Below are 57,671 nucleotides of genomic sequence, written 5' to 3'. Positions count from 1 at the left end.
TTGTTGACCACGCCGGGCTGGTTTTTCTCGACATCAAGCTTGGCGTCGACGTTGACTTGGGTGCTGCTGACTTGATCCTTGCGGCTCTCAACGACGAGGTCGCCGCCGACATTGCCACTGACCTGCTCGGCTTCAATCCGCGCGCCGGCCAGATGGGTGTCACCGGCACTGTTGATCACCACCGTATTCGCCTTGATCAGGCTGTCGTGCTGGGTGGTGCCTTGCAGGTGATCCACGTCGACCTTGGCCCGCGCATTGATGCCGTGCTGGGTTTTGGGGGTGTCGTGTTCACCGGCGTCGGCCAGGGTCGTTTTTCCGCCGCTGCCGCCTGCGCCCAGGGTCACGCCCCAGCTGTTATGCGCCTGGGTCGATTGCGCCGATTCTTGCAGGATGCCGCCGTTTTGCGCATCCAGATTGACGCTGTCAGCCACCACCTGAGTGCCTTGCAGGTGGATGGCATCCGCCGCGTTGGCGCCGCTGGTGAGGCTCACCTTGCCGTGGCTGTGCAACTGCCCGACGCTAACGCCTTGGTCGTTTTCGGCGACTTTGCCGATGTTGAAGTTGGCGCTCAGGCTGCCGGTGGTGCCGCTGCTTTCGGCGCTGTTGGTCTTGCCAGCACCGACCGTCAGGCCGCCGCCCAGGTTGCTGCCGCTGCTCACGTGAGTATCGGTGGCTGCTTGCAGGTTCAGCTTGCCGCCAGCGTTGAGGCTGATGTCACCGGTCTTCGCGGTGCTGCTGCCGACCTGAGTGCCTTGCAGGGTCATGTCGCCACCGCTGCTGAGCTGGATCGGGCCGTTGCCCTGCAGTGTCGCGACACGCGCCTGGCTGTCCTGGGTGTTCAGGCGCTTGTCGTCCAGTTGCACACCGGCACCGAGGTTGACGTTCGTACCGTTGCTGCCCGGCGCCGTGCCCACGGTCAATGAACCGCTGCCACGCAGGCTGTTATTGGTGTTGCTCTGGGTATCGTTGGCCTGGTTCAGCGCCAATTCGCCACCGGCTTTGAGGTTGACGCCCGCCTGGCCGCCGTTGAACTGGCTGCCTTCATAACGCGCGTCGCCTTGGGTCTCGATGTTTACACCCTGGGCGCCGGCGTAGCTGCCGACCACCGCTGTGCTGCTGGCCTCGCGCACATCGCTGCTGCCACCTGCGCCATTGCCGCGCACGTTCAAGTCTTCACCGGTGGTGGTGTAGACGCGCACGCCCACTTTGGCGTCAACGCCTTGCTCGCTGCTGGTGTAGGTGTTGGCGGCGGCGGTGGCGAGGTGCTCGCCGGCATTGATCTTCAGCCCGCCCTCACTGGCGCGGTATTGAGTACCCTCATCTTTTACGGTGTTGGCGACATTGACCTGCACCGTGCCACCACTGAACTGGCTGACCACGGCGGTACTGTCCTGCTGTGTGCGGGTCTTGTTGGTATGGCCGATTTCCACATCGAGCCCGACATTCGGTTGCTCGAAGGCATCCAGCAGGCCTGGCTGATGGAATTTGGCCTGCGCCACGCCTTCCACGGCTTTTTCGATAGGCCGGGTGAGGCCTTTGTATTCGACATTGGCGCCGACGTCGGCGGTCCAGCCGTTCTCCTTGTGGGTACCGGTCTCGGTGTTATGCGCCGCCTGGTTATCGACCTGAGCCGCGTTGACCTGCAACTCAGAACCGGCCTTCACCTGCGCGCCTTGGCTGGTGAGGGTGTTGCCGGCGTTGATCGTCAACGTGCCGGCCGACGCCACGCTGCTGGTTTGCGCCGTGGTTTTGTGGCTGGTGTCATTGCTGCTCTGATGGCTGAACTGAGCACCATTGCCGGCTCGGTCCAGGCCGCCGGTGTAGTACACGCCGCCAGCGGTAGTGGTGGTGTCGGTTTGGTTGCGGGTGCTGTTATCGGTCGCCAACAGCTCGACGTTCTTACCGCTCACGGTCGCATCGCCCTGGGTCGCCTTCAGCTCGGAACCCTTGATGCTCACGTCGCCACCGGCCGTGACGGCCAGGCTGCCGCCGCTGAGGCTGGAAGCTTGCTGCTGGGTGGTGTCGGTCTTGCTGGTGTGCTGCTGGTCTGCATAGTTCACACCCGCGCGGTACTGACGGGTGCCGTCGGCGGTTTCCTTGGCGTAGCCATCGAAACCCCGCGTGTGAGTGCTGGTGGTGGTGTCAGAGGTGTTTTCAGCCGATGCGACCTTGATGTCACCCTTGGCATCCGCTTGCAGTTCGCCTGCCGCAGAGACCTTGGAGCCGCTGACGCTGATGTCCTTGGCGCTTTGCAGTTTGAGGTTGCTGTCCGAGCGCAGGTTGCTGGCGACGACGGTGCTGTCCTTGAGGTTCTTGCGGCTTTCATCCTTGGAGATACCAAAGAACTTGCTGTCGTTGCTGTAGCTATTGTCGTGAGAGGTGTCTTTTACGCCGTCGATCACCAGTGAGCCTTTGTCGCTGATGACGCTGGCCTGTTGGCCACCACGCGCCTGGCTGCCGCTGATGCGCACGTCGTCCGCCTTGACGATCAGCTTGCCGTCGGCGTTGACCTTGCTGCCGGTGTTCAGGGTCTTGCCCTTATCGCCATCGCCGTTCTTGCCGAAGAAGCTGCCGCCGGTCAGGTCGCCGGAGTAAGCGTTGTCGCGGCTGCTCTGGGTACGGCTGGCGCTGGTGATATCGACTTGCCGGGCGGCCAATTGAATATCGCCCGCAGATTTCAGCTCGGCGCCCTGCAACTGCAGTTTTTGCTGGCTGGTCAGCTCCAGGGTCTTGCCGGCCTTGAGGCTGCTGGTGACGCTGCGCTGTTCGCTGCTGGACTTGTCCCAGTTGGCTTTCCACAGGTGCTTGCGATGGTTGCCTTGGTCGCGGGTTTCATGGGTTTCGGTGGCGGCACTCAATTGCAGGTCGGCGCCGCTGTTGACGCGCAAGTCTTCGCCCGCTTCGACCTTACTGCCCTCGATCTCGGTCTTGGCACCCGACGACAGTGCGGCATTGTGTTGCGCGACGACGTTGTTGCCGTGCTGGCGCGAGTCCTTGTCGGTGGTGGTGCGGTCATAGGTTTCGTAGGTGAACAGGAAGTTGCTGTTGTTCCACTGTTCACGCTTTTCCTGGAGCTTGCGGCTTTCCAGGCTGCTGAGGGTGAGGTTGCGGCCGGCGTCGAGCTTGACGTTGCGCCCGCCGACGTCGGTGGCGGCGAGGCTCAAGTCCTTGGCGCTGTGCAAGTCGACATCGCCCTGGCGGCTTTGCACACCGGCGCGGGTGGCGTCGAGGCTGTTGGCGTGGACCTGGCCGCTGATATCGAGGTCGCCAGCGGAGCTTACATTCACTCCGTCGCGACCCTCGACTTGCACCGCGCCCACGCGCACACCGGCCCCTTCGGCGGTGCTGATGATGTTGATACGGCCGGCCTGCATCGCCCCAAACAGACGGGCGTCGATACGCTGGTCTTGGGTTTTGCTCGCCGGGTCGACCTGGCGCACCTGGCCGCTGGCGTAGTCGACCTGATTGCGGCCGACCGTGAGGTTCAATTGGTCACGCGCACTGAGGCGCCCATCGCTGTCGATGCGCGGCGCAATCAGGTTGATCGAGCCCGTGCCGTTTTGCAGGCCCTGGCCTAGCACCGTCAGTTGGCCGCTGGCATCGCGCGTGTTCAAACCTTGTAGCTTGCCGTCGTTGAGCTCAGGGCGGCCCACCACCAAGTTGGCATTCGGGGTGTTGATGAAACTGCCGCCGTTGACGGAAATCCCGTTGGGGTTGGCCAGTACATAATCGGCGGCCCGGCCAAAAATCTCCTGGGCGCCATTGATGGCCGAGGCGTTGCGGCTCACCACCTCGTTGAGGATCACGCTCGCCGCCTGGCCCTGGAACTGCGGGTTGGCCGCCAACTGCCCGGCGAGTTGCGATTGGCCGGCCTGCAAGGCGTTGTTCAACACCACGCCTTGGCGGTCGACGTTGTAGTCCAGGAACTGGTTATGGGACAGGCCGCCGGCATTTGGCGCGACGATATTGACGATGGGCACGCCGCCCTGGTTTTGCAGCTGCGGGGTCCCGCCAGGCCCTTCGACGACGGTCAAGCCACCGGCCAGCACTAGCTGCGGCAGCAGGAACAGGCTGGCGATGGCCCAGCGCAGTTTGCCCTGGGGTGAAAGGTGAAACGTATGGATGTTAGTCGGCATAAATAAATTCGCTCTGTGTTGGCTGATCCGCGACGTGCGTTGTTCGTTGCAACGCTGCTGGGGTGGTCAGGTACGGCGGTTAATTCAGGCTAAACAGGTGTTTGTTCATATCTGCAAGCTAAGGCGCGTCAGCCAGACCTCCGGTTCCTGGCCAAACCCCGTGGGCGTGTTGAGGTTGCGTTGGTAATCGAGGTCCAGTTGCACGTTTTTCCAGCTCAGGTTGAGCCCGACACTGGCGCCGCTCAGGCGCTGGCTTTGGGCGCCGTGTTCGCGCTTGAGCCAGCCGTTGTCCAGGCCCAGGCGCGGGGTGATTTTTACCGGCAGGTTGCTGCTCCACGGCAGGCGCAAGGTGTTGCGCCATACCGCACCGATGGCCCCGGACGCGCTGTTTTCGCGGTAGCCACGTACCGCCGAATCGTCGGTGCCCAGCAGTTGTTCGATGGCAGGCAACGCATCCGGGCTGTATTGCGCCGACAGCTGGCTCTGCCACTGCCACGGCTGGCCCAGCCATTGGCCGTTGCGCCATTGGGTGAGGTTGGCGCGGTACTTATGGAATTGCGACTGGGGCAAGTTTTTTTGCGTTTGGTCAGCATCACGGTCGGCGCCGAACCACGTCAGGCCTTGGGCGTAATTGACGTCGAGGTTCCACACTGCGCTGTTGAGCCAGAACAGATTCAGGCCAGCCTCGGCCACTGTCAGCGTCGGGCTCTGGATGCCTAAGCGAACCTTTTGCAGGTAGCTGTCGACGTCCTTGTAGGCCAGTTGCAGGTTGGCGCTGAGTTGATGGCCCTGGTCGCGCCACAGCACGCGGTCGGTGCGCAAACTGACCTGGTCGGTACGGCCGCTGTTATAAAACGTGGCGCGGCTGAGCTTGAACGGCGAGCGGTATTCGTTATGGCTGGCGAACAGGCTGTAGGTCCAGTACCCGTAAGGGATGGAATAAAACAGGCTGTTGCTGCGGCTGTAGCGCGGCCCGTGGTTGAGCGTGTCGCTGAAGCTCAGGTTGAGCGAATCATTGAGCTCCAGCGGGCTGTCCAGGCTCAGGTTGATGGCATTGCGATCACGCCCGGTGCCGGCGCTGCCGAGGTTATCCACCCCAAGCCCCAACGCCCAGCGCGAGGCGGTGCTGCGCGAACGCAGGATGATGCGCGAGGCGCCAGCTTCACTGCCAGGGGCGATGTCGGCGGTAAGGTCCACCGAGCGCAGGCGGTTGAGCTGGTCCAGGCCTTGTTCCAAATCGCGCAGGTTCAGCGGCTTGCCGAGCATCCCGGGGAACGCGCCGCCTAACGACACCGGCAGGCTCTGGTCGGCCAGTTCGATGGCTTCGAGGTAGCCCTCTTCGACGTGAATATCCAGCGACTGCCCGGCCGCCGGCGGGCTGATCAGGTACGGGCGGCTGGCGATATAGCCGGCTTGCACATACAGCTGGGTGATCTCGGCCAGCAGGCGGTTGATCTGGGTGACGCCCATGCACGGCGCCACATAGGGTTCGATACGTTTGTTCAGTTCAGCCTGGCTGAACAGCGTGACCCCGGCCAGGCGCGTGCCGCTCAGCGGCCAGCAGCGTTCATCTTTGGCGATGTCTGTTGGCAAGGCCGGCGTGGCCGGTTGCGTACCGAAACTGCCGCGTTGCAGCTGCCGTTGACGCTGCTCCAGTTGTAATTGCTGCAAGTCGCGCTGCTGTTGCTGCTGCAAGCGCAGCGCTTCATGGCCCGCTTGCGGCCCATCGGCGGCGGCGGCCGGCAGCGCGCACAGGCAGAGCAGGGCGACGCCCAGTCTCTGGATACAACACCGGCGTTGTGTTGAGGGCTGATTCGGCACTCGACATCCTTAACGTAAACATACACACGATTCATAACCCTGAGCCAAACCGTGGGCCCAGTGGTCTTTTGCCACTAGAGCCATCATTAAACGGATTGTTACGTCGGCTGTAGGATTTATTGCATAAAACGTGAGGAATGCCGCGTTATTCAATAAAAGAATGCGCAAACATGGTGCGTGGTGCCGGTGTGGGCACCTAGTGTGTGTTGAATTTTCGGGTTTTGGTTGCAATGCAGAGGCGCGGGGCAGTTTCTGATTGTTGCAGAGGAACCGTTCAATCGGCGTGTTTATAAACGGGGCCTGCGCAGCCCCGGTTCTGGCTTAGGCTTGTGCAATCAGGTTCAGACGGCTCTTGACGACTTTTTGCAGCAGCATGGCCAACCCCTCGGTGGAGTAGGGCTTTTGCAGCAACACAAAGCGCTGGGCTTCTTCCTGGGCAATGCGTGCGTATTCATCGTTGTAGCCGGTGGTGAGTACCACCGGCAGCCAGGGGTAGAGGGCTTCGATGGCGTCGAGTAATTCCAGCCCGCTCATGCCCGGCATGGAGATGTCGGAGAACACTACCTGGAAGCTTTCCGGGTTGGGCGCCAGGGCTTCCAGCGCACTGTTGGCGTCTGCCACCCACAGCACTTTAAAGCCCATCTGCTCCAGGGTCTGCGAGGTGTAGAGGCCGACATCGGCGTTGTCCTCGACCATCAGCACGCACAAGTTCGAGGCGATGAGGGCGTCGTGATTGTCCTGGATGACTGGCGTCACACCGGCCTCGACCTTGGGCAGGTACAACATGAACTGGCTGCCTTTGCCGCATTCGCTCTGCACCAGAATTTCCCCGCCCGACTGCTTGGCAAAGCCATACACCTGCGACAGGCCCAGCCCGGTGCCTTGGCCGATGCCCTTGGTGGTGTAGAAGGGTTCGAAGATCGCGTCGAGCTTTTCCGCTGCAATGCCTGAACCGGTGTCGCTCAACTCAATGGTCACGTAGTCGGCGATGCGCACCGGGTGGGCACGCACTGAAGGCAGCCACGTAGCTGTTGCTACCTTGATCGCCAACTGGCCACTGCCGTCCATGGCATCCCGGGCATTGACCACCATATTCACCAAGGCGGTATCGAACTGGCTTTCATCGGCGTTGATAAAGCAGGCTTCTTGCGGCACCTCGATAGTGACCTTGATGCGAGAGCCGGTCAGGCTGTCCATCATCTCGCCCACCCGCAGTACGCTGTCGCTGACGTTGAAGACTTCCGGGCGCAAGGCTTGGCGGCGGGCGAAGGTCAGCAATTGGGCGGTCAGGCGCGCGGCGCGGTCCACGGTGTTGGCGATGGCGTCCACGTACTTGATGCGCCGCACTTCGCTCAGGGAAGGGGTTTTGAGCAAGTCAGCGCAGGACTTGATCACGGTCAGCAGGTTATTGAAGTCGTGTGCGACGCCGCCGGTCAGTTGGCCAATCGCTTCCAGTTTCTGCGATTGACGCAGGGCGTCTTCCGTCAGGCGCAGGGCTTCCTTGGCTTCTTCCTCGGCCTGGATATCCCGGCCCACCGCGTGGATGTAGTCGCTGTCGGGCACGGCGGTCCAGGCAATCATGCGGTAGCTGCCATCCTGGTGGCGGTAGCGGTTCTTGAAGTTGGGGAAATTCTTGCCATCCCCCAGGCGGCTGACCGCTGACGATGAGACGGCCAGGTCGTCCGGGTGCACCAAGGCCAGCAGCTGGCTGCCCACCAAGTCGTGTTCGGTGTGGCCGAGCATGCGCGTCCAGGCCGGGTTGACGGCGGAGATGACGCCGTCGAGTTGGGCGACCAGCATCAGGTCCGGCGACAGGCGCCAGATACGGTCACGGTCGCGGGTGCGCTCCACCACCCGTTGTTCCAGGGATTCGTTGAGGCTGCGCAACGACTCCTCGGCTTCACGCAGGGCGGTGATATCTCGGGAGACGCAGAGGATCTGCTCCGGCTGGCCGGCACTGTCAAGGATCGGGCTGACCTGCACATGCCACCATTTCGGGTTACCGGCCAAGGTCTGGGCGGGGCCGATGAAGCTCGCGCTTTCACCGCGTTTGGCGGCCTGCACGGCCGCCTTGGCATCCAGGTTGCCCTGGTCTTGCCAGAAGTCGGGCCATGGGCAGCCACGGATGCTGTTGAAGTCGCTGACTTCCATGATTTTCATGCCGCCTTCACTCATAAAGGTGAGGCGGGCATCGAGGTCGAGGACCTTGATGCAGTCGTTGATGCTGGCCAACACGCGCTCGGTGAATGCCTCGTTCCTGCCCAGGCCGCTGGTGGCCAGTTCGCTTGGCTCAGGGCCCATCCCGACAGTGGTATTCATTTGAGTGTGGCCGAGTGGGTTAAATGGTCTTCATCATGTCATTACGATACCTATCCCACCAGCGACTTCCTCACGCACGGCGCTGCCCAATAATTCGAGCCCTAGTAATGAATAAAAAACGCTAAAAGGCGCCTTGGCGCTCTCCATTTCGCTCGCCTCCACACCGCTGCTCGCCGGCATTGCCGTGCCGATGGGCTATCTGGTCACGCCGATCGATAACCTGACCTTCGACGTGGCGTATTCCTACTTGAAGGAAGAGCCGATCAAGGTGCGCCAGACTCAGCCAGCACGGGGCCTGACCTACCACGCCAAGTATGAAAACAGCGCCAACGGTTTTGGTGGTTCGGTGACTTACCGTTTCTGAGCTTCGTTGTACCGCGAAGAGCCCGGCTTGTGGCAGGGCTCTTCGCCGTTTATTCCCCCCGACAGACGTGCCCGAGAATGCCAGATTAGGCTTTTGAATCCATTCGATATTCTGTAGCCTTGCGCAGCTTCACCCGTGCTTGATGAACACAACCACTTCGTCCGGCGGCGCCCAAAGGGCTCCAGAGCCGGTGGTACACTCGACTTTCGCGCAACTGCGCCTGCAGGTCTTGCGAACATGACGCAAATTTCCGAACGCCTTCTGGTTCAAGCCCACCTCGACGCCAAGCAGCCCAAGGCTCTGAGCGCCGAAGAGGAGACGCGCCTGCGTGCCGCCATCGCCGCCGAGCTCAAGGCTCAAGACGCGGTGCTGGTTGCCCACTTCTACTGCGACCCGGTGATTCAGGCCTTGGCCGAAGAAACCGGCGGCTGTGTTTCCGACTCCCTGGAAATGGCCCGCTTCGGCGCTGCCCACCCGGCCAAGACCGTGTTGGTTGCCGGCGTGCGATTCATGGGCGAGACCGCCAAAATCCTCACCCCCGAAAAACGCATCCTCATGCCCACCCTGGAAGCCACCTGCTCCCTGGATCTTGGCTGCCCGGTGGATGAGTTCTCGGCGTTCTGCGATCAGCATCCGGAGCGCACGGTGGTGGTGTATGCCAACACCTCGGCGGCAGTTAAAGCCCGGGCGGATTGGGTCGTCACCTCCAGCTGCGCACTGGAAATCGTCGAAAGCCTGATGGACAACGGCGAGACGATTATCTGGGGCCCGGACAAACACCTGGGCACTTACATTCAGCGCCAGACCGGTGCGGATATGTTGCTGTGGGACGGCGCGTGCATCGTCCACGAGGAATTTAAGTCCAAGCAGTTGGAAGACATGAAGGCGCTGTACCCGGATGCCGCGATTCTGGTGCACCCAGAGTCGCCGACGGCGGTGATTGAATTGGCGGACGCGGTGGGTTCCACCAGCCAACTGATCGCGGCGGCCCAGCGTTTGCCGAACAAGACCTTTATCGTGGCGACTGATCGCGGCATCTTCTACAAGATGCAGCAGCTGTGCCCAGACAAAGTCTTCGTTGAGGCGCCGACTGCCGGTAACGGCGCGGCATGCCGCAGTTGCGCGCACTGCCCGTGGATGGCGATGAATACGCTGGAGCGCACGTTGCAATGCCTGCGTGAGGGCAGCAACGAGATTTTCGTTGAGCCGTCGGTGATTCCACAGGCGGTGCGGCCGCTCAAGCGCATGCTGGATTTTACCCAGGCTGCGCGCCTGAAACTGGCTGGCAATGCCTGACCCAGCTGTAAAAACGGTCAAACTGTGGGAGCTGGCTTGCCCGCGATAGCCATGGGTGTCTACGCAACTTTTTGTGTTGCGCTAAGTTTTTGACGGGGTTTTTAGGTAGATGTGAGTACATATCCGTTGCTGCGGTAACGGCTGCTTAGGGTTCCGCTCTTACAGCGGCTCACTTTTGGAAAGACCCAAAAGTAAGCAAAAGGTCTTCGCCCCACCACTCGGTGCCTCGCCTAGGCTCGGCATGCCCTCACTCCGGCTTGAATCCGTGGGCCGCCGCCATGGGCCATCCTTGGCCCATCGCGGCTAACCCGGCGTCCTGCCGGGTTACCCACGGATTCAAGCCTGCGTTCGGCCATCGTGGTTAACGGGGCGCCTCAGATCAAGATCAAGATCAAGATCAAAAGCAAGAGCACGGCGGCCTAGTAGCCGACCTGAGTGGTAGAAGCAAAAGCAGGGCAAAAGCACAGCAGCACACTCTCTGTCTGATGTACCGAGATCCAACTGTGGGAGCGGGCTTGGCTGCCAGCACCGCAGTGCTCTGCTTTTCTGTGGGAGCTGGCTTGCCTGCGATGCAAGCACCTCGGTGTGTCAGGCATAACCAGCCGATGCCATCGCAGGCAAGCCAGCTCCCACATTAGATTGAGTTCAGTTTCAAATGTCAGGTCGGCTGTCAGGCCGCCTCGGCCGTGCTTTTGATTTGCTTCAACCACTCAGGTCGGCTACTAGGCCGCCGTGCTCTTGCTTTTGATCTTGATCTTAGGCGCCCCGTTAAACCACGCTGGCCGAACGCAGGCTTTGGAGCGTGGGTAAACCGGCAGGACGCCGGTTTAGCCGCGATGGGCCAAGGATGGCCCATGGCGGCGGCCCACGGTCCAAAGCCGGAGTGAGCAACCGTGTCGAAATTCAAGCCATTTCAGCGAAATGCTTTTGATCGCGCACCATCGCATTCAAGATCGTCAGCAGCTTTCTCATGCATGCAACCAGCGCTACTTTCTTCGTCTTTCCTGCAGCAAGCAGATGGTTGTAGAACCTCTCGATCACCGGGTTATGGCTCTTCGAGGACAAGACGGCCATGTAAAGCACACTTCGAACCTCAGCTCGACCACCCCATATCCGTCTACGCCCTTTGTAGAGGCCGCTATCGCAGTTAAAAGGCGCCACACCAACCAAGGCAGCCACTTGTTTGCGATTAACCTTGCCCAGCTCCGGAACCATCGCCAGCAGCGAAAGTGCGAGCACGTTGCCAACACCAGCGACCTCGCGTAGCAAATCATAATTGGCCTTCCAGACCGGGGAAGCCTTGATGGCTTCGTGCAAGTCATCGTCTGTGCTTTTAAGCCGCTTTTGAAGCCAGGTGATATGTGCCTTGATGTCTCTTCGAAGTGCCTTGAATACCGCCTGCTTCAGCCGAGACTCCTCCGCCACGATCATGTCGATGAGTTGGCGGCGTCGAGTGAGTAGATCTGCCAGCTCACGAGTGTGTTCATCTGGCATCTCTCGAATCTCGGGTTTGACCGCCTGGGCAAACTCCGCAATCACCTGGGCATCCAGAGCATCGGTTTTAGCCAACCGACCGGTAGCTTTGGCGAAATCACGCACCTGGCGGGGGTTGACGACAACGACTGGCAGTCCCGCAGCGCAAAGCTCCGCAGCCGCAAGCCGCTCATATCCCCCAGTTGCTTCCAACACCACCAAAACCGGCTCCTGAGCCTTGAGATGTTTAGCTAAACGCTGGATATCTTCTTGAGTATTGAAAAACTGTTCGACTTGGCCAGTGGTGCTGACAAATGAGTCGAGCTTGTTTTTGGAAACATCAATTCCGACAAACGCAGAGTCATGGTCCATGGTGTTTTCCTCACGTCCAACCTTGCAGAATCGGGCTTCGCGCCCTGGCAACCGTTCGGACTAGTTTAGGAAGGAATCTGCTTCGACCCACGCTCACTCACGATCTCGAAATCCGAGGGCATAACGGTCTGAAGCAGATGAAAATCATCTTACAAGGGCACACCGAAGCGTGAGCGAGGTGCCGAGTGGTGGGGCAAGAGCCCTTTTGGTTACTTTTGGGGCTCTTTTCCAAAAGTGACCCGCCGTAAGGGCGGAACCCATAGCAGCCGTTACCCAAATAACGGATATGCACCCAGCGCCCCCACGACAACCAAAGAACTCAACCCATAAAAAAATGTGTAGATACCTATGCTGCGATAGCATCACCCAGGTCTGCCTGATAGACCGAGGTACCTGCATCGCAAGCCAGCCAGCTCCGACATTTGATTTGGGTTGCCTTGAATTACTTCTTCTGCTTCGGAACCCGCACCAACTGCGTATCCGAATAAATGTCATGCCAACTGCGTTTCTGCTTATCAAACAACGACCAGATAAACCCCAACCCCACGCACAGCCACGACGCAATCGACACCACAAAGCGTAACAGCGCCTGCCACAGACTGATCCGCGAGCCGTCGGCGTTCTGTACGCGCACGCCCCACACCTGCATGCCCAGCGTCTGCCCGGAATGGGTCCAGAACTTCGCGAAAAAACCAAACAACACAAAAAACAAAATCGTCGACAGCAACGGGTCACCGTCCAGCGCGCCGGATTCGGTGAGCGTGCGCATCTTGGCTTCGCCGATAAACGCCATCCACACCAGCTTGTAGACAAACGCGGTGACGATCAGCAAGGCGGTGCACAACAGAAAGTCATAAAACATCGCTGCCAGACGACGGCCCAGGCCAACGGCGGGGAATTCGCCTTGGGGGCTCAGCAGGGGTTTGGACATGGCAGTCTCTCTAGAGAAAAAAGCCATTTTACGAGCAAACGCACATAAAAAAGCCCCTGATGTCACCATCAGGGGCTTTTTGTCGCAGTAAGGATCAACCGTCTGCTTGTACTTCGTCAGCCTGCATACCTTTTTGGCCTTGCACGGCGATGAAGCTCACTTTTTGGCCTTCTTTCAGGCTCTTGAAGCCGTTGCCCTGAATAGCGCGGAAATGGACGAACAGATCCGGACCGCTTTCTGGAGTGATAAAACCAAACCCTTTCTCGTCGTTAAACCACTTGACGGTACCGCTCTGACGTCCACTTTTATCCGACATTTTCTTATTTCCTTGACGCAAAAATTAATGACAGCCCCTTTCGCATGAAAGAGTACTGGGCTGGGTTGCAGGAAAGTAAGAGACGTCGAACGGGTTGTAGCGCAACTACTTCAGCTACTGCCCAGGTCCAGGTTCCAAGCGACCCATGCAAACACAGTGAAGAAACTCTACGCCAACTAATGGAGAAAAAACAAGCCCCGTCAAAAGCCCAGGTTTTGCTTGGCTTCATGGCTGTTTGATCAACAATGTGGATCCCACTTATTCGATAGAGTTGATCACTTGTTATAGGTTAAGTGTTAGTGCATTGACTATCGTCAATGCACTGTTTTATGGCGGTTGCGTTACAGTTTAGTGCGCGTTAACGCAACCGCGTTACTTATAGAAACAGTCAATCAGCCACGGTAGTAACGTTGTGGCACGAATGGCATTTTACTTACACGCAGTGGCACCTTTTTCCCACGTACCAACGCAGACACTTCGGTATCCAAGGCGATGAATGCGCTGTCCAAGTAACCCATGGCCAGTGGGCCGCCCAAGGTCGGGCCAAAGCCGCCGCTGCACACGCTGCCGATCACGGTGCCGTGCTCATCGACGATTTCTGCGCCTTCGCGCACCGGGGTACGTTCCTGTGGCAGCAGGCCGACACGCTTACGGCTTACACCGGCTTGTTGCTGGGTGAAGATCCGGTCGGCGCCGGGGAAGCCACCAGCACGTGCGCCGTCGGCACGCCGGGCCTTGGAGATCGCCCACAGCAGGCCGGCTTCAATCGGTGTGGTGTCGGTGTTCATGTCATGGCCGTACAGGCACAGGCCGGCTTCCAGACGCAGCGAGTCACGCGCGCCCAGGCCGATGGCCTGCACTTCGGTCTCGGCCAGCAGGCTACGCGCCAGCGCTTCTGCGTTGCTGGAAGGTACGGAGATTTCAAAACCGTCTTCACCCGTGTAGCCGGAGCGGCTGACGTAGCAGTCCACGCCCAGCAGGCGCAGGGTGGCGAACTGCATAAAGGTCATCTTGGTCACTTCCGGTGCCAGGCGCGCCAGTACCTTCACCGCCGCCGGGCCTTGCAGGGCCAGCAGGGCGCGTTCTTCGAACAGCGGTTCGATGCTGCACTGCTCGCCAATGTGTTTGCGCAGGTGCGCCAGGTCCTGGTCCTTACAGGCGGCGTTGACCACCAGGAACAGCTCGTCGTTACCCAGGTTGGCCACCATCAGGTCGTCAAGAATGCCACCTTGGTCATTGGTGAACATTGCGTAGCGCTGCATGCCGACCGGCAGGTCGATAATGTCGACGGGCACCAGGGTTTCCAGGGCTTTGGCGGCATTCGGGCCGGTCAGGCGGATCTGGCCCATGTGCGACACGTCGAACAACCCGGCGTGTTCACGGGTGTGCAGGTGTTCCTTCATCACGCCCAGCGGGTATTGCACCGGCATGTCGTAGCCGGCGAAGGGCACCATGCGCGCGCCCAGCTCAAGGTGCAGCGCATGCAGTGGGGTTTTCAACAGGGTTTCGGTGGACATATTCAGCTCCTGAAAAACGTGCGGACGCGTGTGTAAGCGTCAGCACTCGATAATGTTGACCGCCAAACCGCCACGGGCGGTTTCCTTGTATTTGCTTTTCATGTCGGCGCCGGTCTGGCGCATGGTGCGGATGACCTTGTCGAGGGAGACAAAGTGCTGCCCATCGCCGCGCAAGGCCATGCGTACTGCATTGATCGCCTTGACCGAGCCCATCGCATTGCGCTCGATGCACGGCACTTGTACCAAGCCGCCAATCGGGTCGCAGGTCAGGCCGAGGTTGTGTTCCATACCGATCTCGGCGGCGTTTTCCACTTGGGACACGCTGCCACCCAACACTTCACACAGTGCACCTGCGGCCATCGAACAGGCCACGCCGACCTCGCCCTGGCAGCCGACTTCGGCACCGGAGATCGAGGCGTTTTCCTTGTACAAAATCCCGATGGCGGCGGCGGTGAGCAGAAAGCGCACCACGCCGTCTTCGTTCGCGCCCGGAATAAAGCGCATGTAGTAATGCAACACCGCCGGCACAATCCCGGCCGCGCCGTTGGTGGGCGCCGTGACCACACGCCCGCCGTTGGCGTTTTCTTCGTTGACCGCCAGCGCATACAGGTTGACCCAATCGAGCACCGACAACGGGTCGCGTAGCGCCGATTCGGGGTTCTTGCACAGCTGGCGATGCAGCGCGGCGGCGCGGCGCTTGACCTTCAAACCACCGGGCAGAATCCCTTCGTTGCGGCAGCCGGCGTCTACGCAGTCTTGCATCACCTGCCAGATTTTCAGCAAACCGGCACGGGTTTCCGCTTCCGGGCGCCAGGCGCCTTCATTGGTCAGCATCACCTGGCTGATCGACAGCCCATAGGTGGCGCAATGGCCAAGCAAGTCCTTGGCGTGCTTGAAGGGAAAGGTCAGGGGCGTGGTGTCTTCGACAATCCGGTCAGCGCCGGCGGCGTCTTCATCCACCACAAAACCGCCGCCGACCGAGTAGTACTCGCGGCTGCGAACCTGGATGCCGGCGGCGTCAAACGCACGAAAGATCATGCCGTTAGGATGGTAGGCGAGGGGTTTGCGAATCATCGCCAGGTGTTCTTTCTCGTTGAACGCAATGCTGTGTTCACCGAGCAGGTTCAAGCGACCGTCGCTGCGCATCTGCGCCAGGCGTGCGGCGACAGTTTCGGTATTCACGGTGTCCGGGTGCTCACCTTCCAGGCCGAGCAGCACGGCCTTGTCGCTGCCGTGGCCTTTGCCAGTGGCGCCCAGCGAGCCATAGAGTTCCACCTTGATGCCGGTGGTGGCGCTCAGCAGGTTGTCGCGCTTAAGGCCTTCGACGAATCGGGCGGCGGCGCGCATCGGGCCAACGGTGTGGGAGCTGGAGGGGCCGATGCCAATCTTGAACAGGTCGAACACGCTAAGGGACATGGTTGTTCTCCGGTTTCTTATTATTTTTCAGGCGTACTCGGTCAAATGGTGGAGGAGGACTGTGTGGGCGCCGGGCTTGCCCGCGATGCAGGCACCTCGGTCTATCAGGTAGACCGAGGTGATGCTATCGCAGGCAAGCCAGCTCCCACACAAGCCAGCTTCTGCATTAAATCGGGTACAACCTCAGGTTACGCGTAGCTCTCGATCGACGGGCACGCACACACCAAATTGCGATCGCCAAACACGTTGTCGACCCGGCCAACCGGCGGCCAGTACTTGCCTTCGATCAGCGACGCAACCGGGTAAACCGCTTGTTCACGGCTGTACGGGTGGCTCCATTCACCGACGATTTCAGCAGCCGTGTGCGGCGCGTTTTTCAGTGGGTTGTCGTCCTTGTCCAACGTGCCGTTTTCTACCGCGCGGATCTCTTCGCGGATGGCAATCATCGCGTCACAGAAGCGGTCCAGTTCTTCCTTGGATTCGCTTTCGGTCGGCTCGATCATCAAGGTGCCCGCCACCGGGAACGACATGGTCGGCGCGTGGAAGCCGAAGTCGATCAGGCGCTTGGCCACGTCGTCGACGCTGATGCCGCTGCTGTCTTTCAAGGGACGCAGGTCGAGGATGCATTCGTGCGCCACCAGGCCATTGCTGCCGGTGTAGAGCACTGGGTAATGCTCTTCGAGGCGACGGGAAATGTAGTTGGCATTCAGGATCGCCAGTTGGGACGCGCGCTTGAGGCCCGCGCCGCCCATCATGCTGATGTACATCCAGGTGATCGGCAGGATGCTCGCGCTGCCGAATGGCGCCGCGCACACCGCGCCTTCCTTGCGTTCCATGGCCGCGTGGCCGGGCAGGAACGGCGTGAGGTGGGATTTGACGCCAATTGGGCCAACGCCGGGGCCGCCACCGCCGTGCGGGATGCAGAAGGTCTTGTGCAGGTTCAGGTGGGACACGTCGCCACCGAACTTGCCCGGTGCGCACAGGCCGACCATCGCGTTCATGTTGGCGCCGTCGATGTACACCTGGCCGCCGTTGTCGTGAATGATGCCGCAGATTTCGCGGATGCCTTCTTCGAACACGCCGTGGGTGGACGGGTAGGTGATCATCAGCGCGGCGAGGTGTTCGCGGTGCTCGATGGCCTTGGCGCGCAGGTCTTCGATGTCGACGTTGCCACGTGCATCGCAGGCGGTGACCACCACGCGCATACCGGCCATGTTGGCGGTAGCAGGGTTAGTACCGTGGGCCGACGATGGGATCAGGCAGATGTCGCGACGCTCTTCGCCACGGCTCTGGTGATAGGCGCGGATGGCGAGCAGGCCTGCGTATTCACCCTGGGAACCGGCGTTAGGTTGCAGCGAGATGGCGTCATAGCCGGTGGCCGCGCAGAGCATGGCTTCCAGCTCGGAAGTCAGCTGCAGGTAGCCGGCGCTTTGTGCGGCCGGGGCGAACGGGTGCAGGGCACCGAACTCAGCCCAGGTCACCGGGATCATTTCGCTGGCGGCGTTGAGCTTCATGGTGCACGAGCCCAGCGGGATCATGGTGCGGTCCAGCGCCAGGTCCTTGTCGGCCAGCTTGCGCAGGTAGCGCATCAGCTCGGTTTCGGAGTGGTAACGGTTGAACACCGGGTGGCTGAGGATCGGCGACTGGCGCAGCAGCGCGGCGGGCAGGGTGCTTTCGGTGTTGGTGAAAGCGGGCAGTGCCTTGCCGTCGGCGAAGATCGACCACAGGGCTTCGATGTCGGCTTGGCTGGTGGTTTCGTCGACCGACAGGCCCAGACGCTCAGCATCGACCACACGCAGGTTGATGCGCTGTGCGTGCGCCTTGTCGTGCAGGGCAGCGGTGTTGGCGCCCGTGTTGAGGGTCAGGGTGTCGAAGAAGTGTGCCTGCTCGACCTTCAAGCCCAAGGCGGTCAAGCCCTTGGCCAGGATCGCGGTCAGCTGGTGAATGCGTTGGGCAATCTGGGTCAGGCCTTTGGGGCCGTGATACACGGCGTACATGCTGGCGATGTTGGCCAGCAGCACTTGGGCGGTGCAGATGTTACTGGTGGCCTTCTCGCGACGGATATGTTGCTCGCGGGTTTGCATGGCCAGGCGCAGGGCCGGCTTGCCGAAACGGTCGACAGACACACCGACCAGACGGCCCGGCATGTCGCGCTTGAACGCATCCTTGGTAGAGAAGTACGCCGCGTGCGGGCCACCAAAGCCCAGCGGCACGCCGAAGCGTTGTGCGCTGCCGATGGCCACGTCGGCGCCGAACTCACCCGGAGGGGTCAGCAGGGTCAGGGCCAGCAGGTCGGCGGCGACCGCGACCAAGGCGTTGGCGGCGTGGAAACGCTCGGTCAGTGCGCGGTAATCAAACACGTCACCGTTGCTGGCCGGGTATTGCAGCAGGGCGCCGAAGAACGCGCTGACGTCGGTCAGTTCACGCTCGTCGCCCACGACCACGTCGATACCCAGCGGCTCGGCACGGGTGCGCAGCACGTCGAGGGTTTGCGGGTGGCTGTGGATCGAGGCGAAGAAGGCGTTGCTGCTCTTGTTCTTGCTCAGGCGCTTACAGAAGGTCATGGCTTCGGCAGCGGCGGTGGCTTCGTCGAGCAGCGAGGCGTTGGCGATCGGCAGGCCGGTGAGGTCGCTGATCAGGGTCTGGAAATTCAGCAGTGCTTCCAGGCGGCCTTGGGAAATCTCTGGCTGATACGGCGTGTAAGCGGTGTACCAGGCCGGGTTTTCCAGCAGGTTGCGCAGGATCGGCGACGGCGTGTGGCAGTTGTAGTAACCCTGGCCGATGTAGGTCTTGAACAGTTGGTTCTTGCCGGCGATGGCCTTGATCTTGGCCAGGGCCTCGGCTTCGCTCAGGCCGTCTTCCAGGCCGAGCACGCTGGTGCCCTTGATGCTTTCCGGGATCACGCTGGCGCTCAAGGCTTCCAGGGAGTCAAAGCCCAGGCTGGTGAGCATTTTTTGCTCATCTTCCTGGCGCGGGCCGATATGACGGGCGATGAATTCGTTAGCGGTGCTGAGATTGATAGTCATGGCGCGCTCCTCAGGCTTCGGCGTTGGCTTTGATCAGGCGGTCGTACGCATCCTGATCCAACAGCTTAGCCACTGCATCGGCATCGGCGGGTTTAAAGCGGAAGAACCAACCTTCGCCCATCGGGTCTTCGTTGACCAGTTCCGGGCTGCCATCGAGTTTGTCGTTGACTTCGAGGACTTCGCCGTCCAGCGGCATGTACACGCCGCTCGCGGCCTTGACCGATTCCACGGTGGAGGCTTCGGCGCCCTTGTCGTAGGCCTGCAACTCCGGCAGTTGCACGAAAACCACATCACCCAGCGCGTTCTGCGCGAAAGCGGTGATACCCACGGTGACGCTGCCATCGGCTTCGGCGCGCAGCCATTCGTGATCTTCAGTGAAACGCAACTCGCTCATGGAAACTCCTCAGGGCCAGATTCGTCTGGTGGACGGGATTGGAATAATGAGGAGTTGCTTAGCAATATCGCGGCCAATGTCATTAAGTTGTTTTAAATCAACAAGTTAATAAAATTGGTTATGGCGTTAGACGTTTTGGCTGTAGCGATTTCGCTACAGTCGGGCTTGTGAAAAAAAGCCTATGTGGATCAAAGCCTTGCATGGCGCGCAAAAAACAGGGTTGTAGCGATATCGTTACGCTGTAGCGCTTTCAGTACAGTCGATGTCGTTCTCAGACCCAATTTTGTGTGGAATGCGATCACTGTGGGAGCAGGCGAGCCAGCTCTCACATTTGGACTGCGTTTATTCAGTCAGGGTTTGCTGGGGATGCCGTACTTGCGCAGGCGATGGGCGATGGCTGTGTGCGAGGTCTGCAAGCGGCTGGCCAGTTGGCGGGTCGAGGGGTAACTGGCGTAGAGCTTCTCCAGCAGGCTGCGCTCGAAGTCTTCCACCGCCTGTTCCAGGCTGTCGACTTCGCCGTCGCTCTGGCGCGCCACCGAGGTGCCGGCGATGTCCAGGTCGCCGATGTCCACCAAACTGCTTTCGCAAATGGCGGCGGCGCGGAAGATCACGTTTTGCAGTTGCCGAACGTTGCCCGGCCAGCGGTTGCCCAGCAGCGCCGGGTAAGTGCCGGGCGCCAGGCGGCACACCGGGCGCTGGATCTGCGCGCAGGCCTGCTGCATGAAGTAGCGGGCGAGCAGCAGGATGTCTTGGCCGCGCTCACGCAGCGGCGGTACTTCGACGTTGAGCACGTTGAGGCGGTAGAACAGGTCTTCGCGAAACGTGCCCTCGCTAACCATCTTTTCCAGGTCGCGGTGGGTGGCGCTGAGGATGCGCACATTGACCTTCACTTCGCGGTCACCGCCCACCCGGCGGAAGCTGCCATCGTTGAGAAAGCGCAGCAGCTTGGCCTGCAAATACGGTGACATCTCGCCGATTTCATCAAGAAAAACGGTGCCCTGGTTGGCCAACTCCATCAGCCCCGGCTTACCGCCGCGCTGCGCACCGGTAAAGGCGCCGGGGGCGTAACCGAACAGTTCACTCTCGGCGAGGTTTTCCGGCAACGCTGCGCAGTTCAAGGCCAAAAACGGCGCACTGTGGCGCGCGCTGATGGCGTGGCAGGCACGCGCCACCAGCTCTTTGCCGGTGCCGGTTTCGCCCTGGATCAATAACGGTGCATCCAGTGCGGCGACGCGCTGCGCACGGGCCTTGAGGGTGCGAATCGCTGGGGACTCGCCCAACAACGCATCAAACCCTTCGGCATGGTCATGGTGCAGTGCCGACAGCTGTTCGCCGATGCGGTTGGGCGGGTACAGGGTCAGCAGGGCGCCGGCGTCGGTGATTGGTGTGGCGTCCAGCAACAGGGTCTGGCCGTTCACACTGATTTCGCGCAGGGGCAGGCGAAAGCCGTGTTCCAGCAAGGTGCCCAGCAGCGCGGGATCGTTGAACAGTTCGCTGATGCTTTCCCCGGCCGGCTCGCGGCCGTACAGGGCGATCAGCGCCGGGTTGGCCAGCAGGATCTTGCCGGCGCTGTCCAGGGCCAGCACCGGGTCGGTCATGGCCGCCAGCAAGGCGTCGAGCTGCAAGTGACGGCGCTGGCCGGGGAGGATGTCGACCACGGTGACCGCCTGTACGCCGTGCACGCTGAACAGCGCGTCGCGCAGCTCTTCGAGCACCTCGGCGCTCAGTGTCGGGGCGTCGATGTAGACGTTGGGCGGCACCATCTCCACCGCATCCAGGTTGAGATTGCGCCCACCGAGCAAGGCCAGGACTTCCTGGGTAATGCCGACGCGGTCGATAAAGCTGACGTGGATACGCATGGGGCAGCTGACAATTCTGGGGAGCTTGAGGCGGCAAGTATGCCTGACAGGTGATAGAGATCAAAAATGTGGGCAGGCTGGCTTGCCTGCGATGGCGAACGATCAGTCAATATTTGCGGCGACTGATCCACCGCTATCGCAGGCAAGCCAGCCCCCACAGTTGATCTGTTTTGGCTGTGGGAGCGGGGTTATTCCAGGTGTTCGGGCTTGACCGGATCTCCCGACTTCACATCCAACTGATGCCGTACATCCTCAAACATCAGGTCGTACTGCTTGTGCATCTGCCCGTTAAGCGTCGCAATCTTCGGCATCCCATACTTCTGCGCGCGGTTCATCGCGTGCCGGGCGAAATCAAATGCCTGGTCCTTGGGCAGGAAGAACTCTTCCTTAAGGTCCTTGCCTTGCACCGATCCGTGCAGTTTGAAGAGCATTCCCTTGCCTTCCTTTGGATCCTGGATGACCTCGTAGTCGATGCACAGGTTGTAGCTGTAGTCATCCTTGTTGAGCGCGTGACGTTCGACGTGCAAGTGACCGGGTTCAAAGGTGGCCATAGGCGTTTCTCCTCTACTTCACAGGTAGGTGATGCCAGGTTTTGCCGTGCTGATGCGCGTGCCGGCGCTGCCCTGGACGATGGCTTCGATGTCCGAGAGTGAACCGATGACGGCAGTTTTGCCAGTCTGGCGGGCGAACTCGCAGGCGGCTTGCACCTTCGGGCCCATGGAGCCGGCGGCGAAGCCGAGTTTTTCCATTTCGTCGGGGTGGGCCTGGCCGATGGCCTTTTGGGTCGGCTTGCCGAAGTCGATAAACGCAGCGTTGACGTCGGTGGCGATCACCAGCAAATCGGCGTCCAGTTGCGCGGCCAGCAGCGATGAACACAGGTCCTTGTCGATCACCGCTTCAATGCCGCGCAGCTTGCCGTCTTCGCCATACAGGGTTGGAATCCCGCCGCCACCGGCGCAGATAACAATGGCGCTTTTTTCCAGCAGCCACTTGATCGGGCGAATTTCAAAGATGCGTTTCGGGCGTGGGCTGGCAACCACGCGGCGGTATTTATCGCCGTCCGGGGCGATGGCCCAGCCTTTTTCGGCGGCGAGTTTTTCGGCTTCGGCTTTGGAATACACCGGGCCGATGGGCTTGGTCGGGTTCTGGAAGGCCGGGTCCTTGGGGTCCACTTCTACCTGGGTCAGCAAGGTCGCGAACGGCACTTCGAAGTCCAGCAGGTTGCCCAGTTCCTGTTCGATGATGTAGCCGATCATGCCTTCGGTTTCGGCGCCCAGCACGTCAAGCGGGTAGGGCGACACGCTGGTGTAGGCCGCCGCCTGCAACGACAGCAGGCCGACTTGCGGGCCATTGCCGTGGGCGATCACCAGCTCGTTGCCGGGGTGGATCTTGGCGATCTGTTCGGTGGCGATTCGGATGTTGGTGCGTTGGTTGTCCGCAGTCATGGGTTCACCACGGCGGAGCAGGGCGTTACCGCCCAGTGCAACGACGATACGCATAATGCAATCCTTCTAGAATTTAGCTTTGTGACCACAGGACAAAATGTGGGAGCGGGCTTGTGTGGGAGCCGGGCTTGCCCGCGATGGCATCACCTCGGTACATCTGAACTACCTAGGCGTCTGCATCGCAGGCAAGCCAGCTCCCACATTGACCGTGTTCCAACAGTGGGAGCGGTGTTGAGTTAGATATCCGCGAGCGCCGACACCAGAATCGCCTTGATGGTATGCATGCGGTTTTCCGCCTGCTCAAACGCGATGTTGGCCGGCGACTCGAACACGTCTTCGGTCACTTCCACGCCATTGGCCAGGTTCGGATAACGCGCGGCGATGTCCTTGCCGACCTTGGTTTCGCTGTTATGAAACGCCGGCAGGCAGTGCATGAATTTCACTCGAGGGTTGCCCGAGGCTTTCATCATCTTGGCGTTGACCTGGTACGGCAGCAGTTGCTCGATTCGTTCGTCCCACGCTTCCACCGGCTCGCCCATCGACACCCAGATGTCGGTGTGGATGAAGTCCACGCCTTTCACCGCTTCTTTCGGGTCTTCGGTGATGGTGATGCGCGCGCCGCTTTCGATGGCAAACGCCTGGCACTGCTTGATGAAATCTTCATGCGGCCACAGCGCTTTTGGCGCGCCGATGCGCACGTCCATGCCCAGCTTGGCGCCGATCATCAACAGCGAGTTGCCCATGTTGTAGCGCGCGTCGCCCAGGTAGGCGTAGCTGATGTCGTGCAGCGGCTTGTCGCTGTGCTCGCGCATGGTCAGGGTGTCGGCGATCATTTGGGTTGGGTGGAATTCGGCGGTGAGGCCGTTGAACACCGGCACACCGGCGAACTTGGCCAGCTCTTCGACGATTTCCTGCTCAAAGCCACGGTATTCAATCGCATCGAACATGCGGCCGAGTACGCGGGCGGTGTCTTTCATGCTTTCTTTGTGGCCGATCTGCGACGACACCGGGTCGATGTAGGTGACGTGGGCGCCTTGGTCATGGGCCGCCACTTCGAACGCGCAACGGGTGCGGGTCGAGGTTTTTTCGAAGATCAGCGCGATGTTTTTGCCCTGCAGGTGCGGACGCTCGGTGCCGGTGTATTTGGCGCGCTTGAGGTCGCGGGACAGGTCCAGCAGGTAGTTCAGCTCGCGCGTGGTGTGGTGCATCAGCGAGAGCAGGCTGCGGTTGCGCATGTTAAAAGCCATGGTGGATCTCCTTCTGTTTAGGTTATCCCCTTGGCCGGCGCCTTGTGAGCGGCGGCCAAGGCCTGAAAATTAGTAGTCGATTGGGTCGCGGATGATCGGGCAGGTCATGCAGTGGCCGCCGCCACGGCCGCGGCCGAGTTCACCGGCGCTGATGGTGATGACTTCCACACCGGCCTTGCGTAGCAAGGTGTTGGTGTAGGTGTTGCGGTCGTAGCCGATCACCACGCCTGGCTCCAGGGCGACCACGTTGTTGCCGTCGTCCCACTGCTCGCGTTCGGCGGCGAAGCTGTTGCCGCCGGTTTCGACGACACGCAGGGCCTTGAGGTTGAGTGCGGCGGCCACGGTTTCGAGGAAGTTGGTTTTCTCCCGTTGAATATCGATGCCGTGTGGCTTGCTTTCATCAGGGCGCAGAGTGAAGGGCACGATCTGGTTGACCACTTCGGGGAAGATGGTGACCAGGTCGCGGTCGCAGAAGCTGAACACGGTGTCCAGGTGCATCGCCGCGCGGGATTTCGGCAGGCCGGCAACGATCACGCGTTCCACGGCTTTGTTTTTGAACAGGTTACGCGCCAGTTGGCCAATGGCCTGGTGGGACGAGCGTTCACCCATGCCGATCAACACGACGCCATTGCCGATAGGCATCACGTCGCCGCCTTCCAGCGTGGCGGCACCGTGTTCCTGGTCGGGGTCGCCGTACCAGATCTGGAAGTCCGCGTTGGTGAACTCGGGGTGGAATTTGTAGATGGCCGAGGCCAGCAGGGTTTCCTGACGTCGCGCCGGCCAGTACATCGGGTTGAGCGTCACGCCGCCATAGATCCAGCAGGTGGTGTCGCGGGTGAACTGGGTGTTGGGCAGCGGCGGCAGAATGAAACTTGAGTGGCCGAGGAAGTCGCGGAACATCTCGATGGTTTTGCCACCGAAGCTGCTCGGCAGGTCATCGGCCGACACGCCACCAATCAGGTACTCGCTGATTTTGCGCGGTTCCAGGCTGCGCAACCAGGAGCCGACTTCATCGACCAGGCCCAGGCCCACCGTATTCGCGGTGATCTTGCGTTCCAGGATCCAGTCCAGGGCTTCGGGGATGGCGACGATATCGGTCAGCAGGTTGTGCATTTCCAGCACATCAATGTCCCGCTCGCGCATCTTGGTGACGAAGTCGAAATGGTCGCGCTTGGCCTGGGCCACCCACAGCACGTCATCGAACAGCAGTTCATCGCAGTTGTTGGGGGTCAGCCGCTGGTGGGCCAAACCTGGGGAGCACACCATGACTTTGCGCAGTTTGCCGGCTTCGGAATGTACGCCGTACTTCACTTTTTCCGTGGTCATTACAGATCCTCCAGTGAACAAAGCTTTCTTTAGATAAGAGCTACAGAGTCAAGAAGCCGTCGTAGAGGCCATAAGCAGCCACCAGGGCGCCAATGACGACGGCGGCGAAAATCAGCTTCTCGACGTTGGTGAAAATCGGTTTGCCCAGTTCATGCTTGGCCTTGGCGAACAGGATCACGCCGGGGGCGTAGAGCAGGGCGGAGAGCAGCAGGTATTTGGTGCCGCCGGCGTAGAGCAGCCAGACCGCATAGATCAACGCGATGGCGCCGATGAACAGGTCTTTCTTGCGTTCGCGCAGGGCGTTTTCGTAGGTCTCACCGCGCACTGCCAGCAGCAGGGCGTAAGCCGCCGACCACAGGTAAGGCACCAGGATCATCGAGGTGGCGAGGTAGATCAGCGACAGGTAAGTGCTGGCGGAGAACAGCGTAATCACCAGGAAAATCTGCACCATGGCGTTGGTCAGCCACAGGGCGTTGGCCGGCACATGGTTGGCGTTCTCGCGGCGCAAAAACTCCGGCATGGTGTGGTCTTTGGCAGCGGCGAACATGATCTCCGCACACAGCAACACCCACGACAGCAGTGCGCCGAGCAGCGAGATGATCAAGCCGACGCTGATCAACACCGCGCCCCAGTGGCCGACCACATGCTCAAGCACGGCCGCCATCGACGGGTTCTGCAGCTTGGCCAGTTCCGGCTGGGTCATGATCCCCAGGGACAATACGTTCACCAGCATCAGGAACAGCAGCACGGTGATAAAGCCGATCACGGTGGCCTTGCCCACGTCGCTGCGTTTTTCCGCACGGGAGGAGAAGATGCTCGCGCCTTCGATGCCGATGAACACCCACACGGTGACCAGCATCATGTTGCGCACCTGGTTCATCACACTGCCCAGGTCCGGGTTTTTCACGCCCCAGATGTCAGCGGTGAAGATATCCAGCTTGAACGCGAACAGCGCGATCAACACGAACAGCACCAGCGGCACGATCTTGGCGACGGTGGTCACCAGGTTGATGAACGCGGCTTCCTTGATCCCGCGCAGCACCAGAAAATGCACGGCCCACAGCAACACCGAGGCGCCAATCACTGCCGCCGGGGTGTTGCCTTCGCCAAAGATCGGAAAGAAGTAACCGAGGGTGCTGAACAGCAACACGAAGTAACCGACGTTGCCCAACCAGGCGCTGATCCAGTAGCCCCAGGCGGACGAGAAACCCATGTAGTCGCCGAAGCCGGCCTTGGCGTAGGCGTACACGCCGCCGTCGAGGTCAGGTTTGCGGTTGGCCAGGGTCTGGAACACGAAGGCGAGGGTCAGCATGCCGATGGCGGTAATCACCCAACCGATCAACACCGCACCCACGTCGGCGCTGGCGGCCATGTTTTGCGGCAGTGAGAAGATTCCGCCACCAATCATTGAGCCCACGACCAGTGCAACCAGTGCGCCTAATCGAAGTTTTCCGGGAGATTCAGACATTGCATGACTCCAATGCAGGAGAAGAGAGACCACAGAATAATTCCGTGCGCTGTTCGAACAGCTGACTTAGATCAGGTCATTGGCACATTCCATTGTGAATTAATGACTTAGGAGTAAAATCCTGGGGCGATACTTTTCCTCGCAAAAGCGCGTTCCAGAGCGCTTCTGCGTTGCAGTGATCATGTCGTCAAGAGAGTGGACTGTTGAAACTAGCCCTTTCTGCTGAATGTGCAATCTATTTCGGGACGGGTTACCAAATAGTCAGAGGCTGGCAAAGTGCCTGCCTTATTTAAAATCTAAATAAACCTAAACTTCATAAACAGTCATACCAATGCGTTATGAGCTGACGGTTTTATCGCTGTCTTTAATAAACGCTACACTCGCTGAATTAATTAGTTGAGTGCACGCTTGTTAGCTCAATTGTTATTTATTCAGGAGTTTGCATGTCTCAACCGGCCCCAAAGCTCAAACTCAGCGCGCTGATCGCGCTGGTGGTGGGTTCGATGATCGGCGGGGGGATTTTCTCTTTGCCGCAGAACATGGCCGCGCGCGCCGAGGTGGGCGCCGTGTTGATCGGCTGGGTGATCACCGCCGTGGGCATGCTGACCCTGGCGTTCGTGTTCCAGACCCTGGCCAACCGTAAACCCGAGTTGGATTCCGGGGTGTATGCCTACGCCAAGGCCGGGTTTGGTGATTACATGGGGTTCTCGTCGGCCTGGGGTTATTGGATCAGCGCGTGGATGGGCAATGTCGGTTACTTCGTGTTGCTGTTCAGCACCCTCGGCTACTTTTTCCCAGTGTTCGGCCAGGGCAATACGCCGGTTGCCATCGGCTGCGCGTCGCTGTTGCTGTGGGCTGTGCATTTTCTGGTGATGCGCGGGATCAAGGAGGCGGCGTTCATCAACCAGATCACTACCGTGGCGAAGATTGTGCCGTTGGTGATGTTTGTGGTCATCGCCGCCGTGGCGTTCAAAGCCGATATCTTCACTCGCGATATCTGGGGCCTGGGCAACCCGCAATTCGGCAGCGTGGTTGATCAAGTGCGCAACATGATGCTGGTCACCGTATTTGTATTTATTGGTATCGAGGGCGCCAGCGTGTATTCGGCGCGGGCCGAGAAACGTTCGGACGTCGGCCGGGCCACGGTTATAGGGTTTCTTGGGGTGCTGGCGCTGCTGGTGCTGGTGAATGTGTTGTCCCTGGGGATCATGAGCCAGCCGGAGTTGGCGCAATTGCAAAACCCGTCCCTGGCGGGTGTGCTGGAACATATCGTCGGGCCGTGGGGCGCGATGGCGATCAGTATCGGCCTGGCGGTTTCGTTGCTCGGCGCCTTGCTGTCCTGGGCGCTGCTGTGTGCGGAAATCCTCTACGCCACCGCCCATGACAAGACCATGCCGGCCTTCCTGAAGAAGGAAAACGCCAACCAGGTGCCGGTCAACGCGCTGTGGCTGACCAATGTAATGATCCAGATCTTTCTGGTGATCACGCTGTTTTCCCACAGCACCTACACCACGCTGATTTACCTGGCCTCGTCGATGATTCTGGTGCCGTACCTGTGGTCGGCGGCGTATGCGGTGCTGCTCAGCGGGCGCGGCGAAACCTACGAAGGCGCCCGGCGCCAGCGCATGCAGGACTTGCTGGTGGGCCTGATCGCGCTGGTTTATGCGCTGTGGCTGCTCTACGCAGGGGGCCTGAAGTACCTGATGCTCTCGGCGCTGCTGTATGCGCCCGGTGTGATCCTGTTTGCCCTGGCCAAGCGCGAGCAGGGCCAGCCCTTGTTTACCCACGTGGAAAAAGGCATTTTCAGCTGCGTGGTCGCGGGCGCGGGGCTGGCGGCGTATGGGCTGTATAGCGGGGTGTTGTCGTTGTGAGACTGGCGTATCAGGCGCCCTATGACTGGGCGGCGATGGTGGGCTTTTTGTCGGCGCGGGCGATCACGGGGTTGGAGACTGTTGAGGCTGGCGTCTATCGGCGCAGTATCAGCGTGAATGGGCTGCTCGGCTGGATCAGCGTGGCGCCGGGCGCGGGCGACTGGCTGGAAGTGGATGTTGAGTTTCCTGACGCTGCGGCGCTGCCCGAGATCGAGCGGCGCCTGAGGGCTATGTTCGATCTGGATGCCCAGCCCGAGTTGATCAATGCGCAATTGGCTGTTGACCCGCTGATGGCGCAGTTGGTTGCGGCCCGCCCCGGCCTGCGCGTGCCAGGCACTTGGGACGGGTTGGAACTGGCAATTCGCGCAGTCCTGGGCCAGCAGATCACGGTGGTCGCGGCGATTCGCCTGGCGGGCAAGTTGGTGGCCCAGTATGGCCAGCCATTGCAAACCCCATACGCCGGTATCACGCACGTTTTCCCGACGGCTGAAGTTTTGGCAGCGGCGGATTTGGCCACGCTGGGCATGCCGAAAGCACGGGGGCGCACCTTGTCCGGGGTGGCCCAGGCGTTGTTGGATGATTCGCAGCTGTTTGAGCCCAAGGCCAGCCTCCAGGAAGGCGTGGCGCGGTTGGTGGCCTTGCCGGGGATTGGTGACTGGACGGCGCAGTACATCGCCATGCGCCAGTTGCGTGAGCCGGATGCGTTTGCGTCAGGGGATATTGGCTTGATCAATGCGTTGGCGGCGCTGGAAGGTGGGCCGGTCAGTGCTCGACAGTTGCTGGCGCGGGCTGAGGCGTGGCGGCCGTTGAGGGCGTATGCGGCGCAGCATTTGTGGACGTCGTTGAGCCGGGTGGATTAGTGGCGTCTGGGAGGGCCTTATCGCGGGCAAGCCCGGCTCCCACCGTTGACCGAGTTGTCTGAACGGTACTCGGTCAACGGTGGGAGCTGGCTTGCCTGCGATAGCGGACTTCAAGTCACCACTGAGCCCGATGTGAACCCAATTCCCCCGCCGGCAAATCCCACTGCAACGGCGTACCACTGATGCTCACCGGCGCCAGCAACCGATGGGCCAGGCCCCACGCCGTCTGCTCCTCCACCACACCTTGATCACTCGGTTCTTCGGCCCGCAACGCCGGCTGCTCCGGCACTTGCCCGGCCTCCACCAGCAACTTCGCCGTACGTGCCAATGATAACCGCGCCGCGCCGCCACGCCCGGTGTTCAAGCGTTCGCTCAACGCCTGAATCGCACTGGCCGCCATCAAATACCCAGTGGCATGATCCAACGCCTGCAACGGCAGCGGCACCGGTTTGTCCGCGTGTTTCCAGGCCATGCCCGCGTCGGCAATCCCGCTGCTCATCTGCACCAGGCTGTCGAAGCCGCGCCGATTGCGCCACGGGCCGCTCCAGCCATAGGCGTTGAGGCTTACGTCGATCAGGCCGGGGGCGAGGGTTTGCAGTTTAGCGGCGGTGTAGCCCAGTTGCTCAAGGGCGTCGGCGCGGTAGCCGTGGAACAGAATGTCGGCGGACTTGAGCAAGCTTTCAAACACTTGTCGGCCTTCGGGGCTTTTCAGGTCGAGGCGTGCGCAGCGTTTGCCCAGGGTCATTTCCGGCACTACGCCGGGTTCGTTCCAGGTCGGTGAGTCGATGCGCAGCACATCGGCGCCCAGCCCCGCGAGGAAACGACTGGCCACGGGGCCGGCCAGCACGCGGGTCAAGTCCAGCACTTTAATGCCCGCCAGCGGGCGCGCTACCGAGCCGAGCCAGGGTTTGTCGGTGGTGGGGTCGAAGGTCTGGCGCTGCACCAGCGCTTCGGTATTCACCGCCAACCCTTGGGGATGGGTTTGCCAGGCCTGCCATGAACGCATCTGCGCCGCGCAGCCGCCGGCCTCGACAATCGCCTGTTCCAGTTCGGCGGCGTTCCATGTCGCAACGTTGCTGGCCATCTCGGCGCGGTCATTGACCTTGCCCAATACGCGCTCGGCGGCGGCTCGGTGGTGCGGCGCATTGGTGTGTAAACGAATCCAGCCATCGGCGCTGGCGTAGTCACCGGCTACCGGGTCCCATAACGACGGCGTTTGCCAGCCCACGGGGCGAATCGAGGACGAGAACCAGAAGGAGGCGAGGCGCCGGTCCACACTGACGCTGGGCAAACGCCCGGTCTGTTGGCGGATCAATTCGGCGATGGCCTGGCCGGCAGCGCCGAGGCTGGCACTGGCCAGTTCGGTCACGGCAAAGGCCGAGGGCAAGGCGCCAGCCTCTGTGAAGGTCAATGGGGTGTGTGGTAGGTCGAGTGCGGCTTGGATGGGAGTCAGCAGGTCAGTCATCAAAGGCCCTCCGTAAGAGAAGGGCCACTATAGAAGATCCTCACACCGGTGTGACAACCCCCGGCGCCAACGGCAGGTCGATGCTGGCGATAAAACCACCGTCGGGGTGGTTGGCCAGGATCAGGCTGCCGCCATGGCGTTCCGCCGCGCGCCTGGCAATCGCCAGCCCCAGGCCGTGGCCTTGGGCCGTTTGGCCGGGGGCGCGGTAAAACGGCTCGCCCAGTTGGTTCAGGTGTTCGGCGTCGACACCGGGGCCATGGTCACGCACGCTGATCAGAATTCGCTCGCCTTGGCACTGCGCGCGTAACTCGATCGGCAAGCCCTGCGGGTTGAAGCGCTGGGCGTTGCGCAGCAGGTTATCCACCGCGCGTTCGATCATGGTCGGCCAGCCCTTGAGTAGCAGTTCGTTGTCGGCGGTCAGTTGCACCGTCTGGTCGGGCGCGCTCAGCTGGGCATCCTTTTGCAGGGTCTTGAGCAGCGTGTTGAGGTCCACGTCTTCGGCACTGGCGTTGTCGGCATCGACGCGGGCCAGCACCAGGATTTCGCTGATCAAGGCTTCCAGGCGATCACATTCACGGGTCAGGCGTGGCCAGAGTCTTTCGCGTTCTTCGGGGCTGGCGCGTTCGGCCAACGCCAGGGCGATGCGCAAACGGGCCAGGGGCGAGCGCAGTTCATGGGACACGTCGCGCAGCAACTGGCGCTGGCTGCCGATCAGGCTTTGCAGGCGTGCGCCCATGCGGTTGAAGTCGGTGGCCAAGACGCCGAACTCATCGCGCCGGTTGGCCAGGCGCGCCAGGCTGTTTTGCTGGTAGGTGGTCTGGCCCAAGTCATGCACCGCGCCGCGCAGGCGGCTGAGTGGGCGGGTGATGGACAGCGTCACCAGCAGGCTGAACAGGGTCAGTACCACCAGCGCAATCGCCAGCGCGCTCAGCGGCCAGAGCAGGCTGCTGCGGTGCCAGGCGTCCAGTTCCGGGTGTGGGATGCGGTAGATCAGCAGGTAGGTGTCGCCGGTTTTCTCGCTGGTGTACTCGGCGGTCAAGCGGCGCCAGGGCAGGTGGCCGTCCTGGCTGTCATTCTGGCGCGCCTCGAAGGCTGCGGCGCGCCGGGGGAAGGTGCCGCGCACCACCGGCTCGCCGCTTTCATTCAGCACTTGCACGTCGATGTGATACTGGCGTTTGCGTTGTTGCAGCAAATCCTGGGCAGCGTCCTCGCCCTGGGCTTCGTAGAGTTGCGTCCACTCTTGCGCCAGGTTGTTGAGGCCGGGGTGGCGGCTGAGAATCCAGGCGTCCTGGTTGAGCATGTGCCCAAGCAGGATCGACAGCCCGGCAACCAGGGCGATGGCCAGCCAGAAACTGGCCAGGATGCGCCAGAACAATGAACGCACAGGAAACCCTCAAACAGGAAAAGCCCAGCGGCGTGAGCCACTGGGCTGGGGGAGTTAACGCTCGCGCATTATTGCGCTTTTTGCGGCTGCTGGGCTTTCCAGGCTTGGAATTCCTTCCACTCGGCGCGACGTTCGGCTTGTTTCTTGACGATCTCGTCGAATTTCTTCTGTTGATCGGGTTTCAGCACGGCGCGGATGTCGGCCTGGGTTTTTTGCTTGCCAGCGGCGATTTCGTCCTGCATGGCTTTCTGGTCTGCGGCTGGGAGTTTGTCCAGGTACTTTTTGACCAGGTCTTTGCGAGCGTGCCATTGGTCGCCCATCAGTTTGCCGATTTGCTGGCGTTGTTCGCGGCTCAGGTCGAGCTGGCTGAAGGGGCCGCCTTTGCCACGCGGACCGTGTTCGCCGCCGTGGCCTGGGCCACCCATCATGTGGCCTTCAGGGCCGCCCATCGGGCCTGGGCCTTCTGGCATGGCGGCCATGGCGATGGTTGGCAGGGCAGCGGCGAACATCAAAGCGATAAGGGTCTTGCGCATGGTGATTCTCCTGTCTCTATTCCGGTGAGTCCGGATGTGAGTAGGTTACGCAGATCAAGGTCAGCGGCGGTCAGGTGAGGGTAAAGCTTGGGTAAAGAGGGTTTTGGTGGGGGCTGACAAAACCATTGAGCCGCAGGCGATTAATTGTGGGAGCTGGCTTGCCTGCGATGCGGACACCTCGGTTTTTCAGTGGCACCCAGTTGATGCCATCGCAGGCAAGCCAGCTCCCACAGGGGAGCGGTGTTGCGTTCAGAGGCTGTAGTAGTACCCGCGACTACGCAACGCCACGATCCGTGGCCGGCCATCCGGGTGTGGGCCGATCTTCTTGCGCAGGTTGCTGACGTGCATGTCCAGGCTGCGATCGTAAAGGGTCAGCTTGCGGCCCAGGGCGATCTGCGCCAGTTCCTGCTTGTCCAGCGGCTCGCCGGGCTGGCGCAGCAAGGCTTCGAGCAGGCGGCTTTCGGAGACGGTGAGGGCGAATTCCTGTTCATCGATGGTGACCACACCGCGCACTGGGCTAAAGCACAGGTCGCCCAGTTCCAGCTGGGTCGACACGGCGGTCGGGTGGCTGCGGCGCAGCACGGCACGTAGGCGCGCAGTCAGTTCGCGCGGGTCGCAGGGCTTGGCCAGGTAATCATCGGCACCCAGTTCCAGGCCGAGGATGCGGTCCAGCGGCTCGCCACGGGCCGAGAGCATCAGCACCGGCAAGTCCGGGTGGTCGTTACGCAGCTGTTTGAGCAACTCCAGGCCACTGCCGTCTGGCAGCATCACGTCAAGCACCACCGCCGCCGGGGCGCTGTCGGCCAAGGCTTTGCGCGCGCTCAAGCCGTCGTGGCAGGCGCGCACCTGGAAACCTTCCTGGCTCAGCCAACTGGTCAGCAGCTCACAGAGCTCCTGGTCATCATCTATCAGTAACAGCTCGCTCATGACTCACTCAATTTAGCCATTGTCGACGGCGACGGTGCCCACCGCTGGCGAAGATCCCGCACAGCAACGCGATCAGTGCGACGGCCCCACCAGTGACAAACCACTGCTGTTGCTCGGTCAGCCAGCGGGTCAAGGCGCCGCCCTGTGTTTCTTTGAGTTGCTGGGCCAGGCGTTGGTTCTCCTGGCGCAAGCGATTCAGTTGGGCGCTTTCGCGAGCAGCGTCTGCGGTTTGCAGTTGCTTGCTCAACGCTTCACGCAGGCGTTCGCTTTCTTTCAAACGTTGCTGCAATTCGGTGATCTGGCTGCCGGCACTCAAAGACAAGGGCGTGGAACTGCCGGTGTTCGAGGTTTCTTCAGCGTGGGCCGTAGCCCCGATCGTTAACACTGCCAACAGACACAACTGACGTAAGCGCATCGGAACTCCTGATTCCACACGAATATTCAGAACGTTGTCGGCAGGTTACCCAGAATAATGAGCAATTAGGAGCGCGCCGAACGCAATTGCTTCGGCGCGACTTTACTCAAGAAAGCTTGTTTAAGGCAGGACTTGCTTAAACGGCTTGATCACCACATCCGCGTAGACACCCGCCGCGATATACGGGTCGGCCTTGGCCCAGGCTTGGGCGTCGGCGAGGGAGGCGAACTCGGCGATGATCAAGCTACCGGTGAAACCCGCCGCGCCTGGGTCATTGCTGTCCACTGCCGGGTGCGGACCGGCCAGCACCAGGCGGCCTTCGGCTTGCAGTACTTTGAGGCGCTCCACGTGAGCCGGGCGCACGCTCAGGCGTTTTTCCAGCGAGTTGGCAACGTCGGTAGCAATGATGGCGTAGAGCATGTCAGTCCTCGGTTTTCGGCGTAGTAGGGTCGGTGTCATGCAGGTGGCGCGACAGGTAGATGCCCTGGCCGATCAGGAACAATACGGTCAGGCCCAGGCTGCCGAACACCTTGAAGTCAACCCAGTAGTCTTGGAAGGTAAAGGCCACGAACAGGTTGGCGGCGCCGCAGAACAGGAAAAACACGACCCAGGCCACGTTCAAACGTGTCCACACCGGCTCCGGCAGGGTCAGCGCGTGGCCCATGATCCGCTTGATCAGCAGGCGATCACCGATGAAGTGGCTGCCGATAAACGCCAGGGCGAACAGCCAGTTCACCACCGGGGCTTTCCATTTAAGGAAGGTTTCGCTGTGGAAGGCCAGGGTCAGGCTGCCGAAGACCAGGCAGGCGACCAGGGTCAGCCATTGGCTTTTCTCGAGTTTGCGTTGGGAGATGAAGAGGGCGCCGTAGACCACCAAAGAGCTGATGATCAGTACCGCGGTGGCGCTGTAGATGCCTCCGACGTTCAGCTCATGGCCGGCGATATCGATGACCCTGGGGTCGAGTTTGTAAACGATGAAAAACAGCAACAGCGGGATGAAGTCGATGAATTGTTTCACAGTAAGAGCCAGAAGCTGGATGTGGCGGCATAATAACAAACATCCTTGGTAGCGAAAGCGCCAGCTGACTTGAGGTTACACACTTCCGTGAATGTTGATTTGCACTGCCACAGCACGGCCTCCGACGGCGCCCTGGCGCCCGCGGTACTGGTTGCGCGTGCGTTTGAAAAAGGCGTGCGAGTTCTGTCGTTGACCGACCACGACACCCTCGAAGGCCTCGATGAGGCCCGTACGGCGGCGCATGTGTTGGGCATGCAGCTGGTCAACGGCGTGGAATTGTCCTGCACCTGGGGCGGCGCCACTATTCATGTGCTCGGTTACGGCTTTGATCAAAACGCTCCAGCGTTAGTCGCAGCCATCGCCCAATTGCACGATGGCCGCTGGCTGCGGTCCGAAGAAATAAGCCGCAAGCTCGGCCTTAAAGGCATGCCCAATGCCCTCGATGGCGCCCGCGCCATCCAGCAGGAACTGGGCGACAGCGGCAATGCACCGGCCCGGCCGCACTTTGCCGACTGGATGGTGCGTGAAGGTTTTGTTAAGGACCGCGCCGAAGCGTTTCGCAAATGGCTGGGCGCCGGCAAGTTGGGTGACGTCAAGCAACACTGGCCGACCCTGGAAGACACCGTCGGCACCCTGCGGGCCGCCGGGGCATGGGTTAGCCTGGCGCATCCTTGGCATTACGATTTCACCCGCAGCAAGCGCCGCAAGCTGATTGCCGACTATATTGGAGCGGGTGGCCACGCAATCGAAGTGGTCAACGGGCACCAACCCGCCGAACAGGTGGGCAGCCTGGCGATTCTTGCGCGCGAATTTGGTCTGCTGGTCAGCGCCGGCAGTGATTTTCATGGCCCAGGCGGCTGGTCCGAGATTGGCGAGTATCGCCAGGTCCCGGAAGACCTGCCGCTGTTGTGGGGGCGATTCAAGCATGACCCCATTATTGCCACCGTCTGAACAGGTAGAGCAAGTGAGTCAATTCTTCCAGATTCATCCGGAAAACCCGCAAGCGCGCCTGATTAAACAGGCCGTGGAGATCATTCGCGCCGGCGGCGTGGTGATCTACCCAACCGACTCGTCCTACGCGATTGGTTGCCAGATCGGCGACAAGAACGCGGTTGAACGGGTCAGACGCCTGCGTAACCTGGACAAGAACCACAACTTTGCGCTGATCTGCAGCGATTTGTCCCAGTTGGGCCTGTTCGCCAAGGTCGACACCGGCACCTTCCGCCTGCTCAAAGCCCATACGCCGGGGCCTTACACCTTTATTCTGAATGCCACCCGCGAAGTGCCGCGGCTGTTGCTGCACCCTAAGAAGCGCACCATCGGCCTGCGCGTGCCGGAACATCCGATTGCCCTGGCGTTGCTGGCTGAGCTGGGTGAGCCGTTGATGAGCGTGTCGTTGATCCTGCCCGGCGAAGAAGAGCCGTTGTACGACCCTTACGAAATGCGCCGCCTGCTGGAGAAACACGTCGACCTGATCATCGACGGCGGCTACGGCGGCAACAAAGCCTCCACCGTGATCAACCTGGCCGATGGCGAGCCGGAAGTGGTGCGGGTGGGCTGCGGCGACCCGACGCCCTTTATGGTCGAGGCCTGAATGTCGGTGGTGGAAACTGTCGACAGCCAGGCCGGCGCCCAGCAGGAACTGCCCTTTGCCATGGTCTATGGCCAGGCAGTCCTGGAAATGCCGCTGGATTTGTACATCCCGCCGGACGCCCTGGAGGTCTTCCTTGAAGCCTTCGAAGGCCCGCTGGACTTGCTGCTGTACCTGATCCGCAAACAGAACATCAACATCCTCGACATCCCCGTGGCGGAAATTACCCGCCAGTACATGGGCTATGTCGAGTTGATGCAGACGGTGCGCCTGGAGCTGGCGGCCGAGTACCTAGTGATGGCCGCCATGCTCGCCGAGATCAAGTCGCGCATGCTGTTGCCGCGCTCGGAGACCATCGAGGCCGAAGAAGACGACCCGCGCGCCGAACTGATCCGCCGCCTGCAAGAGTACGAGCGCTTCAAGGCGGCTGCCGAAGGCATCGACGGCTTGAGCCGCGTTGGCCGTGATGTGGTGGTGCCCAAGCTCGACGCCCCGGAAGCCCGGGCGCGCAAGCTATTGCCGGACGTGAGCCTGGAAGAATTGCTGATGTCCATGGCCGAAGTACTGCGCCGTGGCGACATGTTTGAAAGCCATCAGGTCAGCCGCGAGGCCTTGTCGACCCGCGAGCGCATGAGCGATGTGCTTGAGCGCCTCAAGGGGGGCGGGTTTGTACCCTTTGTCGAGCTGTTCACCAAAGAAGAAGGGCGTCTGGGGGTGGTGGTGACCTTTATGGCGGTGCTTGAACTGGTCAAGGAATCCTTGGTCGAGCTGGTCCAGAATGAGCCTTTTGCGGCTATCCACGTGCGGGCGCGAGCCGAATAAAGAGCTGAATCGATGAATTTGACTGAACCCCGCGAACTGGCGCCGCTGCTGGAAGCCTTTCTCCTGGCCTCGGGTAAACCGCAATCCCTGGAGCGCCTGTTCGAACTCTTTGAAGAGGCTGAGCGCCCTGAGCCGCCTGTGTTCAAGAAGGCCCTGGAAATCCTGCGCAAGTCCTGCGACGGCCGTGCGTTTGAGTTGCGCGAAGTGGCGTCGGGTTATCGCCTGCAGATTCGTGAGAAGTTTTCCCCGTGGGTCGGTCGCTTGTGGGAAGAGCGCCCGCAGCGTTATTCACGGGCAATGCTGGAGACCATGGCGTTGATCGCCTATCGCCAGCCGATCACTCGGGGCGAGATCGAGGACGTGCGCGGCGTGGCGGTCAACAGCCACATCGTCAAGACACTGCTGGAGCGCGAGTGGATCCGCATCGTTGGCTACCGTGACGTGCCCGGCAAGCCGGCGATGTTCGCCACCACCAAGGTGTTCCTCGACCACTTCAACCTGAAAAACCTCGACGACCTGCCGCCGTTGGCCGAACTGCGCGAGATGGAAACTGAGCCGGTGCTGGACTTCGACGACGCGCCGGTCCCGGCCAGCTTGCAGGAACTGGCAGACGCCACGGCAGAGCCGGAAGAACCAAAGGATGAAACCAGCTTCCACACCTTGTTGCTGGAACTGGACGACATGGAGCAGGGGATCAAGACCGACTTCGACGACTTGCTGCGTGACGGTGCGGTTGAGCCTGAAACTCAGGTGAACGTTGAAAACGAGCCTGAGGTCGATAGTGAAGCTGAGGCCGAACCCGAACCCGAACCCGAAATCGAGCCTGAGGAAGACATTCTCGGTGTGGCCGAAGCTCGCGAGAAGCTCCTGGCCGCTGTCGCCGCCTTGGGGCAACCCGAATTGAGTGACGAAGAGGCTGAAGCACAAGCGTTGGCCGAAGCCATCGAAAACGAGCGCCGCTCGTTTGAGCCCTGACTCACCCGCAGGGCCGAGCCGTCAGCCAGCTGCGTGGCAGGCGTGTTACCTGTTAGTTCTGACAGTTGTTTGGTTGTGACGCGCGGCGTTTACTCGCTAAGCGCCATTACGGCTGTGCCGTTTCATTCGTGGTGGTTGTAATCCCGTTCTTTTGACTTGGATGACCCTTCATGAAAATTACTCGTCAACGCATCACTGCCTCGCTGGGCGTGATGGCTTTAATCGGTTCGGCTGTTTTTACCTGCGCTTATGCGGTGGCAGCGACGTACAACCCACTCAGTGGCGACGTCAGCGTCAACATTGTCGCGGGTGCCGCGCCCACTGGCGCTATTGGTCTGAGCGCCGGGCCTACGGGTGTAGAACGCGCCGTTTACTATCGCCCTGGTTCCTCTGACGCGCTGTGGATCGGTGCGTCCAACACGTTGCCTCAGGGATGCAAACCCACTGAATTCAAGGATGATGACGGCACTGCGATTCCGGTCTGGGTCAAGTTGAAATGCAATGCAGAAGACTGGCAAGGCAAACTGTCCAAGACGGGTAAGGTATTCAGCGTCAAGCGCCTCTGATACAGGCCGCTGTGTTTTGATCGTTCCCACGCTCTGCGTGGGAACGCCGCCTGGACGCTCTGTGTCCGTTTGTGACGCGTAGCGTGGGAACGAGAGTTATAGCGATGATTTCCACCAAAGACCCTTGCATCAGCATCTGCAAATTCAGCGACGACATCTGCGTCGGCTGTGGCCGCAGCAAGGGCGAAATCCGCGCCTGGAAGAAACTCGACAAAGTCGACAAACGCACGGTACTGGCCGAAGCCGAGCTGCGGCTGCTGGCGCTGGGCGCCACCGGTCGGCGGAAAAGCAAATGACTTGGGCGTTATCGACTAGTCTCTGATGCGTAACGCGCGCCATGCGCGTATGATTCGCGACCCTTTGGCGACGTATTCGGCCAAAGCCCCGCTTTCAACACTCTTCAGGCCACGCCTGAATCGACCCACCGGGAGGTGCTTAAGATGAACGACCAAGACCAGAACGACAGCCAGGAAATCGGCCCAGCAGGCGAAAAACTGCAAAAGGTGCTGGCGCGTATCGGCGTGGGCTCGCGCCGCGACGTCGAAGCCTGGATCACCCAGAAGCGCATCAAGGTCAACAGCGTAGAAGCCACCCTTGGCCAGCGCGTCGACCTGCACGATGCAATCACCATTGATGGCAAGGTCATCAAGCGTGAAGAGGCCGCCGAATCGGTGCGCCGCGTGATCATGTACAACAAGCCTGATGGCGAAATCTGCACCCGTGACGACCCGGAAGGCCGTCCGACCGTGTTCGACAAGATGCCTAAGCCTAAAGAAGGCCGCTGGATCAACATCGGCCGTCTGGACATCAACACCACCGGCTTGCTGATGTTCACCACCGACGGTGAACTGGCCAACCGCCTGATGCACCCGTCCTACGAGATGGACCGCGAGTACGCGGTGCGTGTACGTGGCGAAGTCGATGACGAGATGATCGAGCGCTTGAAAGCCGGCGTGGTCCTTGAAGACGGCCCGGCCAAGTTCACCGACATCAAGCAGGCGCCCGGCGGCGAAGGTTTCAACCACTGGTACCACTGCGTGGTGATGGAAGGCCGTAACCGTGAAGTACGTCGCCTGTGGGAATCCCAGGGCCTGGTGGTTAGCCGCCTGAAGCGCGTGCGTTTCGGCCCGGTGTTCTTGAACTCCGACCTGCCGATGGGCCGCTGGCGCGAAATGAGCCAGTACGAAGTCGACATCCTCAGCGCCGAAGTCGGCCTGACGCCGGTTGCTATGCCGCAGATGAACGCCAAGAGCAAAGACAAGCTTGAGCGTATGCAGCGTAAATCGTCGCGCCCTGTGGCGCGCACCGAACGTGTTGCCCGCACCCTGCGCCCCGCGCTGAATGCACCGGCCACCGGCGGTCGTATCTCCCGTGAGCCGCACATCGAAGGCGAGCGTCGCCCAACGGCGCCGTCCCGTCAGGAAGGCGAGCGTGCACCGCGCACCCCGCGCCCTGCGCGTGGTGGCGAAGCCCCAAGTGGCGGTCGCGGTAACCGTGGTGAAGGCCGTGGTGCTCCGGCATCCGACCGCCCAGCCGACAGCGCCAACACCAAGCGCCCAGCCAAGCCCGCGCCGAAAAAGCGTCCAGGCTTGAAACTGGTCGCCGACGAGCCATCGGGCAAGCGCCGTGGCGCCCCGGCGGGTTCCGGTCAGCGTCCTGGTTTTGGTCGCAAGAAGCCGCAGTGATGTAACGGCTGCACAAAAACGCCAACCTTAGGGTTGGCGTTTTTTTTGGTCTCAATTTGGCAATCCATTCAAGTGTGGGAGCTGGCTTGCCTGCGATGGCATCACCGCAGTCTGTCTGATAGACCGAGGTGCCTATATCGCAGGCAAGCCAGCTCCCACATTGATCCTCAGTGTCTCTGGTATTTGGGCTCTAAAATGCAAACGTCCCATCAAACACTGGCTTGTCATCCAGTGCCAACACCCCGCTGGCAAAGATCAAATCCAAATGATGGCTGCCTTTCTGCCCGCCACCCAAGCCCAGGTGCAAACCGCAGTGGCGCTCTTCAAACCCGGCGTTGCGCGCATACAAATCCTTGACCCCTTCATTGGTGCCAATCCCCAGCTCTTCCACGCGGCGGTTGGACGGGTTGGCATTCAGGTATTTGTTGAAGTCATCCGCCAGCCCCGGCACGTCGCTGGCCACGCTGCAAATCGTCGAGTTCTCGATCCACAGCTCCAGCGGTGATTGCAGCACGCCGTATTTGCGCGCAAACGGAATGGTGCTCAGAAAGGTGCCGACAAACCGCACCTGGCCGTTGATGGCCTCGCTGTGGGTGGCGATCTCGCCCGGCGCCAGGTCGTGGTTGCCGACGCCGTTGATATTGGTCCACTTCTTGATGCTGCTCATCGGCGCTTCCAGGCGTGAGCCGTGCTTGTCGGTAAAGCTCAGCACGTTGGCCTGGGACATGCGCCGGATCAGCGTGGCGTTGAGGTCGGCAATGCGCTGTGGCTCGACGCTGAAGGTGTCGTAGAAGTAGTCGCCATAATCCTTGAACAGCAGGGATTTCTTCCAGTGCTCAGCCATCACGCCGTGCAGGGCGCGGATGAAGTCCGGGCCTTCGGCGCGTGGGTTGGGCAGGGTCGAGGAGTCGTAGAGAAACAGGTACAGGTCGCAGGCTTCGATGGCTTGGGCCAGGGTCTCGCTGGCGGCCAGGTCCAGGCGCTGCACCTGGAAATTGAAGCGGGCGGCGCTGCCATGGGTGATCGTTTGGGCGATGGCGTCGTAGCGCTCGGTATGGCCCAGCAGCACGGTAGGGCGGCTCAGGCCGTTGAGGGCCGGGTGGTGTGCGAGGTAGTAGAGAAAGTGTTCGACGGCGCGGGCCTTGTCCATGACGTGTGTCCTTGTGTGCCTTGGGTAAGGGGGCAGATGCCGTGCACTGCATCTGCCGGATGCCTGCCGGGTGTTAGAAAGGCCACATCGCCGTGCCAAATGGCACAACGGCATCGGCTTGCATCATTTCAACGGCGGCCTCATGGGTCGGCGCTTCAAACCAATCGTCGAGTTGCAGTTCGGTTTCCAGGTCGTTTTCCAGTGCTTGCATGGTGTATCTCCTAGAGGACGTTGTTTGAGAACGGCTTGCCAGCGGGCTTCGCTGGGCAAGTGGAAGAACCTAGGCGAGAGTGTTTCGGAATGCAAAAAATTTATTGACACGGTCTCATTTGGATTTTTTCTTCTGTTTTTTCATCGCTTATGTTTTTCCAGAAAAAACAGCGAGCTGGCTGAACCGATTGATCAGACATTGCCCGCCGACAATTTTCTGGAGGATGACGGATTCAGCTGCCTGTAACGCTGGGTTTACGCGATGTAACGTAAAAATTACGCAATGGGCCAGTCATTTATGGGCGGTGTCTTGCTGTAAGGAATCTCTGACAGATTGTCGCAAGCGCTCTGCAGGGGCGCCCAGAAGCTGTCGAGCGATGTACAATGCGCCGCGTTTTACTGTGACCCTCCTTGCGTTCCCACGCAAAAGGCCAAGACCCAGGGTTTACCCACCCTGATCACTCCGCCCTGCCACGAGCCGGACGGGTTCGATTTCGTCACAGATAAAAACAAACAGGTGACGCATGACCGTTAGAAAGACGCTGTACTCCTGGTGCCTGCGCTGGGGTTTGAGCGGCGCTGCTTGAGTCGAGATTCAAGGCAGCAACGTGCATTCAACATCATCAAACCTTGCGTGAGACCCTTTTCATGAGTGGACCCCATTCCCCTTCAGGCGAGCTGAAACGCGGCCTGAAAAATCGGCATATCCAGTTGATCGCCCTCGGCGGCGCCATCGGCACCGGCCTGTTCCTGGGCTCGGCTGGGGTGCTCAAATCCGCCGGCCCTTCGATGATCCTGGGCTATGCCATCTGCGGCTTTATCGCCTTCATGATCATGCGCCAGCTCGGCGAAATGATCGTCGAAGAGCCGGTCGCCGGTTCCTTCAGCCACTTTGCCCACAAGTACTGGGGCGGTTTCGCCGGCTTCCTGTCGGGCTGGAACTGCTGGATCCTGTACATCCTGGTCGGCATGTCGGAGCTGACGGCTGTCGGCAAATATGTGCACTACTGGTGGCCTGAGATCCCGACCTGGGTCTCGGCAGCAGCGTTTTTCGTGCTGATCAACCTGATTAACTTGGCTAACGTCAAAGTATTTGGTGAAGCCGAATTCTGGTTCGCCATCATCAAGGTGGTGGCCATCGTCGGCATGATCGCCCTGGGCAGCTACTTGCTTGCCAGCGGCAGCGGCGGCCCGCAAGCTTCGGTCAGCAACCTGTGGGAGCACGGTGGGTTCTTCCCACACGGCGTGGGCGGATTGGTGATGGCCATGGCGATCATCATGTTCTCCTTCGGCGGCCTGGAAATGCTCGGCTTTACCGCAGCCGAAGCTGACCAGCCACGCACCGTGATCCCCAAGGCGATCAACCAGGTGATCTACCGCATCCTGATCTTCTACATAGGCGCACTGGTAGTGCTGTTGTCGCTGACGCCATGGGACAGCCTGCTGGCGTCCCTCAACGCGTCCGGCGATGCCTATAGCGGCAGCCCGTTCGTGCAGGTGTTCTCGATGCTGGGCAGCAACACTGCCGCGCATATCCTCAACTTCGTGGTGCTCACTGCGGCGCTGTCGGTGTACAACAGCGGCACCTACTGCAACAGCCGCATGCTGCTGGGCATGGCCGAGCAGGGCGATGCGCCCAAGGCCTTGGCGAAAATCGACAAGCGCGGCGTACCGGTGCGTTCGATTCTGGCCTCAGCGGCGATCACCCTGGTGGCGGTGCTGATGAACTACCTGATCCCGCAACACGCGCTGGAACTGCTGATGTCGTTGGTAGTGGCCACGCTGGTGATCAACTGGGCGATGATCAGCTTCTCGCACTTCAAGTTCCGCCAGCACATGAACCGCACCGGCCAAGTGCCGTTGTTCAAGGCGCTGTGGTACCCGTACGGCAACATCCTCTGCGTGGCCTTCGTGGTGTTTATTCTGGGGACCATGTTGATGATCCCGGGCATTGACCGTTCGGTGTACGCAATCCCGGTGTGGGTGGCGTTCATGGGGCTGTGCTACTGGATCAAGAACAAGCGCAGCGCCGAAGCGGCACTGACCGCGACGAGTGCGGCGTTGAAGTAAGCCGTATCGCATCAACAGAAAGCCCGGCGCCTTGCCGGGTTTTTTGTGGGCGTCGACAGGTTAAACTCCCGACCTTGTTTTTATCGACCCTTGCCTAGGAGGCCCCATGCAGCACACCGACATCGACGGCGGCAGCTTGCAGCGCGATGCGCTGGAAGACTTGATCGACCAGCACAGCGGGCCGTTGCGCCTGATTGGCGTGGACCTGAGCGGGGCGGATCTGTCGCGCATGGTGCTGGACCACTGGGTGTTCGAGCGTTGCATTCTGGTGCAGACGTCCTTCCTGGGTTCGCGCCTTGAAGGCACCCAATGGACCAGTTGCCGCGCAGCCCACGCCATATTCGAGGCGGCGAACCTGTTGGAGGCGCAGTTCAACAGCTGTGACCTGAACAACACCCGCTGGCAGCGCAGCAAACTGTCCCAGGCCAGTTTTGCCCACTGCAAGCTGACCGGCGCCAACTTCACCCACTGCGCGTCCCTGGGCTTGAGCTTCAGCGAAACCCGCCTTAACAGCGCGTTTTTGTCCGGCCTGTCGTTTGCCCGAACGGTGCTGAATAACTTGGACTTTTCCGACAGCGACTTGTCGGATGCTGACTTTCGCAAGGCCGAATTGATCGACTGCAGCCTCGCCCATGCGCGTATCAACGGCGCCAATTTTGCCGGTGCCGACCTGCGCGGTGCGGATTTGAGCGGTTTTCGCCTCAATGATGCCAAACTGTTCAAAGGCGCCGTGATTTCCAAAGCCCAGGCGTCGATGTTGTTGTCCGAGTTGGGCTTGTCCGTTGCCTAAGGTTTTTGAGTGATGCTGGTTATTTCCAACAACGTGCACCTGCCCGATGCCGAGATCGAGCTGACCGCCATTCGCGCCCAAGGCGCCGGTGGGCAGAACGTCAACAAGGTCTCGAGCGCGGTGCACTTGCGGTTTGATATTCCGGCGTCGTCGTTGCCGGACTTTTACAAGGAACGGCTGCTGGCGCTGCGCGACAGCCGTATCACCAGTGAAGGCGTGTTGGTGCTCAAGGCCCAGCAATACCGGACCCAGGAACAGAATCGCGCGGACGCGCTGGAACGCTTGGTGGAGTTGATCCTCCGCGCCACTAAAGTCGAGAAGAAGCGCCGCCCGACCAAACCGACGTTGGGCTCAAAGAAGCGTCGCCTGGAGTCCAAGACCAAGCGCGGCAGTATCAAGGCCGGGCGCGGTAAGGTCGACTTCTAGGCGTCGCGCATCTCGCGGGCTTTGGGCGCTTTCCGGTACAGGTACACGCTCAGCAGCAAGCCACCGGCGGCGGCGAGGGCGGCGAAGAGGAAGATCGAGGCAAAGCCGAAGCCTGCCGCCACTGCACCCGCCAGTGGGCCGGTGATGCCCAGCGACAAGTCGATAAACAGCGAATAAGCCCCCACCGCCGAACCACGGCTGGAGGCTGGCACCAGATTGACCGCCTCCACCCCCAGGGCCGGAAACACCAGGGAAAAGCCAAACCCGCTCAACGCCGCGCCAGCCAAGGCCAGGTGAGCATCCGGTGCCAGCCACAGCAACAACAGGCCGAGGATCTCCACCGACAGGCAGGCAATCGCTACGCGAAACCCACCGATACGGTTGATCAAGTTGCCGAACAGCAGGCGTGCGCCGATAAAACTGGCGCCGAACAGGCTCAGTGCCCACACCGCGTTGTCCCAGTGTTGGGTGGTGTAATACAGCGTGATAAACGTGGCGATGGTGCCAAATCCGATCGAGCCCAAGGCCAAGGCGCAGCCGTGAGGCAGCACGCGGCCCAGCACGTTCATGAACGGCAGGCGCACACCGGCCACAATCGGTGCCGCGACCTTGTTCCAGGCCAAGAGCACGCCCAGCACTGCCAGCACAATGATGCTGACGCCCATACTCCATAAGCCGAAATGACTGACCAGCACCACCCCAAGCGGCGCGCCGACGGCCAGCGCGCCGTAACTGGCGATACCGTTCCACGAGATGACCTTGGCCGTGTTGGCTGCGCCGACCCGGCCAATGCCCCAGCCGATGGCGCCTGAACCCACCAGGCTTTCTGCGCTGCCCAGCACCAGTCGCCCGATCAGCAGGCTAATCAGGCTGACGGCCGGCAGGCTGGAAAACCACGCTGCCAGCAACATGAACACGCCGCTCAGGCCGCAGCCCGCCAAGCCGATCAACACCGCGCGCTTGCTGCCCAGGTTGTCGATGATTTTGCCCGCGTACGGGCGGCTCAGCAGCGTGGCCAGGTATTGCACGCTGATCACCAAGCCGGCGATAACGGCGCCGTAGCCCAGTTCACTGTGCACATAGCCCGGCAACACGGCCAGGGGAATGCCGATATTCAGGTAACCGATAAAGGTGAACAGCACGATGGAAACGACTTGCAGCGTGACCGCCATCGGGCGCTGGGTATCTGGCATGGGAGAGGTCCACTGTCGCAGCAGGTAAAGATAGGCTGCTAATGATACCGGCGCGGGGGCCGGGCGGGGCGGCAAAACAGCAAAAACTTCAGATTACCCAATGATCAGGGTTTGGCGGGCGTCAGCATTTGCGTGGTCACCAGGGCGGCCAGGGCGTTTTCCTGGGTGCCAAAGCGCTTGAGCAGCAAGGCTTGTTTGTCGGCGCTGAGGCGGTTCCAGACGTCGACCATCTGCAGGGCGGCGTCGAGTACAGCGGCGTCCGGGGTATCGGGGGACGTGTTGAGGTCGTTATCGGTCATGGCGGGTATCTCGTGATTCAGGCTGTGTGGAAAGCGCTCAATGGTGCGCTTTCCACACGGTCTGGTACGGCGTCAGTCCTGGCGTTTGCTGTCGACTGGTTTTGCTTCTTTGGCCTCAGGCTGTTTGTTGCTGGCCTGATGTGGTGTTGGCTGCTCAGTTGGGTGCAGGCTTGGGAAGGGGAGATTAGGTATCTCGTGCATCGTCGTCGCTCCTCGCAAGGTCTGTTTTATCAATCGCAGTGTGATTGCGCGCTCTCAAAAAGCCTTGGCAGGATACAGCACTGAAAATGACAAAAAGAATTTTATGTCGACGGATGTACTAATTTTAATTTTTAAAGCAAGTGACAAGAGGTCACAGGTAAAAGCGCGCACTAGAACGGCACCTTGCCCAAAATCATGTCGCGGTACATCACAAAATCGCCCAACAGGCTGTAGAACGGGTGTTGAAACGTCGCCGGGCGGTTCTTTTCGAAGAAGAAGTGGCCGATCCAGGCAAAGCTGTAGCCGGCGATCGGCAACGCCAGCAGCAGGCCCAACGAACCTCTGCCAATCGCATACGCCAGAATGCCGATCACCAATGTGGTGCCGATAAAATGCAGGCGCCGGCAGGTGCTGTTGCCGTGTTCGCTCAGGTAGTAAGGGTAGAACTCGGCGAAGCTATTGAATTGTTTGATGTTTTGCACAATGTCCGGCCCTTGGGTGGTTGTGCCGCCCAACAGATGTTCGGCGGGGAGCTTATTTGAGTCTAGAGTGATCAGTGGTAACAGCCAGTGACAATAGATGCCACTTTAGTATCCTTGGCTTCCTGGCTGCCGGTTGAGCCTGCTTTTTTCAAGAAGACGCCATGAGCGAACGAACAACTTCTGCAAGCTGGGCGATGGGAATAGTCAAGGCGTTGGAAATGGACGGCCTGGATTGTCGTGTCTTGTTCAAGCAGGTGGGCCTGGACTACGCCGCCCTCAGTGACCCGGACGCGCGTTTTCCGCAAGACTCCATGACCCGACTGTGGCAACGGGCGGTGGAGCTGTCGGGCAACCCGGCGATTGGCCTGAACATGGGCAAGGTGGTGCGCCCGGCGTCGTTTCATGTGGCCGGTTATGCGCTGATGTCCAGCAACACCCTGGCCGAAGGCTTTATGCGCCTGGTGCGCTACCAGCGCATCATCGCCGAAAGTGCTGACCTGAGTTTCCGCCTGTTACCCGAAGGCTATGCGCTGATTCTGACGGTACACGGCGATCATCTCCCACCCACCCGACAAAGCGCCGAAGCCTCGCTGGCCAGTGCCTTGGCATTGTGCGGCTGGTTGACCGGCCGCAGCCTGCAACCGCGCAAAGTGGTGTTGCAAGGCGATCAACCGGCCGACCTGGCGCCTTACAAACAAGCCTTCCATGCGCCCCTGGAATTCAATGCGCCTTATGACGCGCTGATTTTCGAGCAGGCCGACATGGATGCGCCGCTGCCCACGGCCAATGAGGCCATGGCGCTGCTGCATGATCGGTTTGCCGGTGAATACCTGGCGCGGTTTTCCGAGAGCCGCGTGACCCACAAGGCCCGCCAGGTGCTGTGCCGTCTGCTGCCCCAGGGCGAGCCCAAGCGCGAAGTGGTCGCCCAGACCTTGCACCTGTCCCAGCGCACCTTGCAGCGGCGCTTGCAGGAGGAGGGCACCAGTTTCCAGACCTTGCTCGACGACACCCGTCGCGAACTCGCCGAGCAATACCTGGCGCAGCCGAGCATGACCCTGCTGGAAATTGCCTACCTGTTGGGCTTTGCCGACCCGAGCAATTTCTTCCGCGCGTTCCGCCGTTGGTTCGATGCCACGCCCGGCGAATACCGGGCGCGGTTGCTGGAAGCGTCGACGTTCAGTGCCGCCAAAATGCCGGAATGCACAGAACAAAGACTGTAATGATCTCCAGCCTTCCGAGCAGCATGCCCAGCGACAAGATCCACTTGGCCGCATCCGGCAGGCTGGCGAAGTTTCCGGCTGGGCCGATGGTTTCGCCCAGGCCCGGGCCAACGCCCGACACAGTGCTGGCGGCGCCGGTCAACGCGGTCATCCAGTCCAGCCCCAGCAGCGACAGGGCCAGGGCAATGGCGCAGATGGTGATGGCGAAGAAAAACGAGAACGTCAGGATCGAACGCACGATCTCTTCATCGAGGCGGTGGCCGTTGTACTTCTGCTTGATCACCGCACGCGGGTGAATCAGCTGGTTCAAGTTGGCCTTGAGCAGGATATAGGCGACCTGGAAGCGGAAGATCTTGATCCCGCCCGCCGTGGAGCCCGAGCAACCGCCGATGAACCCCAGGTAGAAGAACAGCATCAGTGAGAAGTTGCCCCAGATGCTGTAGTCCCCGAGTGCAAAACCGGTAGTCGTCACCACTGACGTCACGTTCACCGCTACATGGCGCAGCGCCTCCAGCCAATGCAAATCGGTGGTCCACCAGTACCAGGTGCCGAGCACCAGCCAGGTCACCAGCAGCAAACCGAGCATGCCTTGCACTTGCTGATCTTTGATCAGTGCCCTTCGGTTGCCGCGCAACGTGGCCACGTACAGGGTGAACGGCAAGCTGCCGAGGATCATCACCACCACGGCGACCCAGTGCACGGCAGGCTGTTTCCAGTGAGCGAGGGATTCATCGGAGGTGGAAAAGCCCCCGGTGGAAATCGCCGACATCGCGTGGTTGATCGCATCAAACAAGCCCATCCCAGCCCACCAGAACGCCAGGCTGCCGAAGATGGTGATGCCCACATACGCCGCCACAATCAGCCGCGCCACCATGTGCGAGCGCGGCATGACTTTTTCTGAGCGGTCGGAGGATTCGGTCTGGAACAGGCGCATGCCACCAATGCGCAGCAGCGGCAGGATCGCCACCGCCATGCCGATAAAGCCGATGCCACCCAGCCAGTGCAGCATCGAGCGCCACATCAGGATGCCGGGTGACATGCTGTCCAGCCCGCTCAATACCGTGGACCCGGTAGCGGTGATGCCGGACATGCTTTCGAAGAATGAGTCGGTGTAGCTGATGTGCTGGGTCAGCAAGAACGGTAGCGCGGCGAACACGCACACCACCACCCAACTGCTGACCGTGAGCAGGTACATGTCTCGGGGGCGCAGGTGCACGTGCTCGGGGCGGCCGGGGATGACCAGGGCCAGGCCGGCGAGAAAGGTGATCAGGCTGGCCCACAGGAACGAGGGCAGGTCGCTGGTGCGCTCGAAGATCACCAGGGTGGCCATCGGGATAACCATGGCGATCGCGAGGGTGATCAGGAAGATGCCGATGATGAAACCGATGATGCGTAGGGTCGGCAACGCCATGAAGTTCGCTCGGGTGCTGGAGGACAGGCGCCATTCTACCTGGGGTGCAGGGCATGTAAACCTGAAGCCTGAGATCAATGAAGATCAACAGTGGGAGCTGGCTTGCCTGCGATGGCGGTGTGCCATTCGATAACTCAGTTGCCTGACACACCGCTATCGTAGGCAAACCAGTTTCCACAGAGGTCACGGGGTATTCGAGAGGGCGCATAAAAAAGGCGGCCCGAAGGCCGCCTCATTCAACTCACGCCTGATCAGAACTCGTGATCAGCGCTGTCCGGGTTCAAGTCGCTGATACCCAGCTTGCCGGCAGCTGTTTCGATCGAACCGGTCTGCTTGACCAGCGCGGCAATCGCATCACGCACGATCTGGTTGCCGGCATCGTTACCCGCAGCAATCAGCTGGTCGTAGTGCTCACCCTGGTTGGCGTGGTCAACCATGACCTGGATCTTCGCTTCGGTCGACGCCAGGTCGGCCTTCAGTGCGGTGTCGGCAGCCGGGTCGGCCTTGGCCACCAGCGACGACAAGCTCGCGCCGGTCATCTTGGTACCGTCGACGCGGGTGTACTCGCCCAGGTAAACGTTACGAATACCCTTGGCATCGTAGAAGTGCGAGTTGTGCGTGTTGTCGCTGAAGCAATCCTGCTCGTCTTCCGGCGAGTTGGCTTCCAGCGAAACCTTCATGCGCTCACCGGCCAGCTCGCCGAGGGAGAGGCTGCCCATGCCGAACAACATTTTGCGCAGGCCGTCGGTGGCAGGTTCGGCTTCCAGGGTGGCGCGGTAGTTGTCTTCGACGTTGGGTTTCCAGTTGCCGACCATTTCTTCCAGGTCGCTGACCAGCAACTGAGTCACCGCGCGCAGGTAAGTGCGACGGCGCTCGTTGTGGCCGCCAGTGGCGCCATCACCGGTCATGTAGTCGGAGGCGGGACGGTTGCCCGCGCCAGGGCCGGTGCCGTTGAGGTCTTGGCCCCACAGCAGGAACTCGATGGCGTGGTAGCCGGTGGCGACGTTGGCTTCGGAGCCGCCCAGCTCATTGAGGCTGGCGAGTTTGTCCGGGGTAATTTCCTTGACGTCGACCTTGTCTTCGCCGACTTGGATCTGGGTGTTGGCGATGATGTTGGCGGTGGCGCCTGGGTTACCCAGGGCGTGCTCGTAGGATTTGTCGGTGTAGTCGATCAGGCCTTCGTCCAAGGGCCAGGCGTTCACCTGGCCTTCCCAGTCGTCGATGATGGTGTTGCCGAAGCGGAACACTTCGCTCTGCAGGTACGGTACGCGCGAGGCGATCCAGGCGGTACGGGCTGCTTTCAGGGTTTGGTCGTTCGGGTTGGCGAGGAACGTGTCGATTGCGGTTTGCAGGGTTTTCGCAGTGGATTCGGCATCGCTGTACACCGCGAACACCATGTCAGCGTAATGCGCGACCACGGCCTTGGCGGCCGCTTCGTCGACCTTGCCGGCAGGTGCGGCAGCCGCTGGAGCGGTAGTGCTGGCTGCCGGCGTCGGCGCTTGAGGCGCGGCGGCCTTGTCTTTACCTTCGCCGCAACCGGCGAGAGAAATGGCAATGGCCAGCAGACTGGCGGTGGCCAGGGGCATACGAATCATGGCGAACATCCTGCTTCGGTTGTTGATAGGACGCGCGGGGGCGCGCAAAAGCTGCGACATAATGCGAAAGATTTGCATTTTGTGTAAAGGGTTATACGCGGGAAATATTTAGTATTGCTTTGACCGTTCAGAGAATCGCTGCGTTATTGCGCTCGGACTGTTTCAAGTAAGCGGCCAACTCTCGGGCCGGCAATGGTTTGCTGTAGTGGTAACCCTGACCTTCGTGGCAGCCCTCGGAAATGATGTAGGCCTCTTGCTCGGCGGTTTCCACGCCTTCAGCGATCACCTGCATGCCGAGGCTTTTGCCCAGTTGAATGATGGCGCGCACGATGGTTGCATCGTCGTCGTCATCCAGCAGGTCCTGAACGAAGCTCTTGTCGATCTTGATCTTGTCCAGGGGCAAGCTTTTGAGGTAACTCAAGGACGAATAGCCGGTGCCGAAGTCATCAATCGCGATCAGCGCCCCGGAACGTCGCAGGCTCAGCAAGTGCTGGGCGGCGGTGCTGATGTCTTCCATCAGGCCGGTCTCGGTCACTTCCAACTCAAGGCTGCGTGGCGGCAGGCGGTAGATCTGCATCAGGTTGTTGACCACCCGTGGCAGCTCGGTGTGGTGCAACTGCACGGTGGACAGGTTGACCGCCATGCGCAGGGTGGTGAAGCCCAGGTCATGCCACTCGCGCAATTGCCGGCAGGCTTGGTCCAGCACCCATTCGCCAATCGGAATAATGGTGCCGTTCTGTTCCGCCAGTGGGATGAACAAGTCGGGGGGCACCAGGCCGTGCTCCGGGTGCTGCCAGCGGATCAGCGCTTCGACGCCGACCACGCGGTGGTCGCGGTAGCTGATTTGCGGCTGGTACACCAAGTGAAACTGGTCACGGCTGAGGGCATCGCGCAGGTCTTTTTCCAGCTCGCGGCGCCGGCGCATTTCACTGTCGACGCTGGCGATATAGAACTGATAGCGGTTGCGCGAGCGGCTCTTGGCCAGGGTCATGGTCTGCTCGGCTTTTTGCAGCAGCTTCTCGGTGCTGTCGCCGTCTTCGGGGAACAGGGTGATGCCGATAGTGGCGCGCAGGCGAATCTGCTCATGATCGAGGGCGAATTCGGCTTCCAGGTCGTCCAGGATGCTTTGCGCCAGTTCGGCGGCTTCGTAAGGTTGGTCGATATCGGCCTGCACCAGCGCAAACTGGTCGCCGCCCAGCCGGGCCAAGGCGCCGAGGCGGCCGCTGTGGGCACGCAGACGGTCGGCCAGGGCCAGCAGCAATTTGTCGCCGGCCTGGTAGGTGAACTGTTCGTTGACGCTTTTGAAGTCATCCAGCCCTACGCACAACACCGCAACGCGACGTTGGCGGCGGCCGGCGTCGATCAGAATTTTGTCCAGTTGCTCCTGCAACTTCTGGCGGTTGGGCAGGCCGGTGAGAAAGTCGTACTGGGCCATGCGCAGCAGGCTGGACTCGGCCTCGTGGCGCAAGTGGGTGTTGCGCTCGATGGATTCAAGCAACTGGTTGGCGGTGTTGATCCACAGCCCCAGTTCGTTACGTTCGTGGCCTTTGAGCTGGGGAATCTTGTGTTCGCTGGGCCGGTCCGGGTTGATCGAGGTCAGGTGCTCGATAATCCGCGACAACGGCTTGGTCAGCAGCCAGTGATAAACCAGGTACAACACCAAGCCCATGGCCAGGGCACGCAATACACCGGAAATAAAGATGATCACCGAGCTGACCAGAAAGCCTTTGCCATAGGTGGCCGTGTCGAGGGTGATGCTCAGGTCGCCGTAATACTCGCTGTAGGGGCCTTTGCCGACCAATGACGTGGTGAAGGTGCGTTCCTGGCCAAGAATCAGGTCGGTCAGCCAGCGGGTGGGCGATTGCTGCAACGCGCGGGTTTTTTCCGCGAGCATGGTTTCGTTGGGGTGGCCGATGGAGGCCATGCGCACGGCTTCGTCCTGAAACAGGCCTTCGATCACCTGCATACCCATCTCGCGGTCCAGGCTGTAGACGGCCTGGGTCGAGGGGTCGCGAAACATGTCGAGGATGCGCTGGGCATCACCGGCCACGGCCTGGCGCGTCTTGTAGGCATCGAACACGATCTGCGCCGCGCTCAGCGCCACGCCCACGATCAATGCCGACAGCAGCACAACCCGTAGCAACTTCACCGACAAGCTGTTTTTGAGTTCCAGCTTCAAAGGGGCATTCCTTGTTCCATGCGGGTGGCCTCAATATGCCATGAGTATTGGCAATCTCGTGATGGCAGTCAAAGGAACATTAGGGCATCGGCGGGTTTGGTGACGAACTTGAAGGGAGGGTGACAGCGAAGGGGGAAGGCGGGGGGCAGGCGGATGGGGAATCCGCCTGCCTGAGACAGCTCCCTAAGAGCACAGGGCGCTTGGGGAGCGAATGCGCTCATGTCTCTATCAGCTGTGCTGATTGATATTGATATTCATCGATTGCGGGGCGTCGTACTGCATTTTGCCGTTGTGTTTGTGCGTATCCTCGTTCGCGATCTTGTGTTGATTCGCGCCGTCTTTATTCTCTCCGCCTTGTTGCTTGGCCAATGCTTTAACTACTTCGCCAGCGACTTTGGCGATTTCTGTGCCCATTTTTGCCACTTCGCCCATGCCGCCCATTGCCTGGCCAGCCATAGGCATGACTGCTGCTATTACGCCACCGATCATAGTAATTTCTCCGACAAGTAATAGAGGTGAATTCCTCACCCTCACTACGTGGCACGATTTGCGCACTGAGTTCCAACGACCGGAGCACAATTCACCACAAAAAAAGCCCGGCAAAAATAGCCGGGCTTTTTCCTACTGCAAGCGCTGCTCAGTCATTGAAGGGGTTGCAGGCCTGAGCCCGCGCCGACGGACATCAGTTCTGCAGGCGTTAGCGCAGCCGAGGAAAGCGCCAGGGCTTGTTCCATAAACTCTTCCAACTACCATTCGGCAACCAAGTCCCGTTACCGATGAGCGAATTAAAACCGTCAGTATTCTTCGAGTCGTCCAAAACGCCGGTATTCGTCAAGACTCCCGTAACAGCGAAAGCGATGGTGTTGAGGTCATCAAACGGTTCGAATTTTGCGATCGCTGGGATCACAGCGTTGGAGTTGAAAGGATACGGCTCTATCGCTGCAGCCCAACGCAGAGGGTTCATATTTTCTCGCGTCTCGCCGATGATGGATAGCACCGTTTTTTGGCTCTGTGAAATGACTGCCGCGCGCTGAAAGATGTTCTTGCCGACAGCACGTGCTGAGTTCCCCAGATAGCGGGCAAACATCACTGCCCGTTTGGCAAGCTTCATGCCTAGCTTGGCTGCTGAGCTGAATACGCCAAAGACCAGGGAAGCCCAGGCCAACCCTTCAGACCAGTCTGAACTGATGTCGGCAATCAGGACCGACACGACGGCCGTGGCTGCTGAAATAGCGGCAAAGACGACCATACCCGCCGATAAAAGCAGCGTCGCGCCTCCCGTCATAACAGCCGATAGCACCCCTATAGCGGTAAAAATTATAGTGCTAATCAATTGTGAGTCTTTGCCCAGGCTGAGGGGACCAGGAAGACTGTCGCCCCAAATACCCCTCAATCGATTGCTTACTGAGAAGTGGCCGGTGGGGTCTTGAAAATTGATGGGGTCGTTATCGGTACAGTAACCGTAAGCGTGTGGGCCACCTATGCCAAAGGGGCTGCTCGTGTCCGGGGCATTGAACTGTCGCGTCTCTGGGTTGAGAAAGCGGTAACCACAGCCCAACGGGTATTGGCCGATGGTGCTGTCGTAGAGCTCGCCATTGTCACCCAGTAACGATTGGGTATCTTCAAAGAAGTGTTCGCCGTAGGGGCTATAAGCATGAAATTTTGTGGTGTTGGCCTGCGCGTCGTAGGTAACCCACACCGTGCCGTTGACGTCGCGCCATTCGTATAGGGTTCTGTCTACTCCGGAAATCCGGGTTCGTTGAGCGGTGCAGCCAGTACTGCCGGGTTCCATATGCCGGTAGGCATCGTTATCCCCAAGCGAGTACTCGCCATTGACCTGGAGTTCGTTATAGATGACTTGACGTTGCTGCGAGCCCTCGCCTTGGGTCATGAGGCGATCACTGGGGTCGTAGCTATACCGGGTACTTCCTGCCTTTATCAGCCGGCCTAACCAGTCATAGGTATATTTTTTACCGTTTTGGTCTTGAGTGACCCGGCCGGCAATGTCGTACGTCAAGGTCGCAGACTTTGTGTAGTCCGCATGGCTGTTCGCGATCTTTTCCAGGCGAACGCCCGTGGAGCTGTCGTAGGTGTAGGTCGCTGTGTTGCTTGCGCCGGCGAAAGTGCTGACACAGCGGGTGACATTGCCCAGGCCATCATAGGTGAACTCTTGCTTGTCTATGAGTTTGCCCTTCGGGTTTTTAGGCCTCCAAACCCCTGTAGTCGTGCATGCCTTAAGCCGCCCGCCCGCACTGTAGGTGAAACTGCGCGAGCCTTTGACGGCGCTGCCTTGTTTCAACTGGACCTGTTTGAACTTACCGTCGCCATAGTAAACGGTGGTTATTTCCAAGGCAGAGGCGGCATTTGCAGCGGGTACGAAACGGCGGCTGGTTTCACGCTGCTCAGCGTCATAACTGTAAGTGACCTTGATGCTTGTCGATGCGCTGCCCAGAGTCTTTACAACCTCTTCTTTCAATAGCCCTTGGTCGGTGTAAGTGCACGAAGTGTCGTGTGTGTTGACGCTACGTGTACGCTGGCCCTTTGGATTGTACTCAAACTGCGTTGAGTGCTCGAAGACGTCGGTATCACTGAGCACACGCCCCGCGGGTGAATAGAGGGAGGAGACTTCTTTGGCTTCACCGGGCTGAGTTTGCACGCGTTGCTGGGTGGTGCGTAAGTTGAGGTCATGGTCGTATTGTAAAAAATGCTCTCCCTCGCTGGCTGTGGAGAGACTTTGTGTGGCGTGGGCATAGGTGAAGTTTTTTTGCTGGTTGGCACCTTTGCCACTGACTTTGCCGAGTTTATTGCCCAGTTCCTTGATGTACTCGTATTGGAGGTCGATACCGTCTGCGGTTGTTTTTGACGCCGGCAATGGGTCCCCGCCATTGTAGAGGTAGGTCTCTACGCTGTTGCCTCGGCTCAGGCTGGTGACACGGTCCCACCCATCGAATGTTCGGCTACCCAATAAACGCGTCGAGGCGCCCAGGGGGCCAAAACTGATCTTTATGGTTGCCGGTTCATCAGTGCGCAACAACGGGGGATAGGTGTAATGGTAGCTGTAGACGAGATCCAGCGGGAGCAAGCCTTTATCGTTTTCGACATGGGACTCGGTCAGCACGCGTCCGAAGACGTCATAGGTATAGCGGATGGTGGTGACACCGAACTCGCCAACGGTTTCCAACTGTGCGAGTCGCTTCTCAAATGTGTAGGTGGCGGTTTGCGTTTGAAATGCGACGCCGTTCTGGCCATACCACACAATTTTCTGGATCGTCTCGTCCGCGTTGTAGGTTGTCACCTTGCGGTGTTTGTCGTTGGCATTACCGGTCCATTCGCTCCGTGTCATTGCAATGGGGTCGTACAGGTTGAAATCTTGCCGACCGTCGCTGTAGCGTCGCCCGCTGACTGCACCCCAATCGTCGTAATCTATTTCGCTCCAGTCGCTGACTTGGGTGCCGTCTTCCGTGTAATCGTACTGCGTGCTGCGCAATTCGCGCCCCATGAGGTCGTAGCTGACTTCCCTGAGCAGGCGCTGGGTGTTTGCTTCGACGTATTCGTACTCCCTTACCAGCCGGTCTTGACCATCGTATTGGCTCAAGCGAACCTGCCC

General features: G+C 60.3%; 47 protein-coding genes and 1 pseudogene (2 of these 48 cut by a window edge). 15 read left to right on the top strand and 33 right to left on the bottom strand.

Annotated elements, in window-relative coordinates; translation table 11 throughout:
* The 3 genes from K0P33_RS25685 to K0P33_RS25675 form a co-directional block, all read right to left on the bottom strand.
* Positions 1–4,136: the 5' portion of a hemagglutinin repeat-containing protein gene (locus tag K0P33_RS25685; RefSeq protein ID WP_242152265.1), read on the bottom strand. The gene continues 820 nt to the left of window position 1, outside the view; the window shows 4,136 of its 4,956 coding nt (coding positions 1–4,136); its start codon is at positions 4,134–4,136; its stop codon lies beyond the left edge, outside the window.
* 105 nt (positions 4,137–4,241) lie between these two features.
* The gene (locus K0P33_RS25680; protein ID WP_242156121.1) at positions 4,242–5,900 is read right to left on the bottom strand and encodes a ShlB/FhaC/HecB family hemolysin secretion/activation protein; all 1,659 of its coding nucleotides are present in this window, start codon (positions 5,898–5,900) and stop codon (positions 4,242–4,244) included.
* Positions 5,901–6,278: 378 nt separating this feature from the next.
* Positions 6,279–8,276, bottom strand: coding sequence for a PAS domain-containing sensor histidine kinase (locus K0P33_RS25675; protein ID WP_242152261.1), 1,998 nt, complete (start codon positions 8,274–8,276; stop codon positions 6,279–6,281).
* Between the two features lie 205 nt (positions 8,277–8,481).
* Here K0P33_RS25675 and K0P33_RS25670 point away from each other — a divergent pair.
* Together K0P33_RS25670 and nadA are read left to right on the top strand one after the other, a co-directional pair.
* Positions 8,482–8,640 (top strand): annotated as a pseudogene (locus K0P33_RS25670) (transporter); the annotation flags it as partial.
* A gap of 237 nt (positions 8,641–8,877) precedes the next feature.
* Positions 8,878–9,936 carry a quinolinate synthase NadA gene (gene nadA, locus K0P33_RS25665; RefSeq protein ID WP_242152259.1) on the top strand — a complete coding sequence of 353 codons (1,059 nt, stop codon included), beginning with the start codon at positions 8,878–8,880 and terminating at the stop codon, positions 9,934–9,936.
* 903 nt (positions 9,937–10,839) lie between these two features.
* Here nadA and K0P33_RS25660 read toward each other — a convergent pair.
* From K0P33_RS25660 to arcD (K0P33_RS25600), 13 genes are all read right to left on the bottom strand, one after another.
* A complete protein-coding gene (locus tag K0P33_RS25660; RefSeq protein WP_094953916.1) occupies positions 10,840–11,781 on the bottom strand; it encodes an IS110 family transposase in 942 nt (313 codons plus the stop codon).
* Between the two features lie 442 nt (positions 11,782–12,223).
* Positions 12,224–12,712: an RDD family protein gene (locus K0P33_RS25655; RefSeq protein WP_094950800.1), complete on the bottom strand. Its 489-nt coding sequence runs from the start codon at positions 12,710–12,712 to the stop codon at positions 12,224–12,226.
* A gap of 94 nt (positions 12,713–12,806) precedes the next feature.
* The gene (locus K0P33_RS25650) at positions 12,807–13,028 is read right to left on the bottom strand and encodes a cold-shock protein (RefSeq protein ID WP_094950801.1); all 222 of its coding nucleotides are present in this window, start codon (positions 13,026–13,028) and stop codon (positions 12,807–12,809) included.
* Between the two features lie 392 nt (positions 13,029–13,420).
* On the bottom strand, positions 13,421–14,545 hold the full coding sequence (gcvT, locus tag K0P33_RS25645) for a glycine cleavage system aminomethyltransferase GcvT (protein ID WP_094950802.1): 1,125 nt from the start codon (positions 14,543–14,545) through the stop codon (positions 13,421–13,423).
* 39 nt (positions 14,546–14,584) lie between these two features.
* Positions 14,585–15,961 (bottom strand): L-serine ammonia-lyase, encoded by a 1,377-nt coding sequence (locus tag K0P33_RS25640; protein ID WP_242152256.1) that lies wholly within the window; start codon positions 15,959–15,961, stop codon positions 14,585–14,587.
* A gap of 188 nt (positions 15,962–16,149) precedes the next feature.
* Entirely contained in the window at positions 16,150–18,987 is a 2,838-nt protein-coding gene (gene gcvP, locus K0P33_RS25635; RefSeq protein WP_242152253.1) for an aminomethyl-transferring glycine dehydrogenase, read from the bottom strand.
* 10 nt (positions 18,988–18,997) lie between these two features.
* Positions 18,998–19,381 carry a glycine cleavage system protein GcvH gene (gene gcvH / locus K0P33_RS25630; RefSeq protein ID WP_005790845.1) on the bottom strand — a complete coding sequence of 128 codons (384 nt, stop codon included), beginning with the start codon at positions 19,379–19,381 and terminating at the stop codon, positions 18,998–19,000.
* A 350-nt stretch (positions 19,382–19,731) separates the two neighbouring features.
* Complete coding sequence (locus K0P33_RS25625; RefSeq protein WP_094950805.1) at positions 19,732–21,240, bottom strand: sigma-54-dependent transcriptional regulator; 1,509 nt, start codon at positions 21,238–21,240, stop codon at positions 19,732–19,734.
* 188 nt (positions 21,241–21,428) lie between these two features.
* Positions 21,429–21,791: a DUF5064 family protein gene (locus tag K0P33_RS25620; protein ID WP_094950806.1), complete on the bottom strand. Its 363-nt coding sequence runs from the start codon at positions 21,789–21,791 to the stop codon at positions 21,429–21,431.
* Positions 21,792–21,809: 18 nt separating this feature from the next.
* On the bottom strand, positions 21,810–22,739 hold the full coding sequence (gene arcC / locus K0P33_RS25615) for a carbamate kinase (protein WP_094950807.1): 930 nt from the start codon (positions 22,737–22,739) through the stop codon (positions 21,810–21,812).
* A gap of 182 nt (positions 22,740–22,921) precedes the next feature.
* On the bottom strand, positions 22,922–23,932 hold the full coding sequence (locus tag K0P33_RS25610; RefSeq protein WP_094950808.1) for an ornithine carbamoyltransferase: 1,011 nt from the start codon (positions 23,930–23,932) through the stop codon (positions 22,922–22,924).
* 69 nt (positions 23,933–24,001) lie between these two features.
* The gene (gene arcA, locus K0P33_RS25605; protein WP_094950809.1) at positions 24,002–25,258 is read right to left on the bottom strand and encodes an arginine deiminase; all 1,257 of its coding nucleotides are present in this window, start codon (positions 25,256–25,258) and stop codon (positions 24,002–24,004) included.
* Positions 25,259–25,298: 40 nt separating this feature from the next.
* The gene (gene arcD, locus K0P33_RS25600) at positions 25,299–26,726 is read right to left on the bottom strand and encodes an arginine-ornithine antiporter (RefSeq protein ID WP_094950810.1); all 1,428 of its coding nucleotides are present in this window, start codon (positions 26,724–26,726) and stop codon (positions 25,299–25,301) included.
* Positions 26,727–27,169: 443 nt separating this feature from the next.
* Between arcD (K0P33_RS25600) and arcD (K0P33_RS25595) the strand changes: the two genes are divergently transcribed.
* Entirely contained in the window at positions 27,170–28,597 is a 1,428-nt protein-coding gene (gene arcD, locus K0P33_RS25595; RefSeq protein ID WP_094950811.1) for an arginine-ornithine antiporter, read from the top strand.
* Positions 28,594–29,457, top strand: coding sequence for a DNA-3-methyladenine glycosylase (locus K0P33_RS25590; protein WP_094950812.1), 864 nt, complete (start codon positions 28,594–28,596; stop codon positions 29,455–29,457). Before arcD (K0P33_RS25595) ends, K0P33_RS25590 begins: the two co-directional genes overlap by 4 nt.
* 115 nt (positions 29,458–29,572) lie before the next feature.
* Here the strand turns inward: K0P33_RS25590 and K0P33_RS25585 are convergent, their stop codons facing one another.
* The 7 genes from K0P33_RS25585 to K0P33_RS25555 all read right to left on the bottom strand — a co-directional run bounded on the left by K0P33_RS25585 (position 29,573) and on the right by K0P33_RS25555 (position 35,199).
* Positions 29,573–30,922: a CoA transferase gene (locus tag K0P33_RS25585; RefSeq protein ID WP_242152250.1), complete on the bottom strand. Its 1,350-nt coding sequence runs from the start codon at positions 30,920–30,922 to the stop codon at positions 29,573–29,575.
* 40 nt (positions 30,923–30,962) lie between these two features.
* The gene (locus K0P33_RS25580) at positions 30,963–32,306 is read right to left on the bottom strand and encodes a HAMP domain-containing sensor histidine kinase (RefSeq protein WP_094950814.1); all 1,344 of its coding nucleotides are present in this window, start codon (positions 32,304–32,306) and stop codon (positions 30,963–30,965) included.
* Between the two features lie 68 nt (positions 32,307–32,374).
* On the bottom strand, positions 32,375–32,839 hold the full coding sequence (locus K0P33_RS25575) for an LTXXQ domain protein (RefSeq protein WP_094950815.1): 465 nt from the start codon (positions 32,837–32,839) through the stop codon (positions 32,375–32,377).
* A gap of 249 nt (positions 32,840–33,088) precedes the next feature.
* Positions 33,089–33,766 carry a response regulator transcription factor gene (locus K0P33_RS25570; RefSeq protein ID WP_094950816.1) on the bottom strand — a complete coding sequence of 226 codons (678 nt, stop codon included), beginning with the start codon at positions 33,764–33,766 and terminating at the stop codon, positions 33,089–33,091.
* 7 nt (positions 33,767–33,773) lie between these two features.
* Entirely contained in the window at positions 33,774–34,181 is a 408-nt protein-coding gene (locus tag K0P33_RS25565; RefSeq protein WP_094950817.1) for a translation initiation factor 2, read from the bottom strand.
* 120 nt (positions 34,182–34,301) lie between these two features.
* Entirely contained in the window at positions 34,302–34,601 is a 300-nt protein-coding gene (locus K0P33_RS25560) for a YciI family protein (protein ID WP_094950818.1), read from the bottom strand.
* 1 nt (position 34,602) lies between these two features.
* Positions 34,603–35,199, bottom strand: coding sequence for a septation protein A (locus tag K0P33_RS25555; RefSeq protein ID WP_094950819.1), 597 nt, complete (start codon positions 35,197–35,199; stop codon positions 34,603–34,605).
* A gap of 87 nt (positions 35,200–35,286) precedes the next feature.
* Between K0P33_RS25555 and K0P33_RS25550 the strand changes: the two genes are divergently transcribed.
* The 7 genes from K0P33_RS25550 to rluB all read left to right on the top strand — a co-directional run bounded on the left by K0P33_RS25550 (position 35,287) and on the right by rluB (position 40,838).
* Positions 35,287–36,150, top strand: a complete 864-nt coding sequence (locus K0P33_RS25550) for a PHP domain-containing protein (RefSeq protein WP_094950820.1) — start codon at positions 35,287–35,289, stop codon at positions 36,148–36,150.
* 13 nt (positions 36,151–36,163) lie between these two features.
* Positions 36,164–36,793: an L-threonylcarbamoyladenylate synthase gene (locus tag K0P33_RS25545; protein ID WP_242156119.1), complete on the top strand. Its 630-nt coding sequence runs from the start codon at positions 36,164–36,166 to the stop codon at positions 36,791–36,793.
* A gap of 120 nt (positions 36,794–36,913) precedes the next feature.
* Positions 36,914–37,612, top strand: a complete 699-nt coding sequence (locus tag K0P33_RS25540; RefSeq protein WP_173667140.1) for a ScpA family protein — start codon at positions 36,914–36,916, stop codon at positions 37,610–37,612.
* Positions 37,613–37,624: 12 nt separating this feature from the next.
* Complete coding sequence (scpB, locus tag K0P33_RS25535; RefSeq protein ID WP_242152247.1) at positions 37,625–38,587, top strand: SMC-Scp complex subunit ScpB; 963 nt, start codon at positions 37,625–37,627, stop codon at positions 38,585–38,587.
* A 170-nt stretch (positions 38,588–38,757) separates the two neighbouring features.
* Entirely contained in the window at positions 38,758–39,153 is a 396-nt protein-coding gene (locus K0P33_RS25530; protein WP_094950823.1) for a hypothetical protein, read from the top strand.
* A gap of 104 nt (positions 39,154–39,257) precedes the next feature.
* Positions 39,258–39,449, top strand: a complete 192-nt coding sequence (locus K0P33_RS25525) for a DUF1289 domain-containing protein (RefSeq protein ID WP_094950824.1) — start codon at positions 39,258–39,260, stop codon at positions 39,447–39,449.
* A 144-nt stretch (positions 39,450–39,593) separates the two neighbouring features.
* Positions 39,594–40,838, top strand: coding sequence for a 23S rRNA pseudouridine(2605) synthase RluB (rluB, locus tag K0P33_RS25520; RefSeq protein WP_094950825.1), 1,245 nt, complete (start codon positions 39,594–39,596; stop codon positions 40,836–40,838).
* A 190-nt stretch (positions 40,839–41,028) separates the two neighbouring features.
* On the opposite strand, the gene K0P33_RS25515 is transcribed toward rluB, so the two are convergent.
* Together K0P33_RS25515 and K0P33_RS25510 are read right to left on the bottom strand one after the other, a co-directional pair.
* Positions 41,029–41,988, bottom strand: a complete 960-nt coding sequence (locus tag K0P33_RS25515; protein WP_094950826.1) for a leucyl aminopeptidase — start codon at positions 41,986–41,988, stop codon at positions 41,029–41,031.
* Between the two features lie 73 nt (positions 41,989–42,061).
* Positions 42,062–42,199, bottom strand: coding sequence for a hypothetical protein (locus tag K0P33_RS25510; RefSeq protein WP_003175756.1), 138 nt, complete (start codon positions 42,197–42,199; stop codon positions 42,062–42,064).
* 647 nt (positions 42,200–42,846) lie between these two features.
* Between K0P33_RS25510 and K0P33_RS25505 the strand changes: the two genes are divergently transcribed.
* The 3 genes from K0P33_RS25505 (at position 42,847) to arfB (ending at position 45,484) form a co-directional block, all read left to right on the top strand.
* On the top strand, positions 42,847–44,268 hold the full coding sequence (locus K0P33_RS25505; protein WP_094950828.1) for an amino acid permease: 1,422 nt from the start codon (positions 42,847–42,849) through the stop codon (positions 44,266–44,268).
* Positions 44,269–44,374: 106 nt separating this feature from the next.
* Positions 44,375–45,058, top strand: a complete 684-nt coding sequence (locus K0P33_RS25500; RefSeq protein WP_094950829.1) for a pentapeptide repeat-containing protein — start codon at positions 44,375–44,377, stop codon at positions 45,056–45,058.
* Between the two features lie 12 nt (positions 45,059–45,070).
* Complete coding sequence (gene arfB, locus K0P33_RS25495) at positions 45,071–45,484, top strand: alternative ribosome rescue aminoacyl-tRNA hydrolase ArfB (protein ID WP_242152243.1); 414 nt, start codon at positions 45,071–45,073, stop codon at positions 45,482–45,484.
* Here the strand turns inward: arfB and K0P33_RS25490 are convergent.
* From K0P33_RS25490 to K0P33_RS25480, 3 genes are all read right to left on the bottom strand, one after another.
* Positions 45,481–46,677, bottom strand: coding sequence for an MFS transporter (locus K0P33_RS25490; RefSeq protein ID WP_094950830.1), 1,197 nt, complete (start codon positions 46,675–46,677; stop codon positions 45,481–45,483). The two genes, arfB and K0P33_RS25490, sit on opposite strands and share 4 nt — an antisense overlap.
* A 104-nt stretch (positions 46,678–46,781) precedes the next feature.
* A complete protein-coding gene (locus tag K0P33_RS25485) occupies positions 46,782–46,976 on the bottom strand; it encodes a hypothetical protein (protein ID WP_094950831.1) in 195 nt (64 codons plus the stop codon).
* A 371-nt stretch (positions 46,977–47,347) separates the two neighbouring features.
* A complete protein-coding gene (locus K0P33_RS25480; protein ID WP_094950855.1) occupies positions 47,348–47,659 on the bottom strand; it encodes a DUF962 domain-containing protein in 312 nt (103 codons plus the stop codon).
* 161 nt (positions 47,660–47,820) lie between these two features.
* On the opposite strand from K0P33_RS25480, the gene K0P33_RS25475 reads away from it, so the two are divergent.
* Positions 47,821–48,879 carry an AraC family transcriptional regulator gene (locus K0P33_RS25475; RefSeq protein WP_242152240.1) on the top strand — a complete coding sequence of 353 codons (1,059 nt, stop codon included), beginning with the start codon at positions 47,821–47,823 and terminating at the stop codon, positions 48,877–48,879.
* Here the strand turns inward: K0P33_RS25475 and K0P33_RS25470 are convergent.
* The 5 genes from K0P33_RS25470 to K0P33_RS25450 form a co-directional block, all read right to left on the bottom strand.
* A complete protein-coding gene (locus K0P33_RS25470) occupies positions 48,836–50,290 on the bottom strand; it encodes a TrkH family potassium uptake protein (protein ID WP_094950833.1) in 1,455 nt (484 codons plus the stop codon). The genes K0P33_RS25475 and K0P33_RS25470 overlap by 44 nt on opposite strands.
* 251 nt (positions 50,291–50,541) lie before the next feature.
* Positions 50,542–51,885: an imelysin family protein gene (locus K0P33_RS25465; protein ID WP_242152237.1), complete on the bottom strand. Its 1,344-nt coding sequence runs from the start codon at positions 51,883–51,885 to the stop codon at positions 50,542–50,544.
* A gap of 127 nt (positions 51,886–52,012) precedes the next feature.
* Positions 52,013–54,064, bottom strand: a complete 2,052-nt coding sequence (locus K0P33_RS25460) for a GGDEF domain-containing phosphodiesterase (RefSeq protein ID WP_094950835.1) — start codon at positions 54,062–54,064, stop codon at positions 52,013–52,015.
* 228 nt (positions 54,065–54,292) lie between these two features.
* Entirely contained in the window at positions 54,293–54,553 is a 261-nt protein-coding gene (locus K0P33_RS25455; protein ID WP_141240541.1) for a hypothetical protein, read from the bottom strand.
* A gap of 208 nt (positions 54,554–54,761) precedes the next feature.
* Positions 54,762–57,671, bottom strand: partial view of an RHS repeat-associated core domain-containing protein gene (locus K0P33_RS25450; RefSeq protein ID WP_242152233.1) — the 3' portion only. Its footprint extends 1,797 nt past the window's final position; only the last 2,910 of its 4,707 coding nucleotides appear in the window; its start codon lies off the right edge, out of view; the stop codon is at positions 54,762–54,764.

Source organism: Pseudomonas sp. ArH3a (assembly GCF_022648765.1).
In the GTDB taxonomy this organism is placed as follows: domain Bacteria; phylum Pseudomonadota; class Gammaproteobacteria; order Pseudomonadales; family Pseudomonadaceae; genus Aquipseudomonas.
Note: the sequence above shows the minus strand (reverse complement) of the source record. Positions and strands in the feature narration are given on the sequence as shown.

What these genes read in the sequence shown, in the direction of transcription:
- K0P33_RS25675 (WP_242152261.1), bottom strand. Translation starts at nt 8,276, where the DNA reads ATGAATACCACTGTCGGGATGGGCCCTGAGCCAAGCGAACTGGCCACC.
- nadA (WP_242152259.1), top strand. Translation starts at nt 8,878, where the DNA reads ATGACGCAAATTTCCGAACGCCTTCTGGTTCAAGCCCACCTCGACGCC.
- K0P33_RS25660 (WP_094953916.1), bottom strand. Translation starts at nt 11,781, where the DNA reads ATGGACCATGACTCTGCGTTTGTCGGAATTGATGTTTCCAAAAACAAG.
- K0P33_RS25655 (WP_094950800.1), bottom strand. Translation starts at nt 12,712, where the DNA reads ATGTCCAAACCCCTGCTGAGCCCCCAAGGCGAATTCCCCGCCGTTGGC.
- K0P33_RS25650 (WP_094950801.1), bottom strand. Translation starts at nt 13,028, where the DNA reads ATGTCGGATAAAAGTGGACGTCAGAGCGGTACCGTCAAGTGGTTTAAC.
- gcvT (WP_094950802.1), bottom strand. Translation starts at nt 14,545, where the DNA reads ATGTCCACCGAAACCCTGTTGAAAACCCCACTGCATGCGCTGCACCTT.
- K0P33_RS25640 (WP_242152256.1), bottom strand. Translation starts at nt 15,961, where the DNA reads ATGTCCCTTAGCGTGTTCGACCTGTTCAAGATTGGCATCGGCCCCTCC.
- gcvP (WP_242152253.1), bottom strand. Translation starts at nt 18,987, where the DNA reads ATGACTATCAATCTCAGCACCGCTAACGAATTCATCGCCCGTCATATC.
- gcvH (WP_005790845.1), bottom strand. Translation starts at nt 19,381, where the DNA reads ATGAGCGAGTTGCGTTTCACTGAAGATCACGAATGGCTGCGCGCCGAA.
- K0P33_RS25625 (WP_094950805.1), bottom strand. Translation starts at nt 21,240, where the DNA reads ATGCGTATCCACGTCAGCTTTATCGACCGCGTCGGCATTACCCAGGAA.
- K0P33_RS25620 (WP_094950806.1), bottom strand. Translation starts at nt 21,791, where the DNA reads ATGGCCACCTTTGAACCCGGTCACTTGCACGTCGAACGTCACGCGCTC.
- arcC (WP_094950807.1), bottom strand. Translation starts at nt 22,739, where the DNA reads ATGCGTATCGTCGTTGCACTGGGCGGTAACGCCCTGCTCCGCCGTGGT.
- K0P33_RS25610 (WP_094950808.1), bottom strand. Translation starts at nt 23,932, where the DNA reads ATGGCTTTTAACATGCGCAACCGCAGCCTGCTCTCGCTGATGCACCAC.
- arcA (WP_094950809.1), bottom strand. Translation starts at nt 25,258, where the DNA reads ATGACCACGGAAAAAGTGAAGTACGGCGTACATTCCGAAGCCGGCAAA.
- arcD (WP_094950810.1), bottom strand. Translation starts at nt 26,726, where the DNA reads ATGTCTGAATCTCCCGGAAAACTTCGATTAGGCGCACTGGTTGCACTG.
- arcD (WP_094950811.1), top strand. Translation starts at nt 27,170, where the DNA reads ATGTCTCAACCGGCCCCAAAGCTCAAACTCAGCGCGCTGATCGCGCTG.
- K0P33_RS25585 (WP_242152250.1), bottom strand. Translation starts at nt 30,922, where the DNA reads ATGACTGACCTGCTGACTCCCATCCAAGCCGCACTCGACCTACCACAC.
- K0P33_RS25575 (WP_094950815.1), bottom strand. Translation starts at nt 32,839, where the DNA reads ATGCGCAAGACCCTTATCGCTTTGATGTTCGCCGCTGCCCTGCCAACC.
- K0P33_RS25570 (WP_094950816.1), bottom strand. Translation starts at nt 33,766, where the DNA reads ATGAGCGAGCTGTTACTGATAGATGATGACCAGGAGCTCTGTGAGCTG.
- K0P33_RS25565 (WP_094950817.1), bottom strand. Translation starts at nt 34,181, where the DNA reads ATGCGCTTACGTCAGTTGTGTCTGTTGGCAGTGTTAACGATCGGGGCT.
- K0P33_RS25560 (WP_094950818.1), bottom strand. Translation starts at nt 34,601, where the DNA reads ATGCTCTACGCCATCATTGCTACCGACGTTGCCAACTCGCTGGAAAAA.
- scpB (WP_242152247.1), top strand. Translation starts at nt 37,625, where the DNA reads ATGAATTTGACTGAACCCCGCGAACTGGCGCCGCTGCTGGAAGCCTTT.
- K0P33_RS25530 (WP_094950823.1), top strand. Translation starts at nt 38,758, where the DNA reads ATGAAAATTACTCGTCAACGCATCACTGCCTCGCTGGGCGTGATGGCT.
- K0P33_RS25525 (WP_094950824.1), top strand. Translation starts at nt 39,258, where the DNA reads ATGATTTCCACCAAAGACCCTTGCATCAGCATCTGCAAATTCAGCGAC.
- rluB (WP_094950825.1), top strand. Translation starts at nt 39,594, where the DNA reads ATGAACGACCAAGACCAGAACGACAGCCAGGAAATCGGCCCAGCAGGC.
- K0P33_RS25515 (WP_094950826.1), bottom strand. Translation starts at nt 41,988, where the DNA reads ATGGACAAGGCCCGCGCCGTCGAACACTTTCTCTACTACCTCGCACAC.
- K0P33_RS25510 (WP_003175756.1), bottom strand. Translation starts at nt 42,199, where the DNA reads ATGCAAGCACTGGAAAACGACCTGGAAACCGAACTGCAACTCGACGAT.
- K0P33_RS25505 (WP_094950828.1), top strand. Translation starts at nt 42,847, where the DNA reads ATGAGTGGACCCCATTCCCCTTCAGGCGAGCTGAAACGCGGCCTGAAA.
- K0P33_RS25500 (WP_094950829.1), top strand. Translation starts at nt 44,375, where the DNA reads ATGCAGCACACCGACATCGACGGCGGCAGCTTGCAGCGCGATGCGCTG.
- arfB (WP_242152243.1), top strand. Translation starts at nt 45,071, where the DNA reads ATGCTGGTTATTTCCAACAACGTGCACCTGCCCGATGCCGAGATCGAG.
- K0P33_RS25490 (WP_094950830.1), bottom strand. Translation starts at nt 46,677, where the DNA reads ATGCCAGATACCCAGCGCCCGATGGCGGTCACGCTGCAAGTCGTTTCC.
- K0P33_RS25485 (WP_094950831.1), bottom strand. Translation starts at nt 46,976, where the DNA reads ATGACCGATAACGACCTCAACACGTCCCCCGATACCCCGGACGCCGCT.
- K0P33_RS25475 (WP_242152240.1), top strand. Translation starts at nt 47,821, where the DNA reads ATGAGCGAACGAACAACTTCTGCAAGCTGGGCGATGGGAATAGTCAAG.
- K0P33_RS25470 (WP_094950833.1), bottom strand. Translation starts at nt 50,290, where the DNA reads ATGGCGTTGCCGACCCTACGCATCATCGGTTTCATCATCGGCATCTTC.
- K0P33_RS25465 (WP_242152237.1), bottom strand. Translation starts at nt 51,885, where the DNA reads ATGATTCGTATGCCCCTGGCCACCGCCAGTCTGCTGGCCATTGCCATT.
- K0P33_RS25455 (WP_141240541.1), bottom strand. Translation starts at nt 54,553, where the DNA reads ATGATCGGTGGCGTAATAGCAGCAGTCATGCCTATGGCTGGCCAGGCA.